General features: G+C 70.3%; 51 protein-coding genes and 3 pseudogenes (1 of these 54 cut by a window edge). 17 read left to right on the forward strand and 37 right to left on the reverse strand.

All coding sequences use genetic code 11. The features are described from left to right. Positions 1-86: 86 nt before the first annotated feature. The 15 genes from hpnH to H1D24_RS26665 all read right to left on the reverse strand — a co-directional run bounded on the left by hpnH (position 87) and on the right by H1D24_RS26665 (position 16225). A complete protein-coding gene (hpnH, locus tag H1D24_RS26600) occupies positions 87-1121 on the reverse strand; it encodes an adenosyl-hopene transferase HpnH (RefSeq protein WP_181660236.1) in 1035 nt (344 codons plus the stop codon). A gap of 5 nt (positions 1122-1126) precedes the next feature. Next, positions 1127-1873 carry a phosphorylase family protein gene (locus H1D24_RS26605; RefSeq protein WP_181660237.1) on the reverse strand — a complete coding sequence of 249 codons (747 nt, stop codon included), beginning with the start codon at positions 1871-1873 and terminating at the stop codon, positions 1127-1129. Next, complete coding sequence (shc, locus tag H1D24_RS26610) at positions 1873-3879, reverse strand: squalene--hopene cyclase (protein WP_181660238.1); 2007 nt, start codon at positions 3877-3879, stop codon at positions 1873-1875. The genes H1D24_RS26605 and shc overlap by 1 nt, the downstream gene beginning before the upstream one ends. A 127-nt stretch (positions 3880-4006) precedes the next feature. Continuing rightward, positions 4007-5125: a polyprenyl synthetase family protein gene (locus tag H1D24_RS26615; RefSeq protein ID WP_181660357.1), complete on the reverse strand. Its 1119-nt coding sequence runs from the start codon at positions 5123-5125 to the stop codon at positions 4007-4009. Positions 5126-5133: 8 nt separating this feature from the next. Beyond that, positions 5134-6693 (reverse strand): hydroxysqualene dehydroxylase HpnE, encoded by a 1560-nt coding sequence (gene hpnE / locus H1D24_RS26620; protein WP_181660239.1) that lies wholly within the window; start codon positions 6691-6693, stop codon positions 5134-5136. After that, on the reverse strand, positions 6690-6842 hold the full coding sequence (locus H1D24_RS44145) for a DUF6380 family protein (protein WP_220137280.1): 153 nt from the start codon (positions 6840-6842) through the stop codon (positions 6690-6692). Before H1D24_RS44145 ends, hpnE begins: the two co-directional genes overlap by 4 nt. After that, positions 6839-7792 (reverse strand): presqualene diphosphate synthase HpnD, encoded by a 954-nt coding sequence (gene hpnD, locus H1D24_RS26625; RefSeq protein WP_181660240.1) that lies wholly within the window; start codon positions 7790-7792, stop codon positions 6839-6841. The genes H1D24_RS44145 and hpnD overlap by 4 nt, the downstream gene beginning before the upstream one ends. Next, positions 7789-8718, reverse strand: coding sequence for a squalene synthase HpnC (gene hpnC / locus H1D24_RS26630; protein ID WP_181660241.1), 930 nt, complete (start codon positions 8716-8718; stop codon positions 7789-7791). The genes hpnD and hpnC overlap by 4 nt, the downstream gene beginning before the upstream one ends. Before the next feature lie 455 nt (positions 8719-9173). Next, entirely contained in the window at positions 9174-9953 is a 780-nt protein-coding gene (locus H1D24_RS26635; RefSeq protein WP_181660242.1) for an ABC transporter ATP-binding protein, read from the reverse strand. Beyond that, positions 9946-10875, reverse strand: a complete 930-nt coding sequence (locus tag H1D24_RS26640; protein ID WP_181660243.1) for an ABC transporter permease — start codon at positions 10873-10875, stop codon at positions 9946-9948. The genes H1D24_RS26635 and H1D24_RS26640 overlap by 8 nt, the downstream gene beginning before the upstream one ends. Before the next feature lie 93 nt (positions 10876-10968). After that, a complete protein-coding gene (locus H1D24_RS26645) occupies positions 10969-11814 on the reverse strand; it encodes a glycosyltransferase family 2 protein (protein WP_181660358.1) in 846 nt (281 codons plus the stop codon). A gap of 53 nt (positions 11815-11867) precedes the next feature. Beyond that, positions 11868-12647 carry a CDP-alcohol phosphatidyltransferase family protein gene (locus tag H1D24_RS26650; RefSeq protein WP_181660244.1) on the reverse strand — a complete coding sequence of 260 codons (780 nt, stop codon included), beginning with the start codon at positions 12645-12647 and terminating at the stop codon, positions 11868-11870. Then, the gene (locus tag H1D24_RS26655) at positions 12625-13689 is read right to left on the reverse strand and encodes an iron-containing alcohol dehydrogenase family protein (RefSeq protein ID WP_181660245.1); all 1065 of its coding nucleotides are present in this window, start codon (positions 13687-13689) and stop codon (positions 12625-12627) included. The genes H1D24_RS26650 and H1D24_RS26655 overlap by 23 nt, the downstream gene beginning before the upstream one ends. Next, positions 13677-14429 carry a phosphocholine cytidylyltransferase family protein gene (locus H1D24_RS26660; protein ID WP_181660246.1) on the reverse strand — a complete coding sequence of 251 codons (753 nt, stop codon included), beginning with the start codon at positions 14427-14429 and terminating at the stop codon, positions 13677-13679. Before H1D24_RS26660 ends, H1D24_RS26655 begins: the two co-directional genes overlap by 13 nt. After that, on the reverse strand, positions 14426-16225 hold the full coding sequence (locus tag H1D24_RS26665; protein WP_181660359.1) for a DUF5941 domain-containing protein: 1800 nt from the start codon (positions 16223-16225) through the stop codon (positions 14426-14428). Before H1D24_RS26665 ends, H1D24_RS26660 begins: the two co-directional genes overlap by 4 nt. 363 nt (positions 16226-16588) lie before the next feature. On the opposite strand from H1D24_RS26665, the gene galE reads away from it, so the two are divergent. The 4 genes and pseudogenes from galE (at position 16589) to idi (ending at position 20413) form a co-directional block, all read left to right on the forward strand. Then, a complete protein-coding gene (gene galE, locus H1D24_RS26670) occupies positions 16589-17572 on the forward strand; it encodes a UDP-glucose 4-epimerase GalE (RefSeq protein WP_181660247.1) in 984 nt (327 codons plus the stop codon). A gap of 177 nt (positions 17573-17749) precedes the next feature. Beyond that, the gene (locus H1D24_RS26675; protein WP_181660248.1) at positions 17750-18688 is read left to right on the forward strand and encodes a cation diffusion facilitator family transporter; all 939 of its coding nucleotides are present in this window, start codon (positions 17750-17752) and stop codon (positions 18686-18688) included. Positions 18689-18904: 216 nt separating this feature from the next. Further along, positions 18905-19657, forward strand: a pseudogene (locus tag H1D24_RS26680) (class I SAM-dependent methyltransferase); the annotation flags it as partial. A 129-nt stretch (positions 19658-19786) separates the two neighbouring features. Continuing rightward, complete coding sequence (gene idi, locus H1D24_RS26685; RefSeq protein ID WP_181660250.1) at positions 19787-20413, forward strand: isopentenyl-diphosphate Delta-isomerase; 627 nt, start codon at positions 19787-19789, stop codon at positions 20411-20413. Between the two features lie 105 nt (positions 20414-20518). On the opposite strand, the gene H1D24_RS26690 is transcribed toward idi, so the two are convergent. Beyond that, positions 20519-21046, reverse strand: a complete 528-nt coding sequence (locus H1D24_RS26690) for an ATP-binding protein (RefSeq protein ID WP_181660360.1) — start codon at positions 21044-21046, stop codon at positions 20519-20521. 206 nt (positions 21047-21252) lie between these two features. Beyond that, positions 21253-21927 (reverse strand): HdeD family acid-resistance protein, encoded by a 675-nt coding sequence (locus tag H1D24_RS26695; RefSeq protein ID WP_309484451.1) that lies wholly within the window; start codon positions 21925-21927, stop codon positions 21253-21255. A gap of 103 nt (positions 21928-22030) precedes the next feature. Between H1D24_RS26695 and H1D24_RS26700 the strand changes: the two genes are divergently transcribed. Then, positions 22031-22870 carry an enoyl-CoA hydratase/isomerase family protein gene (locus H1D24_RS26700; protein ID WP_181660252.1) on the forward strand — a complete coding sequence of 280 codons (840 nt, stop codon included), beginning with the start codon at positions 22031-22033 and terminating at the stop codon, positions 22868-22870. Here H1D24_RS26700 and H1D24_RS26705 read toward each other — a convergent pair. Together H1D24_RS26705 and H1D24_RS26710 are read right to left on the reverse strand one after the other, a co-directional pair. Then, a complete protein-coding gene (locus H1D24_RS26705; RefSeq protein WP_181660253.1) occupies positions 22857-23492 on the reverse strand; it encodes a DJ-1/PfpI family protein in 636 nt (211 codons plus the stop codon). The two genes, H1D24_RS26700 and H1D24_RS26705, sit on opposite strands and share 14 nt — an antisense overlap. Positions 23493-23541: 49 nt before the next feature. Then, the gene (locus H1D24_RS26710; protein WP_181660254.1) at positions 23542-24510 is read right to left on the reverse strand and encodes a GlxA family transcriptional regulator; all 969 of its coding nucleotides are present in this window, start codon (positions 24508-24510) and stop codon (positions 23542-23544) included. A gap of 149 nt (positions 24511-24659) precedes the next feature. Between H1D24_RS26710 and H1D24_RS26715 the strand changes: the two genes are divergently transcribed. The 3 genes from H1D24_RS26715 (at position 24660) to H1D24_RS26725 (ending at position 28542) form a co-directional block, all read left to right on the forward strand. Then, complete coding sequence (locus H1D24_RS26715) at positions 24660-25526, forward strand: SCO6745 family protein (RefSeq protein WP_181660255.1); 867 nt, start codon at positions 24660-24662, stop codon at positions 25524-25526. Between the two features lie 227 nt (positions 25527-25753). Beyond that, positions 25754-25897 (forward strand): LPFR motif small protein, encoded by a 144-nt coding sequence (locus H1D24_RS26720; protein WP_181660256.1) that lies wholly within the window; start codon positions 25754-25756, stop codon positions 25895-25897. Positions 25898-26157: 260 nt separating this feature from the next. Continuing rightward, a complete protein-coding gene (locus H1D24_RS26725; protein WP_181660257.1) occupies positions 26158-28542 on the forward strand; it encodes a Tex family protein in 2385 nt (794 codons plus the stop codon). A 169-nt stretch (positions 28543-28711) separates the two neighbouring features. On the opposite strand, the gene H1D24_RS26730 is transcribed toward H1D24_RS26725, so the two are convergent. The 3 genes from H1D24_RS26730 to H1D24_RS26740 all read right to left on the reverse strand — a co-directional run bounded on the left by H1D24_RS26730 (position 28712) and on the right by H1D24_RS26740 (position 32075). Beyond that, positions 28712-30352: an ABC-F family ATP-binding cassette domain-containing protein gene (locus H1D24_RS26730; RefSeq protein WP_181660258.1), complete on the reverse strand. Its 1641-nt coding sequence runs from the start codon at positions 30350-30352 to the stop codon at positions 28712-28714. A 70-nt stretch (positions 30353-30422) separates the two neighbouring features. Beyond that, positions 30423-30956: a TrmH family RNA methyltransferase gene (locus H1D24_RS26735; RefSeq protein ID WP_309484452.1), complete on the reverse strand. Its 534-nt coding sequence runs from the start codon at positions 30954-30956 to the stop codon at positions 30423-30425. 90 nt (positions 30957-31046) lie between these two features. Next, positions 31047-32075, reverse strand: a complete 1029-nt coding sequence (locus tag H1D24_RS26740) for an oxidoreductase (protein ID WP_181660259.1) — start codon at positions 32073-32075, stop codon at positions 31047-31049. An 85-nt stretch (positions 32076-32160) separates the two neighbouring features. Between H1D24_RS26740 and H1D24_RS42630 the strand changes: the two are divergent. Further along, positions 32161-32358, forward strand: a pseudogene (locus tag H1D24_RS42630) (amino acid oxidase); the annotation flags it as partial. Between the two features lie 225 nt (positions 32359-32583). Here H1D24_RS42630 and rox read toward each other — a convergent pair. Beyond that, positions 32584-34050, reverse strand: a complete 1467-nt coding sequence (rox, locus tag H1D24_RS26745; protein ID WP_181660260.1) for a rifampin monooxygenase — start codon at positions 34048-34050, stop codon at positions 32584-32586. A 405-nt stretch (positions 34051-34455) separates the two neighbouring features. Here rox and H1D24_RS26750 point away from each other — a divergent pair, with 405 nt between their 5' ends. Further along, positions 34456-34683, forward strand: a complete 228-nt coding sequence (locus H1D24_RS26750) for a hypothetical protein (protein ID WP_181660261.1) — start codon at positions 34456-34458, stop codon at positions 34681-34683. A gap of 73 nt (positions 34684-34756) precedes the next feature. Here H1D24_RS26750 and H1D24_RS26755 read toward each other — a convergent pair whose 3' ends face one another. From H1D24_RS26755 to H1D24_RS26765, 3 genes are all read right to left on the reverse strand, one after another. Beyond that, the gene (locus tag H1D24_RS26755; protein WP_181660262.1) at positions 34757-35821 is read right to left on the reverse strand and encodes an oxygenase MpaB family protein; all 1065 of its coding nucleotides are present in this window, start codon (positions 35819-35821) and stop codon (positions 34757-34759) included. A 561-nt stretch (positions 35822-36382) separates the two neighbouring features. After that, complete coding sequence (locus H1D24_RS26760; RefSeq protein WP_181660263.1) at positions 36383-36865, reverse strand: F0F1 ATP synthase subunit B family protein; 483 nt, start codon at positions 36863-36865, stop codon at positions 36383-36385. Between the two features lie 135 nt (positions 36866-37000). Next, the gene (locus tag H1D24_RS26765) at positions 37001-38467 is read right to left on the reverse strand and encodes an amino acid permease (protein WP_181660264.1); all 1467 of its coding nucleotides are present in this window, start codon (positions 38465-38467) and stop codon (positions 37001-37003) included. Between the two features lie 401 nt (positions 38468-38868). Between H1D24_RS26765 and H1D24_RS26770 the strand changes: the two genes are divergently transcribed. Next, entirely contained in the window at positions 38869-39780 is a 912-nt protein-coding gene (locus H1D24_RS26770; RefSeq protein ID WP_181660265.1) for a MerR family transcriptional regulator, read from the forward strand. Positions 39781-39845: 65 nt separating this feature from the next. Here H1D24_RS26770 and H1D24_RS26775 read toward each other — a convergent pair whose 3' ends face one another. The 4 genes and pseudogenes from H1D24_RS26775 to H1D24_RS26790 all read right to left on the reverse strand — a co-directional run bounded on the left by H1D24_RS26775 (position 39846) and on the right by H1D24_RS26790 (position 45128). After that, on the reverse strand, positions 39846-42020 hold the full coding sequence (locus H1D24_RS26775) for a 3-hydroxyacyl-CoA dehydrogenase NAD-binding domain-containing protein (protein WP_181660266.1): 2175 nt from the start codon (positions 42018-42020) through the stop codon (positions 39846-39848). A gap of 52 nt (positions 42021-42072) precedes the next feature. Next, positions 42073-43287: an acetyl-CoA C-acetyltransferase gene (locus tag H1D24_RS26780; protein WP_181660267.1), complete on the reverse strand. Its 1215-nt coding sequence runs from the start codon at positions 43285-43287 to the stop codon at positions 42073-42075. A 3-nt stretch (positions 43288-43290) separates the two neighbouring features. Next, entirely contained in the window at positions 43291-44481 is a 1191-nt protein-coding gene (locus H1D24_RS26785; RefSeq protein ID WP_181660268.1) for a CaiB/BaiF CoA transferase family protein, read from the reverse strand. Positions 44482-44745: 264 nt separating this feature from the next. Continuing rightward, positions 44746-45128: pseudogene (locus tag H1D24_RS26790) on the reverse strand (MmcQ/YjbR family DNA-binding protein). Between the two features lie 108 nt (positions 45129-45236). On the opposite strand from H1D24_RS26790, the gene H1D24_RS26795 reads away from it, so the two are divergent. After that, a complete protein-coding gene (locus H1D24_RS26795; protein WP_181660269.1) occupies positions 45237-46427 on the forward strand; it encodes a saccharopine dehydrogenase family protein in 1191 nt (396 codons plus the stop codon). Positions 46428-46473: 46 nt separating this feature from the next. Here H1D24_RS26795 and mmpA read toward each other — a convergent pair whose 3' ends face one another. The 3 genes from mmpA to H1D24_RS26810 form a co-directional block, all read right to left on the reverse strand. Then, entirely contained in the window at positions 46474-46614 is a 141-nt protein-coding gene (gene mmpA / locus H1D24_RS26800) for a morphogenic membrane protein MmpA (protein WP_181660270.1), read from the reverse strand. A gap of 71 nt (positions 46615-46685) precedes the next feature. After that, positions 46686-47390, reverse strand: a complete 705-nt coding sequence (locus tag H1D24_RS26805) for an endonuclease V (RefSeq protein WP_181660362.1) — start codon at positions 47388-47390, stop codon at positions 46686-46688. A gap of 112 nt (positions 47391-47502) precedes the next feature. Then, positions 47503-47826, reverse strand: a complete 324-nt coding sequence (locus tag H1D24_RS26810) for a plasmid stabilization protein (protein WP_181660271.1) — start codon at positions 47824-47826, stop codon at positions 47503-47505. Between the two features lie 371 nt (positions 47827-48197). On the opposite strand from H1D24_RS26810, the gene ssgD reads away from it, so the two are divergent. Together ssgD and H1D24_RS26820 are read left to right on the forward strand one after the other, a co-directional pair. Next, entirely contained in the window at positions 48198-48614 is a 417-nt protein-coding gene (gene ssgD, locus H1D24_RS26815) for a spore wall synthesis regulator SsgD (protein ID WP_181660272.1), read from the forward strand. 430 nt (positions 48615-49044) lie between these two features. Beyond that, positions 49045-50670, forward strand: a complete 1626-nt coding sequence (locus H1D24_RS26820; RefSeq protein ID WP_181660273.1) for an ABC-F family ATP-binding cassette domain-containing protein — start codon at positions 49045-49047, stop codon at positions 50668-50670. Positions 50671-50787: 117 nt separating this feature from the next. On the opposite strand, the gene H1D24_RS26825 is transcribed toward H1D24_RS26820, so the two are convergent. Next, entirely contained in the window at positions 50788-51267 is a 480-nt protein-coding gene (locus H1D24_RS26825; protein ID WP_181660274.1) for a cupin domain-containing protein, read from the reverse strand. Between the two features lie 316 nt (positions 51268-51583). Between H1D24_RS26825 and ddaH the strand changes: the two genes are divergently transcribed. After that, the gene (ddaH, locus tag H1D24_RS26830; RefSeq protein WP_181660275.1) at positions 51584-52360 is read left to right on the forward strand and encodes a dimethylargininase; all 777 of its coding nucleotides are present in this window, start codon (positions 51584-51586) and stop codon (positions 52358-52360) included. Between the two features lie 193 nt (positions 52361-52553). Next, positions 52554-53528: an acyl-ACP desaturase gene (locus tag H1D24_RS26835; protein WP_181660276.1), complete on the forward strand. Its 975-nt coding sequence runs from the start codon at positions 52554-52556 to the stop codon at positions 53526-53528. 87 nt (positions 53529-53615) lie between these two features. Here H1D24_RS26835 and H1D24_RS26840 read toward each other — a convergent pair whose 3' ends face one another. The 3 genes from H1D24_RS26840 to ligD form a co-directional block, all read right to left on the reverse strand. After that, positions 53616-53861: a WhiB family transcriptional regulator gene (locus H1D24_RS26840; protein WP_181660277.1), complete on the reverse strand. Its 246-nt coding sequence runs from the start codon at positions 53859-53861 to the stop codon at positions 53616-53618. A gap of 396 nt (positions 53862-54257) precedes the next feature. After that, positions 54258-55049: a VOC family protein gene (locus H1D24_RS26845; protein WP_181660278.1), complete on the reverse strand. Its 792-nt coding sequence runs from the start codon at positions 55047-55049 to the stop codon at positions 54258-54260. 167 nt (positions 55050-55216) lie between these two features. Next, positions 55217-56236: a non-homologous end-joining DNA ligase gene (ligD, locus tag H1D24_RS26850; protein WP_181660279.1), complete on the reverse strand. Its 1020-nt coding sequence runs from the start codon at positions 56234-56236 to the stop codon at positions 55217-55219. A 124-nt stretch (positions 56237-56360) separates the two neighbouring features. On the opposite strand from ligD, the gene H1D24_RS26855 reads away from it, so the two are divergent. Continuing rightward, on the forward strand, positions 56361-56461 hold the beginning of the coding sequence (locus H1D24_RS26855; protein ID WP_181660280.1) for an ATP-dependent DNA ligase. Its footprint extends 970 nt past the window's final position; the window shows 101 of its 1071 coding nt (coding positions 1-101); the start codon lies at positions 56361-56363; its stop codon lies off the right edge, out of view.

A 56461-nucleotide genomic window follows, 5' to 3' on the forward strand; every position in this document is an offset into this window, starting at 1 on the left:
GACCTGGATCTGCCGGCTCTTCCGGCGCTCGGCGATCGGCCGGGCCGGCGCTTCCGGCATCCCCAATGGGACAGACTCCGCAGTCGTCATGGCGTCACCTGCGGCTTACCGTTGCCCATGGTCTCGCGGGCCGCGCGCAGCGACTCCTTGAGCGAGCCCATGGTGGCCATGACGGCGGTGGGCTCGTAGCCGCAGTGCGCCATGCAGTTGGCACACCGGGGGTCCTTGCCGCGGCCGTACGCGTCCCAGTCGGTCTCCTCCAGAAGCTGCTGGTACGTCTGGACGTATCCGTCGCTCATCAGATAGCAGGGCTTCTGCCACCCGAAGAGGGAGTAGCTCGGGATGGCCCACGCGGTGCACGGGAAGTCGACCTTGCCCTCGAGGAAGTCCAGGAAGAGGGGGCTCTGGTTGAGCCGCCACCGCCTTCGGTTGCCGCCCGCGAAGGCCTTCTTGAACAGCTCGCGCGTCTGCTGGACGCCGAGGAAGTGCTCCTGGTCGGGGGCCTTCTCGTAGGCGTAGGCGGGCGAGAGCATCATCTCGTCCACCTTCAGGTCGTCGTTGAGGTAGTTGAGGACCTCGATGACGGTCTGCGGGGTGTCGGTGTTGAAGAACGTCGAGTTGGTGGTGACCCGGAAGCCGCGGCGCTTGGCCTCCTTGATCGCCTCCACCGCCTCGTCGAACACGCCTTCCTTGGCGACCGACTCATCATGCCGCTCGCGCAGGCCGTCGATGTGCACGGCCCAGGCGAAGTACGGCGACGGCTTGAACTGGTCCATCTTCTTGCGCATCAGCAGCGCGTTGGTGCAGAGGAAGACGAACTTCTTCTTGGCCACCAACTGCCTTACGATCTCGTCGATCTGCGGATGCATCAGCGGCTCGCCGCCGGCGATCGACACCATGGGCGCACCGGACTCGAGTACGGCGCCGACGGCCTGGGCCACCGGCATGCGCTGCTTGAGCACTCCCGCCGGGTGCTGGATCTTGCCGCAGCCCTCGCACTTGAGGTTGCACGCGAAGAGCGGTTCGAGTTCCACGAGCAGCGCGAACTTGTCCCGCCTGCGCACCTTCTGCTCAAACAGATACGTAGCGACCTTGATGGTCTGACGGAGCGGCATGGCCATCTTGCTCACCTCCTGGGGAGCAGTAAATTACGGTGCCATTCATAGAAAACAGGCAGCACGGAACGGAGTACGCGGAAAGCTGATATTCCACCGCGGACCGTGCCGATTCGAACGAGCTCATGCTCTGGAGCGTCCACGACCACCCGGACGGCCGCAACCGGGCGCGGACCTGCCCGAACGGCGCTCCGGAGTGTCGCCGCGGACTCCATGTCCACCGCGATGGCGCCCTTGGCGAGCAGCGCGGAACGCTCATGGCCTCGGACGACGTGGTCGGAGCCGGTGAGCGGCCCGGTGTGGACCGTACGCCCGGGAACAGCCCGGACCAGTTCGCGGACGAGCAGCTCGGTGCCCACACACGGCGTAGTGGCGCCCGGGTCGCGCGTCTCCTCCGCGACCACCAGATCGCCTGGGTGCATGCCCGGTGCGAGGCCGGCGCAGAAACCGGTGGCCACGACGGCCGCGGCGCGCAACGCCTCGTCGGCGAGGGCGCGCGTGACGGCGCGTTCGGCGGCCTTGGGTCCCATTCCCGTACGCAGCACGGTCACCGGTCCCGCGGCTCCAGCGCGATCGCCGGTGCGCAGGGCGAGCCGCTCGATGCCGAGCGCGCAGGCGATCAGCAGCGGTGGGCTCTCCGAAGAGCCTTCCGGGGAGCCGTCCGGGGGCTCCGGGGTGGAGCCGTCCGGGGACTCCAGGGAGGAGCCGTCCGGGGACTCCAGGGAGGAGCCGTCCGGGGACTCCAGGGTGCCGGTCATCAGCTCACCTTGCCGGAGAACGGTTCCCCATGGACGTACCGTCCCAGCGCAGTGAGCGGGAAGACCTGCCGGTAGAGGTGGTAGTTGATGGAGAAGTCCCAGGGGAATCCGGTGCCGGTGAAATAGGGCTCGTCCCAGGAGCCGTCGTCGGCTTGCGTCTCGGCGAGCCAGGCGATGCCCCGCTCCACGGCCTTGGACTCCTGTTCGCCGGCCGCAAGCAGCGCGAGGAGCGCCCAGGCGGTCTGGGATGCGGTGGAGGCGCCCCGGCCGCTCCAGCCCTCAGTGTCGCGGTAGGAGCGCAGGTCCTCGCCCCAGCCGCCGTCGTCGTTCTGCACGGACTCCAGCCAGGCGACGGCGCGGCGGATCGCGGGGTGCGAGGCGGGCAGTCCGGCGGCCGTGAGCGCGGGCACCACGGATCCGGTGCCGTAGACGTAGTTGACGCCCCAGCGGCCGAACCAGGAGCCGTTCGCCTCCTGCTCCGCGAGCAGCCACTCGATGCCACGGCGCGTGGCCGGATGGTGGGCCTTGCCGTCGACGGCCAGCATCTCCACGACATGGGCGGTGACGTCGGCGGACGGAGGGTCGATGACCTCGCCGAAGTCGCAGAACGGCAACCTGTTGGGGAAGCTGCTGGTGTTGTCGACGTCGAAGGCTCCCCAGGCCCCGTTCCTGGACTGCATACCGACGTTCCAGTGCACACCGCGGTCGATGGCCTTCTCGACGCGGTCGGCGTCCGGGTGCTTCACGCGCCGCAGGGCCAGCACGACCTCGGCGGTGTCGTCGATGTCCGGGTAGTTGTCGTTGTGGAACTCGAACGCCCATCCGCCAGGAGTGAGGTGCGGCCTGCGGACCGACCAGTCGCCCGGACGGACGATCTGCTCGCCCAGCATCCAGTCGGCGGCCTTGACCAGCTGCGGGTGGTCGGCGGGCAGGCCCGCGTCGGCGAGCGCGATGGTCGCGAGGCAGGTGTCCCACACGGGCGACTGGCAGGCCTCGATCATCCGGGCCCCGTCCCCCCGCCAGATGGCGTAACGGTCGAGCGACTCGAAGCCCGCGCGCATCACCGGGTGCTCGATGTCGTACCCGAGCAGGTGCAGCGCGATCAGCGAGTACACGGCGGGCGGCTGGATGCCTCCCCAGCAGCCGTCGTTCTCCTGCCGCTCGATGATCCAGCGGGCCGCCGAGTTCATAGCCGCCCTGCGCAGTCGGCGCGGTGCGACCATGTGGTACGCGTGCAGGGCCTTGTCGAGGCGCTGGAATACGCCGTCCCAGCTGGCCGCGGGCGCGAGGGGCCGAGGTGGACTGGGGTTGCGCGGGTCGGTGTGCAGCTCGTCGAGCGGGAAGGGCGCGGGACGCACCGGCCGCTTCGCGGAGACGATGGTGAGCGGCACGATGGTCTGCCGGGCCCAGCAGCCGAAGTCGTAGATGTTGAGCGGGAACCACTTCGGGAAGTAGATGAGCTCGGGCGGGAGTTCGGGCAGGTCGTCCCACTTCCACCAGCCGAAGAGGGCGAGCCAGATGCGGGTGAAGACGCGGCTTGCGGCGATGCCGCCCTGCTCGCGGATCCATTCCGCGGCCTTGGCCATGTGCGGGTCGTCGGGGCTGTCCCCGGCGAGGCGCAGGGCGACATACGCCTCGATGGTGGTGGAGAGCTCGCCGGGCCCGCCATAGAAGGTGGACCAGGTGCCGTCGTCGCGTTGCTCGCCGCGGATGAAGAGGGCGGCGGCCTTGGTGGTCGCCTCGTCCCGGATGCCCAGGAACTGCCGCAGCAGGAGGTCTTCGGCGTCCATCGTGACGTTGGTCTCGAGGTCGCCCTTCCACCAGCCCTGGGCGTCCTGGCGGGCGAGAAGGAAGTCTGTGGCGCGCTGGAGAGCGCGGGTGGCGGCGTCATGCGTCCCGGCCGCTGCGGGCGTCGATTCAGTTGTTCGAGTAGTTCCAGTTGTTCCGCTGGCCGAGGCAGCGCGGGGCGGAACCGCTCCGGTGCTTCCATCGGTCGTCGCTGTCATGGCTTCCCCTTCATGCAGTGGTCGTTCTGCTGGGTCGGCCGTCGGCCGGTGCCTGGTGAGCACCGGCCGGCGACTGCGCTGGAGATCCGGGGGCCACCCCGGGAGCACGCCTAAGGGCCGATAGCGATCATCTCTTCCGTACGACGACGAAGTCGGCAAGCGCGACGAGCTGCGCCCGCACCTGGTCGGGCATGTCGACGGCGGCCAGCGCCTCGACGGCGATGGCGTGTTGCCGCCGTGCCTCCTCGGCGGTCCACTGGCGGCCGCCCGCCTCCTCGATGAGGGCGGCACGCGCGGCGAACTCCTCCTCGGAGAAGCTGTCGAAGTCGGTGCTCTTGGCGTCGGCGGCGAGCAGTTGGCCGAGGCGCTCGGATGCCGGGCCGCCCGCCGCGAGCGCGGCCACGACCGGCAGGGACTTCTTGCGCTGGCGCAGATCGCTCCAGGTCTGCTTGCCGGTGGCCTCCGGGTCGCCCCAGATGCCCAGCAGGTCGTCGACGGCCTGGAAGGCGAGACCGAGGTGGTAGCCGTACTTCCCCAGGGTGTCGGCGGTGCGGTCGTCGGCGCCGCCGAGCACGGCGCCGATGGAGCACGCGCAGGCGAGGAGGGCGCCCGTCTTGTTGCCCTCCATCTCCAGGCACTCCTCGACGGTGACGCGCTCGCGGTGCTCGTAGGAGATGTCCTGCGCCTGGCCGTCGATGAGGGCACGGGTCGCGGCGGTGAGGCGGCGCGTGGCGCGGCCCGCCTCGACGGTGCCGAGCTCGAGCAGGATCTCGTTGGCGAGGGCGAAGAGGGCGTCGCCGACGAGGATGGCCTGCGCGGGGCCGTGCACCTTCCACACCGTGTCGCGGTGGCGGCGCTGCTCGTCGCCGTCCATCAGGTCGTCGTGCAGGAGCGAGAAGTTGTGCACCAGCTCGACGGCGACCGCGCCGGGGACGCCGACCTCGGGCGCTGCGCCGGCGGCCTGCGCGGACAGCAGGGCCAGCGCGGGACGTACGGCCTTGCCGCCGTCGCCGTCGGAGGGGTTGCCCTCGGCGTCGATCCAGCCGAAGTGGTAGGCCGCGACGGTGTCCATGGGGGCTGCGAGACGCTCCACGGCGGCCCTCAGCACCGGTGCGGCCAGGGTCCGGCCGCGCTCGAGCAGCGCGGTCACGTCCGCCACGTCGGCAGCCGATTCGGCCGGGGGCACAGTGGGCACAGTCTCTCCTCTTGTTGCGGTACCGGGGGTGCGGGGACTCGCCCCGTGCATTGCGGACTTCACCGGATGCCACCTCGCAGTGATGCGCCGGTTCCCTCGGGTGTTCGGCCGGGGGCCCGGTACGCGGCAGAGGCGCTGCCGGATGCCGCGTCCCCCGGGGATACGCGGTCTTCCGCCTCCTCGACGAGGTCGAAGAGGCGGTCGCGCGGCCGGCCGAGAGCTCTCAGCGCGGCGCCCGCCGCACTGACGCCGCTGCGGACCGCGCTCTCCATGGTCGCGGGCCACCCGGTGGCGGTCCACGATCCGGCCAGGTAGAGGCCGGGGGCCTTGGTGCGGGCGCCGGGCCGCAGCCCCCCGACGCCCGGGGCGGGGGCGAACGTCGCGGTGCGCTCCCGGGTGACGAAGAAGTCGCGGACCTCGGCGCCGCGCGCGGCGGGCAGCAGCCGCTGAAGCTCCGGCAGGTAGCGCTCGCGCAGGGTGGCGACGGGATCATCGATCTCGTCCTGGGCCGCCGACTGGGACAGCGCCAGATACTGACCACTCGTCAGCCCCGAGGCCTCGGTGCGGTCGAAGACCCACTGCACCGGGGAGCCCAGCGCGGCGAAGAAGGGCCGCCTGAGGACCTTGCGGTCGTAGACCACATGGACGTTGAGGATCGGTGCGGTGCCGATGGAGAGCAGCCGCTCGGGCTCGTCGAGGGCTCCGTCGGGGAGCAGGTCGTGCGCCTCGCGCTGGGGTACGGCGAGCACGACGGCATCGGCGTCGAACCGCTCGCCGGGAACCTCGACGCTCCAACGTCCGTTCTCGGTACGGGAGATGGAGGTGACGCGTGTACGGAGTTCGGTGCGGACGCCCGCGGTGTCGAGCGCCTTGCGGGCGAGCGTGTCATGGAGTTCACCGAGGGGCACGCGTGCCCAGCCGATGTCGGCGGCGCCCGGGTCGGAGAGCAGTCCCGTCTTGAAGACCATCGCGGCCAGGCCCAGCGAGGCGTCGCCCGCGACGGCGTTCAGGGTTGCGACACCGACCAGGTCCCACAGCGCTTCGACGGCGCGCGGCGACTGGCCGTGCCGGGCAAGCCAGCTGCCGAAGTCCTGTGCGTCCAGCGCCGGATCGGCCGGGTCGAGCTTCTTGAGGGCCAGCGCGGCCCGCCCCACCTTGGCACGTTCGGCGAGCGACAGGTGCGGATAGGTTGCGAGGCCGGCCGCGAGATGCAGCGGTACGGGCAGGGCGGTGCGGCGGAGCCTGCCGAGCCGGAGGCCGTTTCCCGACCCGTTGGAGTCAGTGCCCCGGCCCGCGTCGAGTACGGGCACGTCGAGCCGTTCCTGCAGCGGCGCGAGCTCCGTACCGTCGATACGGTCCAGGAACCAGCGATACGCGGTGCAGCAACGCAGATAGACGTGCTGGCCGTTGTCGACGGTCAGGTCGCCCCGCTGAAAGGAGAAGGCCAGCCCGCCCAGACGCGGCCGCCCCTCGAGCAGGGTCACCTGCACTCCGGCGTCGGCGAGCGCCAGCGCACTGGTGATGCCGGCGAGTCCCCCGCCGACCACCACGGCGGCGGCCCTCCCAGGGCCGCCTGCGGTGTGCGCATCCAGCTCGCCCGACTGCATGTCGTCGCTCATCGCGCGCCCTCCCCACCGGCCGTGCCGCCGACGTCAGCGAAGTGCTCGACGATCGCATGACAGGCCGCTGCAGTCAGGGACGCCACGCCGAGGCGGAGGGTTGCGCACCGTTTGCCGCGAGTTGTCCCACGGCGGCCGTGGAGGTTCACCGGGCGCGCCTCCTGACGGTCCCCCGGGAGACCTGCCTGGTGTCGAGACCGGAGAGGCCGCGCACGGCTACGTAGGCCTTCTCGCGGCCGGGCAGGGAGACGCGGCCGCGCAGCACCGCCTCCGGGTCGCGCTCGATACGGTCGAGCAGGCGCCGGTAGATGCCGGCCATCGCTGCGACACAGGCGCCGCTGCGCCGGTCCAGCATGGGCAGCAGCCGGTAGCCCTCGGCGAACAGGGCGCGGGCGCGCCGTACCTCGAAGTGCACCAGGCCCGGGAAGTCGGAACCGGCCGGCGGTCTGGGACCGCTGAACCCGGCCGAGCAGCCGAACTTGGCGAGGTCGTCGGCGGGCAGATAGGTGCGGCCGCCCTCGGCGTCCTCGCGGATGTCCCGCAGGATGTTGGTGAGTTGCAGCGCGAGCCCCAGCGTGTCGGCGTACTCGGGCGCGCGCTCGGCGTTGCGCGCCCCCGGCTCGGTGCCGAACACCCCGAGGGAGAGCCGTCCGATGGCACCGGCAACACAACGGCAATAGACCTTGAGGTCCTCCCAGGTCTCATAGGTCTCGCCGCGGACGTCCATGACGACGCCGTCGATCAGTTCGTCCAGCCCGCCGAGCGGGATCGGGAAGTGCTGCGCGGCATGTCCGAGGGCCACGGCCACCGGGTCGGTGTCGTCCTCCGCGACCTTGCCTTCGCGGATCCTGTCCAGCACGGCACGTGTCTCGTCCAGCCGGGCCGTCTTGACGTCCGGTGCGAGGTCTCCGTCACCGATGTCGTCGACGCGCCGCGAGAACGCGTAGAGCGCCGACATCGCACGCCGCTTGGGCGTGGGCAGCAGCCTGATGCCGTAGGCGAAGTTGCGGGCCTGCCGGCCGGTGACGGCCTCGCAGTAGCCGTAGGCGGCGAGCACTGGTGCGGACAGGTGCTGGTCTTCCTCCACGGTCCGGATCACCCCTCTCCTCGCAGAGTCGCCCCCACCTGACGCAGCAAGCGGAGCTTGGCGGGTTTCGGCGGTCCAGGAAGTACGTCGTATTCGGCGGCAGCAATCGCGTGGATTGCCGCCCTTCCTCCGGCCACGAACCCGGCGAGCAGCAGCTTCAGCCTGCCGTGGACGCTACCCACCAGGGGGGTGCCTTCATTCAGCAGGCCCCGGGCGCGTTCTGCTTCGTATGCAACCAGTGCGCGCACCGATGCGCCTGCGGTCGGTGCGCGGAGGTCCTCCTCCTGGACGTGGAATCTCTTCATGTCCTCGGCGGGCAGGTAGACGCGGTCCCGGCCGAGGTCCTCGGTGACGTCCTGGAGATGTTCGACGATCTGCAGGGCTGTGCACACCGCGTCGGAGAGGCGGATCCGCTCCGGTGTCGCGGTGCCGGTGATGGCGAGGACGAGCCGTCCGACGGGGTTGGCCGACAGTTCGCAGTACGCGAGCAGGTCGTCGTAGGTCTCGTAGCGCGTGACCAGCTGGTCCTGGCGGTTGGCCGCGATCAGGCCGAGGAAGGGCTCGGGGGTGAGGCCGTGCCGGCGGACGGTGGGCTGGAGCCGCCGCAGCAGGGGGTGGCGGGGGGTGGAGTCGAACACCTTGCGGAGGTCGCCTTCGAAAGCGTCGAGTACGGCGAGCTTGTCCTCCGCGGCATCCGGTGCGACACCCAGCAGGCGGGCGTCGGCACCGCCGGGTGCGAGGTCTCCGTCGCCGATGTCGTCCACCAGGCGCGCGAAGCCGTACACGGCCATCAGGTCGTCGCGCCAGGCGCGGGGCAGGAAGAACGGCGCCACGGGAAAGTTCTCGTCCGCAGCCTTGTCGAGCGTGGCGCGGGCCGGGGCTTCCTCGGACTTCGCCTGGGGGGCGCTCTCCGTACGCGCCCCTTCGGTTCCCGTCACCGCGGGCTGCCCGGCGCGGGGACGGCGGAAGCATCGCGGAGCTGGAGACCTTCCGTAGACATTGCCGTCACATCTCCCGTTCTACACTGCCGACCCAATACATCCTATTTCGGACACGCCGCCCAGCAGCACGCCGAGGAGTCCCCCCGGACCGGCCCGGGAGACACCCCTCGAAGCCGGACGCTGCGCGTTATCGCCCTACTTGCCGCGAATCAGCACCGGTACAGCTTACGTTGTACAACGCGACATGGTTCGGCGGGGTGTCCTGCGCATCACAAGAGCACACCGATTGCCGTCAAGATTCCCTGGCCATGCGGGAATTGAGATCCAGGCACCGGCCAGGGCCCCTCCGGTTTCGCGGGCGGGGCCCTGGAGACAGGCCATGACAGCTGGTCACGACGTTGGTCCTGGCCGAAGGTCCTGACCGACCGACGGTCCGGGGACGGCGATCCCCGCTACTTCCCCGTGAACTTCTCGTACTCCTTCAGTACCTCGTCCGTCGGTCCGTCCATACGCAACTCGCCGCGCTCCAGCCAGAGCACACGGTCGCATGTGTCACGGATGGACTTGTTGTTGTGGCTGACGAGGAAGACCGTTCCGGCATGCTTGCGAAGCTCGCGGATACGGGCCTCGGAGCGCTTCTGGAACTTGCGGTCACCGGTGGCCAGCGCCTCGTCGATCATGAGCACATCATGATCCTTGGCGGCCGCGATGGAGAACCGCAGGCGGGCAGCCATGCCCGACGAGTACGTGCGCATCGGCAGCGTGATGAAGTCGCCCTTCTCGTTGATGCCCGAGAAGTCGACGATCTCCTGGTAGCGGTCCCTGATCTGCTCGCGGGACATGCCCATCGCGAGCCCGCCGAGGATGACGTTCCGCTCGCCGGTCAGGTCGTTCATCAGGGCCGCGTTCACACCGAGCAGCGAGGGCTGGCCGTCCGTGTAGACCTTGCCCTTCTCGGCGGGCAGCAGGCCGGCGATGGCGCGCAGCAGGGTGGACTTGCCCGAGCCGTTGGAGCCGATCAGGCCGATGGCCTCGCCGCGGTAGGCGGTGAAGCTGACGCCGCGCACCGCGTGCACCTTGCGTACGCCGCGCTCCTCGCCCCGCCGGACGATGCGGCTGAGGGCGGCGGTCGCGCTGCCCTTGCCGGTCTTCGCGCCGTTCACGCGGTAGACGACGTGCAGCTCGTCCGCGATGACGGTGGGGATGTGCGCCCCGGTGTTCTGCTCAGCCACGGCCGTACCGCTCCTCCGCCTTCCAGAAGTACACGAACCCTCCGACCGCGACGAGTACCGCCCAGCCCGCGGCGACGGCCCAGACGTGCGGCGGCAGGTTCTCGGACCCGTAGCCGTCGATGAGCGCGAAGCGCATCAGGTCCATGTAGATGGCCGCCGGGTTCCACTGGAGGACGTTCGCGATCCAGGCCGGCCTGTCCTGGAGCATGATCGGGATGGAGAACATGACGCCCGACGCGTACATCCAGGTGCGCATGATGAAGGGCATCAGCTGGGCGAGGTCGGGGATCTTGCTGCCCAGGCGCGCCATGATCAGCGCGAGGCCGGTGTTGAACAGGTACTGCAGCGCGAGGGCCGGAAGGATCAGAACCCAGGACAGGCGCGGAAAGCTGCCGAAGCCGACCGCCACGATGAACAGGACGATCATCGAGAAGAGCAGCTGCTGGAGCTGCTGCAGCGCGAAGGAGATGGGCAGCGAGGCGCGCGGGAAGTGCAGCGCGCGGACCAGACCGAGGTTGCCGGAGATCGCGCGTACGCCCGCCATGACCGAGCTCTGCGTGAAGGTGAAGACGAACACGCCGGTGACCAGGAACGGGATGTACACGTCGTGTGTCATGCCCCGGCTGGCATCCAGGATCAGGCCGAAGATCAGGAAGTAGACGAGCGCGTTCAGCAGCGGGGTCACCACCTGCCACAGCTGGCCGAGCTTCGCCTGGCTGTACTGGGCGGTCAGCTTCGCCTGCGAGAAGGCAAGGATGAAGTGGCGCCGTCCCCAGAGCTGACGGACGTACTCGAAGAGTCCGGGCCGGGCGCCGCTGACGGAGAGACCGTACTTGGCAGCCAGCTCGGCCGGGGTCAGCCCGTCATCGGGCGACGGCGGGACACTCACCGCGACACCGCCGTCATGCGTTGTCTCACTCACAAGTGGAACTTTCCTTCAAGATGCGCAGCCTGGTCGGGCATAGGCAGGAGCCAGGGACCGGGTCACGGCCCGAATGCTCTCAAACCGAGCTTGTCAGATCACTGGAGGGCGGCCCAGTCGGGTCAGCCGCCACACCGTACGCCACTTCATCGGCCGCCGTGGTCCGCACGCGGTGGTCCAGCCCTCTCTGAAGCCGCCGAACCACGCCCTCAGGGCGCGGCGCGAGGGGCGCCGCACGAGGGTCAGCAGCAGCCAGACCCCCAGGTAGACCGGGACCAGCGGGGCGGGCAGATTGCGCCGGGCGAGCCAGACGCGGTTGCGGGCCACCATCCGGTGGTAGACCGCGTGCCGGGACGGGGCGGTCGTCGGGTGGAACAGGACCATGTCGGAGCGGTAGTCGATCATCCAGCCGGCGTTCAGCGCCCGCCAGGCGAGATCGGTCTCCTCGTGGGCGTAGAAGAACTCGTCGGGCAGGCCGCCGACCTCTGCGAACACGCGTGTACGGACCGCGTTGGCGCCACCCAGGAACGTGGTGACGCGCGAGGAGCGCATCGGGTCGGAGGCGCGCAGGCGCGGCACATGGCGGCGCTGGGTCTCGCCGGTGTCCGGGTCGGCGATCCGGAAGCTGATGATGCCGAGCTTCGGGTCGGCCGCGAAGGCCTCGCGGCAGAGCTCGGCCGTGTCGTGGTGGGCGAGCAGACCGTCGTCGTCGAGGAACAGCAGGATGTCGACCTCGGAGCCGGACGGGCCGAACGCTTCGATACCGACATTGCGGCCGCCGGGAATGCCGAGGTTCTCCGGCAGCTCGACGGTGCGTACGCCCTCGGGGACGTCCGGCACCGGCGAGCCATTGCCGACCACGACCACCTCGACCCGGTCGCCGTCCTGCTTGGCGACCGAGTCGAGCAGGGCACGCAGCTCGTCGGGGCGGTTGCCCATGGTGATGACGACCGCGCCGACCTTCAGCGGCCTCGAGGACTCGGACCGCGTACTCACTTGAGCCTGCTCGAAGCGAGGATGGACACGAGGTGGAGGAGCGTCTGGAGGATCGCGATACCGGCCAGCACGGCGACGCCGAGCCGCGAGAAGAACAGGTCGCCCCGGATCGCGTCCAGGACCGCGAGGACCAGGATCAGCAGGGACGCCTCGACGCCGAGGACGAGCCGGTGGAACTTCAGCGCGGCGGCGGCCTTGCGAGCCACCGCCATGCCGGACGAGCGCGGCACGGAGGCCGACTCCTGGACCGGCGGCAGCCCGCCCTGGTGACGGGCGACGCCGACGAGGTCGGTCTCGGCCTTGATCAGGATGGCGCCGAGGGCGGCGAGGGTGCCGAGAAAGGCCCACAGCCAGTCGATCCGCCCGGAGCCCCACAGGTCGGCGGCGCGCAGACCGAAGCCGACCAGGACCGCGGCGTCGCACAGGTAGGCGCCGACGCGGTCCAGGTACACCCCGCCGAGCGAGAACTGCTTCTTCCAGCGGGCGATCTCACCGTCTACGCAGTCCAGCAGCAGGTAGAGCTGGACCATCAGCACGCCGAGCACGGCGCCCGGGATCCCCGGCACCAGCAGGGCCGGGGCTGCGAGGACGCCGAAGACCGTCATCAGGTAGGTCAGCTGGTTGGGCGTGACCCGCGTGTTCACCAGGTGCCGGTCGATGCGCAGCGAGACCTCGCGCATGTAGAGCCGGCCGGCCCAGTGCTCGCCGCTCCGCCGGTCCTTCACACCCGGGGGATGAACGACGGGGCGGAGTTCAGCTACCGATGGCCTTGGCATAGTCGGCGTAAGCGTCCTTGATCTGGTCGGTGGTCAGGTCGAGGTGTTCCAGGATCGTGTAACGACCGGGGCGGGTTTTCGGAGCAAACTGCACCACCTGGACGAACTCGTCCACCGTGAAGCCGATCTCCTCCGGCAGGACGGGGAGTCCGTGCCGGTACAGGACGTCCGCCATCTGTCCGGCCATGTCCCGGTCGCCACGCAGGTACGTGGCGAACGCGCCTCCGAGGCCGCACTGCTCCCCGTGCAGGGCGCTCCGCTTGGGGAACTGCAGGTCGAACGCGTGGCTGATCTCGTGGCAGGCACCGGACGCCGGGCGGCTGTCACCGGCCACGGACATGGAGATGCCGCACAGGACCAGGGACTCCGACAGCGTCGTCAGGAAGTCGTCGTCGCCGACGCCGCTCGGATGACGCAGCACGGCCTCGGCAGCCTGGCGGGCCATCGCGGCAGCAAGGCCGTCGACCTGCTCACCGTTCTCCCGGTGCGACAGCTCCCAGTCGGCCACGGCGGAGATCTTGCAGATCACGTCGCCGATGCCGGCCCGCACGAAACGCACCGGCGCCTCTCGGATGACATCCAGGTCGATGACGATCCCGATCGGGTTCGGCACACCGTACGAGCCGCGGCCCGCGTCGTTGTCGAGCGTGGCCACCGGGGAGCACAAGCCGTCGTTGGCGAGGTTCGTGGCGACCGCGACGAGCGGCAGGCCCACGCGCGCGGCGGCGTACTTGGCACAGTCGATGACCTTGCCGCCGCCGAGGCCGACCACCGCGTCGTAGTGGCCGCCCTTCTTGATCGAGTCGGCGAGGCGGACCGCGCCGTCGATGGTCCCGTCGGCGTCGTCGAACCAGTCCGCCTGGGGCAGCGACGGCGCGAAGCGATCGCGCAGCGCCTGGCCGGAACCACCGCTGATGGCGAAGGCCATCCGGCCGGACGGAGCGATGCGCTGGTCGGACAGGATCGTCGCCAGATCATCGAGTGCGCCCGGCCGGATGTCGACGACGACCGGCGACGGAATGAGCCGCGTCAGTACTGGCACGCGATCTCACGCCCCTTGGCCAGGTCGTCGTGGTTGTCGATCTCGACCCACTTGACGTCGCCGATGGGCGCGACGTCGATGCGGAAGCCGCGGTTGACGAGCTCCTGGTAGCCGTGCTCGTAGAACTGCTGCGGGTCCGTCTCGAAAACGGTCTTCAGCGCGTCGGCGAGCTCGTCGGCCGCCTCGCCCTCGATGAGGGTGACGCCGATGTACTCACCGGTGGCCTCGGCCGGGTCCATCAGCTTGGTGATCTTCGTCATGCCCTTCTCGGGGTCCACGACGACCTTCATCTCCTCGTCGGCGAGGGACTTCACCGTGTCGAGGGCGAGGATGATCTTCTTGTCGCCGCCGCGGGCGGCGAGCAGCGTCTTCTCGACGGAGACCGGGTGCACGGTGTCGCCGTTGGCGAGGATCACGCTGTGCTTGATCGCGTCACGGCCGCACCACAGGGAGTAGGCGTTGTTCCACTCCTCGGCCTTGTCGTTGTCGATGAGGGTGATCTTGAGCCCGTACTTGGCCTCCAGCGCCTCGCGGCGCTCGTACACGGCCTCCTTGCGGTACCCGACGATGATCGCGACCTCCGTCAGACCGATCTCGGCGAAGTTGCCAAGGGTCAGGTCCAGGACGGTGAGGCTGTCCTCGTTGCCTTCGGGGCCCACCGGCACCAGAGCCTTGGGCAGGGTGTCGGTGTAGGGGCGCAGACGCCGTCCGGCGCCAGCCGCCAGCACGAGGCCGATCATGCGGGTTCTCCTTCATCGTGTACGGCGGGTGCACCGGAGGACACCCAGAAGCGGATGCTCTCGACGAGCACCACGAGTGCCACGGCCACGGCGAGAGCAGTGAGCGCGACGGTGAAATCTGTGTTGTTGAGCAGAGCCGCGACCACGGTGACCACCAGGACTCTGCCTTCGTGTCCGCCGATCGCCCGCACGAGCCAGTGCGGGGGCGCGCCGGTGTCGCCGCGGATGCGGTACACCGTGTCGTAGTGATGGTAGGCGACTGCGGCCACCAGTCCGAAAGCTGCGGGCAAGGCTCCGTTCATACCGGAGTTGGCCGCGAGCACCAGGAACGTGCCGTACTCGGCGGCCCGGAAGAACGGCGGAACCAGCCAGTCCAGGGCGCCTTTGAGGGGTCGGGAGACCGCGATCCCCGATGTGACGCAGTACACGAGCGCGGCGACGACGGGCCACGGTCCGCCGAAGTCCGTGAGAGCGCTCACAGTTACGAGAAGCACACTGCCGACGAACGCGTAGACGGGCGGCGGCAGAAGGCGCCCGGCGCTCTTCAGCGCCCGGGCGAGCGCCTCTGCGAGCGGTCCTGAATCGGCGAGGTCGGCGAGCGCCAGAGCGGCCCGGTCGGTCCTGCGCGCCCTGCGGGTCAGCGACCTCAGGACGCGGCCTGCTGTGGTGTATGTCGCAGCTATCGCGCATCCGATGAGCAGGGCGTAGAAGGTGATACGAGGTGTGGTCACGGCCGTGAGCACGGCGATCATCGCCCAGCGTTCGCCGATCGGCAGGACGATCATCCGGCGCACCCACACCGTCCAGCCGACGCTGTCGAGCTTGTCCGAAAGGGCCGCGGTAGGGCTGGTGTTGGCGGTCGCGTCGTGGTTCGCCTCGTTGAAGGAGAAGTCCACGACGTGGCGGCAGGTCTGCAGGACCATCGCGCCGAGGGCCAGCGCCCACACGTCGTCACCGCCGCGGGCCGCACCGAGTGCGAGGCCCGCGTAGTAGGCGTACTCCTTGGCGCGGTCGAAGGTGGCGTCGAGCCAGGCGCCGAGCGTCGAGTACTGCAGGGAGTAGCGGGCGAGCTGCCCGTCGGTGCAGTCCAGGACGAAGGAGAAGAGGAGCAGCGCACCGGCCGCGATGAAGCCGCCGCGCGTGCCGGTCGCGGCACAGCCTGCCGCGATCAGAGCGGTGAGCAGCGAGGCCGTGGTGACCTGATTGGGAGTCAGGCCGCGGCGGGCGCACCAACGGGCGATGTAACGAGAGTACGGGCTGATGCAGAACGTCGTGAAGAAGCCGTCCCGGGACTTCACGGCGCTCCGCAGGCGTATGGCCTCTTCGTCGACCGCCGCGACGGCCTGCCGGGCTTCGTTGCCGGCCTGTGGGTCGGCGGGGACGGTGGCGACGAGGGAGCCGAGCTCGGGCCGGTGCACCGCGACGTCGTGGTCCTCGAGGGCCGCGGTGACGCTGTCGGCGATGCTGCCGACGGCGACGGCGCCGCGTGCGGCACCCTCGGCGGTCCTGCGCACGGCGAGCGCCAGCGCCGGACGGGCCGGCGGGCGGGCCGACACGGCGCCGGGAACGGCGGAGGCGTCGAAGCGGGGGTCGGTGAGGCCGAGCCGGAGGGCGTGGACATGGCCCACGAACCGGGCGTCGACGACCGCGACCCGCTCATCGCCCGGGATCACCGCGAGCAGCGACCCGACGTCGGCGGCGTCGGTGGCGATCCGCACGTCGAAGCCCAGCGACCGCAGATCGCCCTCGAGGGTCGATCCGGGGGCCGGCTGGCCGATGAGGATGGCGGTCGACAGACGAACTCACTCCTTGGTTGCCGACGCTTCGAGGCGCCGGGCATGCGCATGATGGGGCACCCCTGGCCCAGGCGGCCGGGCGGCGCATCGGCAGAGGTTATCGGATGAAGAGAAGCGGGTGTTCACCGCCCGTTTACGGTCCGATAAGCGCGGTCTGCGTGTCCGCAAGCCGCAACGATCATCATCGGGGATCGGCACCCCGGCCCACAAACCGTGCTCCCGGATGCCCACGAACCGTGCCCCCGGATACCCACAAACGGTGCGGCAGATGCTCGCACACCGCGACCGCAGATGCCCGATGAGCGGCCTCGAGACCTGCGCATGGCATGCCGGTGCCGCAGGTCCGGCTTAGGGTGGACCTCCATGACATGGCTGATCACAGGCGGGGCTGGATACATAGGGGCACACGTGGCGCGGGCCATGACCGACGCCGGGGAACGCGTGGTCGTACTCGACGACATCTCGGCCGGGGTTCCCGACCGGCTGCCGCCGGAAATCCCGCTCGTCGAGGGCTCGGCGCACGATGCCGCACTGCTGAAGCGGGTGCTTTCGGAGCACGCGGTGACGGGTGTGGTGCATCTCGCAGCCCTCAAGCAGGTCGGCGAGTCCGTGGCGCAGCCGCTGCGCTACTACCAGGAGAACATGGGCGGCCTTGCGGTGCTGCTGGAAGCGGTCGCCGAGGCCGGGATCAAACGGTTCCTCGTCTCCTCGTCCGCGGCCGTGTACGGCAACCCGAATGTGAACCTGATCACCGAGGACACGCCCTGCGCCCCGCTGAGCCCGTACGGGGAGACAAAGCTCACCGGGGAGTGGCTGGTGCGGGCCGCGGGCCGGGCGCACGGCATCGCGACCGTGTGCCTGCGCTACTTCAACGTGGCGGGCGCCGCGGCGCCGGAGCTCGCGGACACGGGCGTGTTCAACGTCATCCCGATGGTCTTCGACCGGCTCACGCGTGACGAGGCTCCGCGGATCTTCGGTGACGACTATCCGACGCCGGACGGCACCTGCATCCGCGACTACATCCATGTCGCCGATCTCGCCGATGCGCACCTCGCGGCCGCACGCCGGCTCATGGCCGCCGACGCGCAGGGTGATCTGACGGTGAACATTGGCCGCGGCGAGGGCGTCTCCGTACGGGAACTCATCACGACCATCGCCGAGGTGACCGGCGACCACCGGCCGCCGGTCGTGGAACCCCGGCGCCCCGGCGACGCCCCGCAAGCGGTCGCGTCCGCCGGACGGGCGGCCGAGGAGCTGGGCTGGACCGCCCGGCTCGGGGTTCGCGAGATGGTCGAGTCGGCGTGGCAGGGCTGGTGTCTGCGACACCCCGAGGCCGCCCGCAAGTGATCTTGTCACCGCTCTGACCTGCGCATCATTTGTGCAGGTCAGAGCATATGACAACGGTGTTCAGTCCCGTGTTGCCCCATACCCCCCGCCCGTAGTTCACTGGGCCCCGACGAGCACGCACAGCGGATTGACGCGCGGATTGACGCGCGCGCACAGCGGATACGGAAGGCGGGTTCCATGGGCGCTGGGCACGACCACGGGCATGCGCACGGCGTGTCCGCGACGGGTACGGCGTCGGCCGCGTACCGCGGGCGGCTGCGCATCGCGCTGACGATCACGCTCACCGTCATGGCGGTCGAGATCGCCGGAGGCATCGCCGCGGACTCGCTGGCCCTGATCGCGGACGCAACGCACATGGCCACGGACGCGCTCGGGCTCGGCATGGCGCTGCTCGCGATCCACTTCGCCAACCGCCCCGCGACCGCCAACCGCACCTTCGGGTTCGCGCGGGCCGAGATCCTCGCCGCGCTCGCCAACTGTGTGCTGCTGCTCGGTGTGGGCGGCTATGTGCTGTTCGAGGCGATCGAGCGGTTCATCACTCCGGCCGACACCCGGGGCGGGCTGACCATCGTGTTCGGCCTCATCGGCCTGGTCGCGAACACGATCTCGCTGGTCCTGCTGATGCGCGGCCAGAAGGAGAGCCTCAATGTGCGCGGCGCCTTCCTCGAGGTGATGGCGGACGCACTGGGCTCGCTGGCCGTGATCCTGTCGGCAGTCGTCGTCCTGACCACCGGCTGGCAGGCCGCCGACCCGATCGCCTCGCTCGTCATCGCCCTCATGATCGTGCCGCGGACGGTGAAGCTGCTGCGGGAGACGCTGAACGTCCTGCTGGAGGCGGCCCCGAAGAACGTCGACATGGCGGAGGTGCGGGCGCACATCCTGGCTCTGCCGAGTGTCGAGGACGTGCACGACCTGCATGCCTGGACGATCACGTCCGGCCTGCCGGTGCTCTCCGCGCACGTGGTCGTGAGCTCCGACGTCCTCAACACGATCGGCAACGAGAAGGTGCTGCACGAACTGCAGGTGTGTCTGGGCGATCACTTCGACGTCGAGCACTGCACGTTCCAGCTGGAGCCCGGCGGGCACGCGGAGCATGAGCCGCGGCTCTGCCACTGAGCCCGACGGCACCCACAGCGAGGTCCGAAAAAGGCGCCCGCGCGATCGCCACCGGGTGTTAACCTTCCCAGCGATCCCTTGAGGAGGTGGGTTGATGACCGTCGTCGCGGCGACCGCTGCCATGCGCAGCGACAGGTGCATCCCCGTCTCCCGGGCTCACGGCTGAGCTGCCACGCGCACATCGGCCGGGCCCCCTTCAACCAAGGGTTTCTCACGGTGACCGACCACGACACCGGCGCATACAGCGCCTTCTTCGAGCTGCACCACGGCCTGCCCCGGCAGGGGCCAGGCTCCGACGCCACCACCCGGCACCTCCTCTCCCTCGCCGGCCCGCTTCCGGACCGGCCGCGAGTCCTCGATCTGGGGTGCGGACCGGGCCGGTCCGCACTGCTCCTCGCGGCGGAGGCGGGCGCGGAGGTGACCGCTGTCGATCTGCACGAACCGTTCCTGGACGAGCTGCGCGCGGCCTCCGAGGCGCGTGGGCTCTCGCACCTGATCCGTCCCGTCAACGGCGACATGGGAGAGCTCCCCTACCCGGACGGTTCCTTCGACCTCGTCTGGGCGGAGAGCTCGGCGTACAGCATCGGTTTCGACACAGCGCTGCGCGACTGGCGCCGGCTGCTCGCGCCGGGTGGTGCGCTCGTACTCACCGAGTGCGTGTGGACCACCGAGGCGCCCAGCGCGGGTGCTCGCGCGTACTGGGAGAGCGCGTACCGGCTGCGTACGGCCGAGGAGAACGCGCGTGCGGCCACGGCTGCCGGACACACGGTGATCGGCGTATACGCGCAGCCCGATTCCGACTGGGACGAGTACTACGTACCGCTCGCCGCACACGCCGACGCGGCCGATGCGGCGGCGCCCGGCATGGCCGACGCCATCGCCGCCACACGCGCGGAGCTGGCGATGCGGCGCGAGCACGGCAACGAGTACGGCTACGCGGGCTTCGTGCTGCGCCCGGAGGACATCCGCTGATCACACCTTCGGGATGCATGTCCCGCTGCCCTTCGGGGGTAGCGGGACATGCGGGGGCGCCGAGTCCCGGGACTGCCGGACACGTACGGCAGACTTGAGGTTCGAAGACCGATACGAAGGATGCGCATGCCGATCACACCTGCCACCACGGGGCACAGTTCATCAAGGGGGCACCTCCCAGGCGCTTCAGGCTCTGGGGGAGGCACCTCAGAAGCGATCTTGCTGGAACTGGTCGACGAGGACGGCAACACGATCGGCACGGCGGAGAAGCTCGCCGCCCACCAGGCCCCCGGGCAGCTCCACCGGGCCTTCTCCGTCTTCCTCTTCGACGAGCAGGGGCGGCTGCTGCTGCAGCAGCGCGCGCTCGGCAAGTACCACTCCCCCGGTGTGTGGTCGAACACATGCTGCGGGCACCCGTATCCGGGCGAGGCGCCGTTCGCCGCTGCGGCCCGCCGGACGTACGAGGAGCTGGGCGTCTCGCCCTCGCTGCTCGCCGAGGCCGGCACGGTCCGCTACAACCACCCGGATCCGCACTCGGGCCTGGTGGAACAGGAGTACAACCACCTCTTCGTCGGGATGGTGCAGGCACCGCCCAGGCCGGACCCGACGGAGGTTGGCCTGACCGCGTTCGTGACCGCCGACGAGTTGGTGGAGCGGCACGCGAGGGACCCGTTCTCGGCCTGGTTCATGACGGTGCTGGATGCGGCGCGGCCCGCGATCAGAGAGCTCACGGGGCCTGCGGCCGGCTGGTGAACGGCCCCGGGACGAGGGGCGCGGGGGTTTCCGGGTTCCGGCCCGGACCCCCGGATCGCCCTTCGGGCTCGTCCCCTTGAGCCCCGCCGGAGGGGCATGGGACGGCTACACCAGGTCCGGCTTGAGGGGGAGGGCCGCCCAGATGACCTTGCCCCCACTGGCGGTGTGTTCGACATCGCACACGCCGCCCGCCTCGCGCGTGATCTCCCGCACGAGAAGCAGACCGCGGCCTCCGGTCTGACCGTAGTCGGCCTCCAGGGCCGTCGGGCGGTACGGATGGTTGTCCTCGACGGAGACCCGGACCCATTCGGATCCGACGGCCACCTCCACAGCGAGCATGGGCGAGAGCAGTGCGGCGTGCCGTACCGCGTTGGTGACCAGCTCGGAGACGATCACCAGCAGCCCCTGGACCACTTCGTCGGCGGCGGGCACACCCTGCCGGGCGAGCAGATCGCGGACCGCGTGCCGTGCCTGGGGCACCGATGCGTCCACGGCGGCGGCGGTGAACCGCCAGACACCCTCGTACGGCTGGGGACACCCCTGGATGGAGTCAGGGGGAGCCACGGCGGGACTTCGCTCGGTGCCCCCGTCCACCGGTGGGTGAGGGCCGGACCCCCACCCGCTGTCGTCCATGGTCCGCTCGCCACCCTTACGCTCGATTGTCGCCACGCAAAGAGTGTTGGGAATGTCCCGGTCCATACCGGACCACTGACGCAAAGTCAGCAAGTATCGACGGCTTCTGATCGTTGGCGTATGACACCGTCAGTTGTGTGACTGCTCCTGCCCTTGTTGTGCTGCCTTCCGAGGCTCTTCGGTTTGTATGGGCCGGGTTGTCTGGGTCAGGTCGATAAATTGACCGGCTTCCCCCACCAGTGCCCACCGGATCGACCCGGCTCGTCACCACCCGTTTTCGCTTCGCCCGGCTGAGGTCGATCCGCCTCCGTGAGCCGGTCGGAGACAAGGCTCACGATGCGGCGTCCGCCGATGCCGGACGCGATCAGGCCAAGGCCGTCGAAGAGCAGGGCGAGCGAGAAGAAGGTGCCGATCACATAGAGGCTGTTTCCCGGCCATTCGATCAGTACCAGCACGCCGAGCAGGATGCCGAACGCGCCCTGCACGATCGTCCAGCCGAACTGCGGCCCGCGTACTACCAGGCCTCCGACGAGCCGGAACACTCCACCGGTGAGGAACAGCAGTGCGGCGAACATGGTCAGCGCCTCGGCCGCGCCCTCAGGATGCCGGATGACGACGACACCCGCGGCCAGATTGAGAGCGGCGACGACGGCGCCGAGCCAGAAGAAGCTGCTGCCCCTGGACTGGACGGCGTGCAGCAGTCCGATGAAGCCGCCGACGAGCAGCAGCCAGCCGAAGAGCAGCATCGAGGTCAGCGTGGCGATGGCGGTGTAGACGAGTCCGACCAGACCGGCGAGCACCAGGACCGCACCGAACGCTGCCAGCCAGCCGAAACTGCGGCTGAGCTGCCGTCCCTCGTCCTTCGCTCCGGGTTTCGACACAGCGCGCCTCCTCACCTTCGGGCGCCGCCGGACCAGGGCGGCTGCGCGACTCTGCCACCCCTTCTTGATCATACGTTCGGGGCCTGCGGATAGCATCCGCCTCATGGAGCCGCAGCTGCTGCACAGCGTCGCCGACGGCGTCGCCACCGTCGTCATCCACCACCCGGCGAAACGCAACGCCATGACCGCGGACATGTGGCGGGCCCTGCCTCCGCTGCTGGACGGGCTGGCGACGGATCCGGCCGTACGGGCTCTGGTGATGACCGGTGAGGGCGAGACGTTCTGTGCGGGCGCGGACATCTCGTCGTTGCGGGAGCCCTCGGAGAGCACGGGAGCCGAGTCCGGAGGTTCCGGCGGTTCCGGAGGCTCTGGAGGTTCCGGCGGTTCCGGCGGCGCGCAGGTCCTGGCCGTGGAGGCCGAGGAGGCGCTGGCGGCGTTTCCCAAGCCGACGCTCGCGGCGGTGCGGGGGCACTGCGTGGGTGGCGGATGCCAGCTCGCGGCCGCTTGCGATCTGCGCTTCGCCGACGAGGACGCGCTGTTCGGGGTGACGCCGGCGAAGCTGGGGATCGTCTATCCGGCCTCGTCCACGCAGCGGCTGGTGTCGCTGGTGGGACCGGCCACGGCGAAGTACCTCCTGTTCTCGGGCGAATTGATCGACTCCGGTCGTGCGCTGCGCACCGGGCTGGTGGACGAGGTGCTGCCTGCCGGGGAACTCGGCAAGCGCATCGCGGAGTTCGCGCGTGTGCTGGTCTCGCGCTCGCAGCTGACGCAGGCGGCGGCCAAGGAGTTCGCGGACGGGCGCGTGGACCGGGCCGCGTACTGGGCGGAGCAGGCGCACGGCAGCGGTGACAGGGCGGAGGGGGTGGCCGCGTTTCTGGAGCGCAGGCGTCCGCGGTTCGAGTGGACCCCCGACGGGTCTGCCGACGGGCCTACTGCAGGATGAACCGGCTCTTGGAGCGCCACTCCTCCACCAGGTCGGCGGGGGCCTTCTGCGGGGATCCCGCGTCGTAGGGCGGCTGCGGGTCGTACTCGGTCAGCAGCTGCACGGACTGGGCGTGGCGGTCGCCCGCGATCATGCCGACGAGGGTGAGCCCCATGTCGATACCGGACGAAACGCCTGCTGCCGTCACGTACTTTCCGTCGATCACGACCCGCTCCCCCGTCGGCTCGACGCCGAACTGCTTCATGTAGTCCAGCGCCAGCCAGTGTGAGGTGGCGCGGCGGCCCTTGAGCAGGCCCGCGGCCGCCAGGAGCAGCGAGCCGGTGCACACGGACGTCGTCCAGGTGCTGGTGGCGTCGACGGTGCGCAGCCAGTCGAGCAGCGTCTCGTTCTCCATCTGCGGGGTCTGGCCGGGGCCGCCGGGGACGACGACGATGTCAGGGCGGGTGACCTCGGCCAGGGTCTTGTCCGCGGTGATCGCGAGTGTTCCGCGGTCGGTGCGGACGGGGCCCGTCTGTTCGGCGACGAAGACCAACTCGGCGTCGGGGAGGCGGCCGAGTGTCTCGTACGGGCCGACTGCGTCGAGGGCGGTGAAACGGTCGAAGAGGACGATGGCGATCTGCATGGGTCTGCCTTTCAGTGAGGGTCAGCGTGCACTGACGGACTGGTGCCGTTTACTGAGGGACTGGTGCGTGGAAGCGGCGGCGGTATTCGGCGGGTGCCGAGCCGAGTGCCTTGAGGAAGGCGCGGCGCATCGCCTCGGGGGTGCCGTAGCCGCAGGCGCGTGAGATCTCCTCGATCCCGTCGGAGGTGTCCTCCAGGAGTCGGCGCGCGTGTTCGATGCGTACCCGGTCGACGTACCGGCCCGGTGTCATGCCGGTCTCGGCCCGGAAGGCGCGGGCGAAGTGGCGCGGCGAGAGCCTGGCGCGTGCGGCGAGCGACTCGACCGAGAGGTCTCCGTCGGGATGCTCGGTGATCCACTGCTGGACGTCGCGCAGCGGTTCGCGCTGCGCGGTCTGCGCGGCGAGCTGGGCGCTGAACTGGGCCTGGTTGCCGGGGCGGCGGAGGAAGACGACGAGATGCCGCGCGACGGTGAGCGCCGTTTCACGGCCGAGGTCCTCCTCGACGAGCGCGAGGGCAAGGTCGATGCCGGAGGTGACCCCGGCGGACGTCGCGACGTGTCCGTCGCGTACGAAGATCGGGTCCGGGTCGACCTCGACGGCCGGATGGTTACGGGCAAGCCGGTCGCACACGTTCCAGTGTGTGGTGGCCCGGCGGCCGTCCAGGAGTCCGGCCTCGGCCAGCAGCAGCGCTCCGCTGCACACGGAGACCAGACGCTTGGCCCTGGGGGCCCTCTCGCGCAGCCAGTCGATCAGCCGCGGGTCGGGCTGCCTGGTGCCCTGGCCCCCGGGGACGACAAGGGTATGCGGGTCCGGCGCGTCGTGGAGAGCGCCGTCCGGGACGAGCGTGAGCCCGCTGGAGGTGCGGACGGGCCCGCCGTCGAGCGATGCGGTGCGGATGCGGTACGCGTCCGGGTCCCCCGAGGACCTGGCGGCGCCCGTGAACACCTCCACGGGACCGGTGACGTCCAGGCTCTGGACGTCGTCGAAGAGGACGACGAGGACGGTTCGGTGCTGCGCCATGACTTGATTCTTGGATGCGCGCATGATGGCCGCAATGTCGAATCCCCCACCAATCCTGCCATCGGGCGGGGCGGTGCAGATTCCGCCTTTGCGGGGCGGTGCAGATTCCGCCTTCCCCGGCATACCAACCAGTCGGTAATCTGCGCGGCATGAACTCACCCCTGCCGGAGCGCGCCGGCCGCCGCTGCCACAACGCGATCAATCCGCTGCACTCGGCCCACTACTTCTCACCGGACCTCGGGACGGAGCTGGCGGGGATCGGCATCGAGGACAGCAACGCCGCGTACTTCGGCGCCCGGGCGGCCGCCATGGGCCCGGTCGGAGCGGGCACGGTGACGGCCACGTTCTACAACTTCAAGCACGAGCTCGTGGCGCAGCACGTCCCAGCGGTCTGGCGGATCGCCTCTCCGGAGAGGGTCCTCGCGGCACGCGCGCGTGCCGTCGACGCGACGCTGCACCGGCTGCTCGGAAAGGAGGCGCTCGCCTCGAAGGAGATGGCCGAGGCGGCAGGCCTCGCTCTGCGCGCCACCGAGGCCTGCAGCAGGACGGCACGGCCGCTGTACGCCGCGCACGCCGACCTGCCCGTACCGGAGGAGCCGCACCTCGCGTACTGGCACGCCGCGACCCTCCTGCGCGAACACCGCGGCGACGGGCACCTCGCCGTCCTGCTGGACGCGGAACTCGACCCGCTGGAGGCCCTGGTGACCCACACCGCGACCGGCAAGGGCATGTCACCGAGGTGGGTCCTGGGTACCCGCGGATGGGCCCGGCAGGACTGGGAAGCGGCGACGGAGCGACTGCGCTCGCGCGGACTTCTCGACGCGGACGGCGAGTTGACGGACGCGGGGGTCGCGCTTCGGCGGGATCTCGAGACTGAGACGGACCGGCTGGACCGTGCGCCGTACGAACACCTGGGCGCGGCGGGCGTCGAGCGGCTCACCGAACTCGCGGCGGGCTTTCTTGGGGCGGCTGTGGCGGCGGGGGCCTTTCCGGCCGGGATGATCGGCAAGAACTGACCCCAGCGGATCGCTTCTCCTGGGAGCCGAGGCCGGCCGATTGCACCCGAGGCCGGCTGATTGCACCCGAGGCCGGCTGATCGCAGCAGACCGCATGACCGCGGCCGCAGTTGACGTCAGCCGACCGCGGCCGGCTGCATGGCCCGAGCGAGCCGAGGTACCCGTGTGTCTCCGGCCGATCCGGGCCGTTCCGGGTCGTACGCGGCCGGAGGACGAAAGGGGAAGACGTGTTCCGTGCTTTTGCAGATGTGCTGCGCCAGATCGGGGCCGCCGTCGCCACCGTGGTGACGCTGCCCTTCCGGGCCCTTGCCCGGCTGTTCGGCGGCGCCGCCCACTCGACGCGCCGCACGGGGCGGGCTCGCCGGGTGTGACCCGGTGTGCGCCGGACCGGCGCCGGCGATGCGCCGGACCGGCCGTCCGGCTCGAACCCCTCCGCCCGGCAGGCCGCGACCGTCAGCTCCCGCAGGTCGTAGCCGTGCCGGAAGCCGCGTCGGGCACCGGCGCCTCCGCCTCCCTCCCCTCCCTTGTCGCTTTGACTGTCACCCTCGCCTCGTCGCGCCCACGTGCCCGGTTGTCGGTGGGGCCTGCCACAATTGCGGCGCAACCTCAGTGGAGAAGGCGGTACGGGATCGTGACGACACCCCTCGTAGGGTCCATCGAAGGCAGGATCGCCGAGGAGCTCGGCGTACGGGAGCGGCAGGTCAAGGCTGCCGTGGAGCTGCTCGACGGCGGTTCGACGGTGCCCTTCATCGCCCGCTACCGCAAGGAAGCGACCGAGATGCTCGACGACGCGCAGCTGCGCACGCTCGAGGAGCGGCTGCGCTATCTGCGGGAGCTGGAGGAGCGGCGGACGGCGATCCTCGACTCGGTGCGCGAGCAGGGCAAGCTCACTGAGGAGCTGGAGGCGCAGATCCGCGGTGCCGAGACCAAGGCGCGTCTCGAGGACATCTACCTGCCGTTCAAGCCGAAGCGGCGCACGAAGGCGCAGATCGCGCGCGAGGCGGGTCTCGAGCCTCTCGCCGAGGGGCTTCTCGGCGATCCGTCGGTCGAGCCGGTGGCCGCCGCCGCGGCCTTCGTGGACGCCGACAAGGGCGTCGCGGACCCGCAGGCGGCCCTGGACGGCGCCCGCGCCATCCTCACCGAAGGGTTCTCGGAGGACGCGGACCTCATCGGCGAGCTGCGCGAGCGCATGTGGACCCGCGGGCGGCTGGCCGCCAAGGTGCGGGAGGGCAAGGAGGAGGCGGGCGCCAAGTTCGCCGACTACTTCGACTTCGACGAGCCCTTCACCGAGCTGCCCTCGCACCGGATCCTGGCGATGCTGCGCGGTGAGAAGGAGGAGGTCCTGGACCTCGTTCTGGAGCCGGAGGAGCCCAGGGACGAGCCCGGCCCCTCCTCGTACGAGGCGATCATCGCCAGCCGCTTCGGGGTGGCCGAGCGCGGCCGTCCCGCCGACAAGTGGCTGGTGGACACGGTGCGCTGGGCCTGGCGCACGCGCATCCTGGTGCACCTGGGCATCGACCTGCGGCTGCGGCTGCGTACGGCCGCGGAGGACGAGGCGGTGCAGGTCTTCGCCGCGAACCTGCGCGACCTGCTGCTCGCCGCCCCTGCCGGCACGCGCGCGACACTGGGGCTGGACCCCGGATTCCGTACGGGCGTGAAGGTGGCCGTGGTCGACGCGACCGGCAAGGTCGTCGCGACGGACGTGATCTACCCGCACGTCCCGCAGAACAAGTGGGACGAGGCCATCGCCAAGCTCGCGCGGCTCGCCAAGGAGCACGCGGTCGAGCTGATCGCGATCGGCAACGGCACGGCGTCGCGCGAGACGGACAAGCTGGCCGGTGAACTGATCACGAAGCACCCTGAGTTGAAGCTGACCAAGGTGATGGTGTCCGAGGCGGGCGCCTCGGTGTACTCGGCCTCGGCCTTCGCATCGCAGGAGCTGCCCGGCATGGACGTGTCGCTGCGCGGCGCCGTCTCCATCGCCCGCCGTCTGCAGGACCCGCTGGCAGAGCTGGTCAAGATCGACCCGAAGTCGATCGGTGTCGGCCAGTACCAGCACGACCTCTCCGAGGTGAAGCTGTCGCGGTCGCTCGACGCGGTCGTCGAGGACTGTGTGAACGGCGTCGGCGTGGACGTCAACACGGCCTCCGCGCCGCTGCTGGCCCGGGTCTCCGGCATCAGCAGCGGCCTTGCCGAGAACATCGTCGCCCACCGGGACTCGAACGGCCCGTTCCGTTCGCGGCAGGCGCTCAAGGACGTGGCGCGCCTTGGCCCGAAGGCGTACGAGCAGTGCGCCGGCTTCCTGCGGATCCGCGGCGGCGACGACCCGCTGGACTCCTCCAGCGTGCACCCCGAGGCGTACCCGGTGGTGCGCCGCATGGTGAAGACCACGGGCAGCGATGTCGCGTCGCTGATCGGCAATACGGGGGTGCTGCGCTCGCTCCACGCCGACGAGTTCGTGGACGAGACCTTCGGTCTGCCGACCGTGACGGACATCCTGCGGGAGCTGGAGAAGCCGGGGCGGGATCCGCGTCCGGCGTTCAAGACGGCCACGTTCAAGGAGGGCGTCGAGAAGATCTCCGATCTGTCGTCCGGGATGGTCCTGGAGGGCGTGGTCACGAATGTCGCCGCGTTCGGTGCGTTCGTGGACGTCGGTGTCCATCAGGACGGTCTTGTGCATGTGTCCGCGATGTCCAAGACGTTCGTCAAGGACCCGCGGGATGTGGTGAAGCCGGGCGACATCGTCAAGGTGAAGGTGCTGGATGTCGACATTCCGCGTAAGCGGATCTCGTTGACGCTGCGGTTGGACGACGAGGCTGCGCCTGCGTCTTCCTCTTCTGCCGGGGGTGGGCGACCCCAGCGTGGGGGGCGGCCGCCGCAGCAGCGGGGGCAGCAGGCGCGGCAGGGGCGCGGGGGTGGTGGGGCTCGGCAGGCTCCTCCGCCGCCTGCGAACAGTGCGATGGCTGATGCGCTTCGGCGGGCCGGGTTGGTTGACCCCGGGCGGGGTCGGGGCTGACGGTTGGCCCCCGCGGTGCGGGGTTGGTGTCGTACGCCAGCCAGTAACCGGAACGGGGGATTGTGCCCACCCTCCCCCAGCTACCGCCGGAGGTGCCCCCAGCCCTGCGGAACGCCTGCCCACAACGGTGCGGAGCGGTTTCCCACAACGGGGGCGCCGCGCCATCCGGTCAGCGCTCCGTCACCTTGCCCTCCGTCACCTCCAGGCGCCTTGTCGTGTGTACCGCGTCCAGCATGCGGCGGTCGTGGGTGATGAGGAGCAGCGTGCCCTTGTACGAGTCGAGGGCTGACTCGAGTTGTTCGATCGCGGGCAGGTCGAGGTGGTTGGTCGGCTCGTCGAGGACGAGGAGGTTGACGCCGCGGCCCTGGAGCAGCGCCAGGGCCGCGCGGGTGCGTTCGCCCGGGGAGAGGCTCGCCGCCGGGCGCAGCACATGGTCGGACTTGAGCCCGAACTTGGCCAGCAAGGTGCGTACCTCGCCGGGCTCGGTGTCGGGGACGGCCGCGCAGAACGCGTCCAGCAGTGACTCGGAGCCGTGGAACAGCGCCCGGGCCTGGTCCACTTCGCCGATGACGACGCCCGATCCGAGCGCCGCGTGGCCCGCGTCGAGCGGCACGCGGCCCAGGAGGGCGGCGAGGAGCGTGGACTTGCCCGCTCCGTTGGCGCCGGTGACGGCGATCCGGTCGGCCCAGTCGATCTGCAGCGTCACCGGCCCCAGTACGAAGCCATCGCGCCGTACCTCGGCGTCGCGCAGGGATGCGACGATCGCGCCGGAGCGCGGCGCCGCGGCGATCTCCATCCGCAGCTCCCACTCCTTGCGCGGCTCCTCGACGACGTCGAGCCGCTCGATCATGCGCTGGGTCTGCCGGGCCTTCGCGGCCTGCTTCTCGCTTGCCTCGCTGCGGAACTTCCGGCCGATCTTGTCGTTGTCGTTGCCCGCCTTGCGCCGGGCGTTCTTGACGCCCTTGTCCATCCAGGTGCGCTGCATCTGCGCCCGTTCCTGGAGGGACGCGCGCTTGTCGGCGTACTCCTCGTACTCCTCGCGGGCGTGCCGGCGCGCGGTCTCGCGCTCCTCCAGGTACCCGTCGTATCCACCGCCGTAGAGGTTGATCTGCCCCTGGGCGAGGTCGAGTTCGAGGACCTTGGTCACGGTGCGGGCGAGGAACTCCCGGTCGTGGCTGACGACGATGGTTCCAGCGCGCAGACCGGTGACGAACCGCTCCAGGCGCTCGAGTCCGTCCAGGTCCAGGTCGTTCGTCGGCTCGTCCAGCAGGAACACGTCGTAGCGAGACAGGAGGAGGGATGCCAGCCCGGCGCGGGCCGCCTGCCCGCCCGACAGCGACGTCATGGGCTGGTCGAGCCCGATGCGCAGCCCGAGCGAGTCGGCGACCTCCTCGGCGCGCTCGTCCAGGTCGGCGCCACCGAGGCCCAGCCACCGCTCCAGGCTCTCCGCGTAGGCGTCGTCGGAGCCCGGCTCACCGTCGACGAGCGCCTGGGTGGCCGCGTCCATGGCGCGCTGTGCCTCGGCAACCCCGGTACGCCGGGCCAGGAACTCCCGTACGGTCTCGCCGAGGCGCCGTTCCGCCTCCTGTGGCAGATGCCCCACGGTTGCGGAGGGCGGCGACAGGCGCAGCTCGCCCTGCTCGGGGGTGGCGAGCCCGGCCAGCAGGCGCAGCAGCGTGGACTTCCCGGCGCCGTTGGCACCGACGAGTCCGATCACGTCCCCCGGCGCGACGACGAGGTCGAGCCCGGAGAAAAGAGAGCGGTCGCCGTGGCCGGCGGCGAGGTTCTTGGCGACGAGAGTGGCAGTCATCAGGCCGTCGATCCTAACGAGAGGTGGGAGCGAGGGGCGGACCGACCACGGCGAGGCCCGCCCCGGGCGGTCAGAGCAGCCCCGCCAGCTTGTACAGCACCAGTGATCCCGCAACGGCCACGTTCAGGCTCGCGCCCGTCCCGACCATCGGGATCTCCACGCACACGTCCAGCAGGTCCAGCGCCTCGGGCGGGATGCCGTTCTGCTCGTGTCCGAGCACGATCACCGTCCTTTCCCGGGCGGGCGGAAGGTCGGCGAGGCGAATCGCCTCATCAGCCAGCTCGACGCCCACGATGCGTGTCCCGCGCTCGCGCTGACGCTCCAGCCAGCCCACCGGGTCGCCCGTCCAGTGCACACACGGCGGCTTGCGCAGCGTGTTCCCACGGGCCAGCGCCTCCGGCACCCAGGGGAAGCGCGGCACCGTCAGGCACGCCCCGGTCGCGTCACACGTACGGGCGAGGGTGCCGAGGTTCGCGCCGTGCAGCGGCCACAGGGGCGCCACGTAGAGGTGGTCCCAGCAGGCGTGGGAGCGGGGGCGGCGCGCGCGGCGCAGTTCGCCGGGAGTGCGCGTACGGATCGACGGTCCGCTCTTCCGGGCGCTCACCGCGCCACGGAGGCGTACCTCCAGCTCTTGGCAGAAGTCATCGTCGTAGGGGCGACATACGGCTCGCCCCGGGCCGATCGGGGTCGGTGGTCATCGCGCCATGGGCGCGACCAGCACGCTGTCCGTCGTGCGCGCCACGATGAAGGATTCCCCCTTGGTCGCCTTCGCGTCCAGTGAGATTCGGTGCTTGCCGGTGTCGAGGATGTCGTCGAAAACCTCATGGGTGTGGGCGCGGTAGAGCCGGTCGAGACGGTACGCGGTGAGCTGGACGCGGCAGGTGGAGGTGACCTCGATCCCCGCCTCGCCGTCGGCGGCGACCAGGCGCGCGAGACGGCGCTGCTCCACCGGGCTGCGATCGAGGGCGTGCTCTATCTGGGCGACCAGAAGCGGAATGATCGGCGCCAGCCCGTCGACGTACGCCACGTCCGCGCCGGCGCGTTCGAACGCGGCCCGTACGGCGGCTCGTTCCTGTTCACTGACGGCGCGGCCGAAGGCGACGGCTCCGTATGTGCGCAGTTCGTCGGCGGGGACGTCTGCCGCGTCCGTCGTGATCTCGGCGCCGATACCGATGGTGCGCAGGGCCGCGGCGAGCTTGGCGAGGACGGCGACGCGGGCGCCGATCAGCAGGACGCGGCGCGGCGCCGGTTCCTGCCGGTCGAGCAGGCTCTGCAGTGCGCTGCGGTACTCGGCACCGCGGAAGCGGAACGGCCCTATGCCGTGGTAGCCGTTGAGCTCGAGATCGGCGTGCTCGTCCGTCTGCCAGGCGAAGTCCCGCCAGACGAAGTCGTCGCTGCCGTCGTCGGCCTTGTCGATGGCCGCGGTGACCGCGCCGCATTCGATGCCCTCGCACTCGGGGCAGCCGTAGATGACGTACCGCCCACCGGGCAGCGGAGCCTCCGCCTCCAGCAGCAGCGCACGCACCTGGGCGGTGAAGATCGCGGGCGGGATGTCGGAGGCGAGCGGGGAGACGGCGTCGAGATCGGAGAGTTGGAAGAGCAGCGGTCTGCCGTCGACGATGAAGTCGACGAAATCCCGGTGCAGTTGGTAGTCACCATTGGCGCGGACCCCGCCGGCACGCATAGCCGGGGCCAGACCGAAAGTCGCGTACTCGGCACACATGTCCTGAGTATCCCCACCTGGAACCTGATGTGAGCACGGCATCACCCATTCCGCTACCGCCCGGGCATGAACAGGGACGTGATCGGTGCGAGTCTGGAGCCGCGAACCCGCCCGGCGCACCACTTCGGCGGTTGCGGGCGCGCTGTGGTGGCCCTACCGGATCGAGCCGGAGGCTCAGGTCAGTGAGTGGTCGCTGCGATCGCTGCAGGTCTACGAGGAGTTGGCGGCGCGGTCCGGCGACACGGGCGTACGCATGGTGGAGGGCGCGCATGGGGATGTGCGGAGGAGGCGGCCCGGCTTGATCTGCAGCGAGCACAGTGACGAGCCGTCGGGGCGCGAGGCCTGCCTGACGACGATCCGCGACCGCTGCCAGATGAGTCGACCGCGACGCCGGACCGCCCCACCGGTGGTGGCCCCCGATCCTGGCCGGGTACGGCACCAGACCGCGCCGAACCCGGCCGGAGATGGGTCACACGGGGTCACACCCTTTCGAGCCACAACTGCGCACTCAGCTGACGGCAGCGCCGAACCACTTGGGTAGTTGGCTGAGCAGATCCTGCTGGTCTTCACCGACCCACGCCACGTGGCCGTCCGGCCGCAGCAGCACCGCGGGCACATCCAGTTCCTCGCTGACGTCGACGACGTGGTCGACGCGGTCTGCCCAGCCCGCCACCGAGAGCCGGCCGGTCTGGTCGAGCAGCAGTCCGCGGCCGCCGTGCATCAGCTCGTAGAGGCGCCCCCGCTTCAGCCCCACGTCCCGCATCCGCCGACCGAGCAGTTCATGCCCCTCGCCGAAGTCGTAGCGGACCCCGATCGCGGTGATCTTCTCGATGAGGTATCGGTTCACCTCCTCGAAGTCCATCAGTTCCGACACCAACCGGCGCACCGCCTGGGGCCCCGGCTCGGTGGACATGAGCTCCATCTGCGCGCGGGTGTTGTACAGCACGTCGGCTGCCACCGGGTGCCGTTCGGTGTGGTAGCTGTCCAGCAGCCCCTCCGGTGCCCAGCCGTTCACCTCGGCGGCCAGCTTCCAGCCGAGGTTGAACGCGTCCTGGACACCGAGGTTGAGGCCCTGCCCGCCGGTCGGCGGGTGGATGTGCGCCGCGTCGCCGGCCAGCAGTACCCGGCCGACCCGGTAACGCTCGGCCTGCCGGGTGGCGTTGCCGAAGCGGGACAGCCAGCGCGGTGAGTGCACGCCGAAGTCGGTGCCGGCGAACGCCCGCAGCTGTTGCTTGAACTCCTCGAGGCTCGGCGGGACCGCGCGGTCCTCGGCCACCCCCTCGGCGGGCACGACGACGCGGTACACCCCGTCTCCGAAGGGCGTGGCGCCGAACCGCTTCTGGGTCTTGTTGACTTCGGCCACCGCGGCGGCCAGCGTCTCCGGTGGTACGGCCACCTCCATCTCGCCCAGCAGCGTCTCGACCGTGGAGGGCTCGCCGGGGAAGCCGACGCCGAGCAGCTTGCGCACCGTGCTGCGGCCGCCGTCGCAGCCGACGAGGTAGCGCGAGCGCAGCCGCGTGCCTCCCCCGCCGGCTACGCCCTCATTGGCGGGGGTACCCCCATTGGCCAGCTCGACGGTCACTCCGTGGTCGTCCTGGCTCAGCCCGACCAGTTCGCAGCCGCGCCGGATCTCGGCGCCGAGCTCGGTGGCGCGCTCGGCCAGCAGGCGATCGGTGGTGGGCTGCGGGATGCCGAGGATGTAGGGATGCGCGGTGTCCAGCCGGTCGGGCGCGGGTTTGGCGATGGCGGCGAAGAAACCGCCGACCGGGTACTGCCGACCGTGCGCGAGGAACCGCTCCAGCAGACCGCGCTGGCCCATCACCTCGATGCTGCGCACGTGCAGGCCGAGCGCGCGGACATACCCGGTCGGCTCCGCTTCCTTCTCCAGCACGAGCACGTGCACGCCGTGCAGCCGCAACTCACCGGCCAGCATCAAGCCGGTCGGTCCGCCGCCGGCAACGATCACGTCAATCATGAAAACCCCCCATTCAGCAAGCTTGCATGTCGGCCAGCCGCTCCGCGTAATCCGGCGGCGCGCACACCCGCACCTCCGCGCCGAGTGCCCGCCCCGCACCGCGAGTTCCCCCGGCGGTTCGACGTTCTGCGAGACCCACGTCGACAAAGGCACACGTACTTCGCGGATCCCTGATTTCCGCAGGTTCTGGCTTCGGCTGGAGATTCTGCGGCACGACCCAGGTCTTGCCGCAAGGCCCCCGGTGCGCTATACGTTGAGAGTGGCAAGGAGTGGGTAACCCTCCTTGCCTTTGCGTTTTCTCCTTGCCTTTGCTTTTCCCCTTGCCTCTGTCATTTGTCGTCCGCTGTTGTCGTCCGCTGTGGACGGACGAGCTCCTCCCGAAGCGGTGACGCGCCGCGTACGGCGATGCCGACGGTGCCTCCCGGGATGCGGTGGGCCTGGCGCGGCGGGGCCGCACCCTCGGGCGTTCTCCAGCCGCTGGGCGGGCTCTTCCAGACGTGGCTGTACGACCCGGCCAAGCCCAGCGCGCCTGCGGCGCGGGACGCCGGGGTTGTGCGGGTGTCCGGTACGCCCGCGCAGCCACGGGCGTGGAAGGCGATCTCGGCGACCAACGGGGTGCATGGGCACGGGTGATAGTGGGTTGCCCTGGGAGCGAGCCCTTGGCCCGCGGCCGGGGCTCTTTCCCGCCCCCCGCGCTTTCAGTTGACTACCGCCCTGTTCGAGGGGCGGTGGCGGCTCGGTGGGCGGCTCGGGCCCGTCGGGCCAGCGGGAAGTAGCGGAGGCGCTCCGGTAGGAGGGGGACGACCGTGCGGACCACGCGGCCGAAGCGGCGTAGGCGGCGCTCCTGAACCGGCGTCCAGGGCAGGCCGATCGCCTCGCGGGCGCCGGGCGGCATCAGCCCGATCGTGACGAAACGCCGGAGACGTACGAAGGGTGGCAGCAGCACGGGCCACAGGGCGCGCAACGCCAGGCGCAGCGGGAGTGGCACGTGGTCGGGTGGCGGGACGAGGCCGTCCACGGCGACGATTTCCCTGGCCACCGTCGTCAGTTCCAGTTCCTCGGCGAGCATATTGCGGTAGTACGGCCAGAACTCCTCGATCGTCTGCGGCATGTCCCGGTCGCGGATGCCGAGGACCCGGCCGACCTGGAGCCACTCGGCGTACAGCTGCCGCTCCTCGGCATCGGTGTAAGGGCGCCGGTCGAGGTACTGCCGAGCGTGCCGCATCACCGGGAACCCGCTCGCGTGCACCCACACGTAGGCCTCGGGCATGAGGGCGTGGTACGGGCGGCCGTGCGCGTCCGTGCCGCGGATCGTGCGGTGCAGCCGCCTGAGCCGCCGTCCTTCCTCGGCGGCGGCCTGACCTCCGTAGACCCACAGCTGCAGAGACCGCAGCGACCGCTCGCCGCGTCCCCATGGATCGGTACGGAACATCGAGTGCTCGTCGACGCCCGCACCGACGGCGGGGTGCGCCACCTGTAGGGCGAGCGCGGGTGGCAGGGTGAGGAGCGTGCGGATCTCTCCCGTGACGTCCCAGAGGATGCCGCCGGGCGGGGGCGGCAGGTTGCGGGGAGGAGACGCCAGGTTGCGGGGAGGAGACGCCAGGTTGCCGGGCGGGGGCGCCAGGTTGCCGGGCGGGGGCGCCAGGTTGGCGGGCGGGGCCGGCTCGGGCTTCTCCGTCTCACGGGGTGGGCGAGGCCGGTCCACGCCCCGCCGGTCTTCTCGCCGCCGGTCCCCGCCCCGCCGGTTCACGGCCCGTAGGTCTTCGGGCATGGGATGCGCTCCTCTGCCGGGCCCTGCGGTGAAGGGCTGGCAAGGGTGGCCGGGACGTGGCCGGGCGCCGGAAGCCCCGCTACACGGCTTCCGGCCCCGATCCCGTGTCCCTCCAGCTCCTACACATCCAGTATGCGATCAGCGCACCGGGGAGCGCACCGGGGAGCACGCTGCGCCGGCAAGGTGTGAGGGCGCGGGGCGCCAGGGCGACGGGCTGAGCTGGCGCGGGGCGCCGGGGCGCTGGGCCGACGGGCTGAGCTGGCGCGGGGCGCCGGAGGTGCACCGGGGCGCCGGAGGTGCACCGGGGCGCCGCGCCGACCGACTGTGCCGGAGCGCCGCGCCGACCGGCTGTGCCGGCGCGGTGTACACGCACGGTATGCCGGGTCGGGTGTGTGCCGGGCGGACGTCGTATGCCGACAGCGGTACGGCGGCATACCCTGCCGGGAGCCCGCAGCGCCCAGCGCCCAGTGGACCAGGCCTGCCGGATCGGCGTCGCATGCCGACGCGCAGTACGGCCGCATACCGTGCCGGGAGCCCGCTGGGCCCGGCGCCGCGCGAGGCTCAGCCGCGCGGATCCACCACCGTCCGAGCCGGGAGCGGCTCGCCCACGATGCGGCTCGCCAGGTTCGACGCCAGCTCGGAGACGCTGATCCGCAGTTCCGTCTCCGCGGCCGCGCGCTCGGCCTCGATCCTGGCCTTCCCCTCCTCGATGATCGAGTCGCGTTCGCGCCGGCCGTCCTGCCGGGCGGCAGCGATCAGCGCAGCACCCTCCTCGGCGGCCCGCTGCCGGGTGCGTGCCGCGTCATGCCGGGCTTCGGCCAGCACCTTCTCCGTCTTGGCGCGCTCGTTCTCCGCGCGGAGGCGCACCGCCTCCGCCCGCTCGGCAGCACCCTGGATCGCGTCCTCACGCTGGGCGATGACGCGGTTGATCCGCGGCAGGACACGCGCGATCAGGAAGAAGACCGCGGCGAACAGCGGGAGGGCGACCGCTAGTTCCTCGACCTTCGGATTGAGCGGGCCTATGTCCGTGGGAACGAGATACATAACCACGGCCTACCCGCTCATCCGTGCGAAACAACGCGCGTCTACGCCAGAGTTGGCCGAAACGTGCCATTCCCAGGGCAAAAGGCGAGGGGCGAGCGCACTCCGGCGCGCCCGCCCCGCGCCTCAACTTGGCTGCTACTTGGTGAGCTCGCCCATCTCCTGGTCGACCGTCCGGGAGATCCGCCGCCGCACCCCGTACCAGCCGCCGACGAGCGCGAGCCCGATGAGCGGGATGAGGTAGAGCGTCTTGCGGCCGATCTCGGGGTCCTTCCACATCAGGCCGAGCACGGCCAGCAAGAAGGCGATCGTGGCGATCTCGGTGACCGGGCTGCCGGGCAGGCGGAACTTCGGGCGCGTGACCAGGCCCTCCTTGGCGCGGCGAACGAAGGCCAGGTGGCAGATCATGATGATCACCCAGGTGCTGATGATGCCGAGTGAGGCGACGTTCAGGACGATCTCGAACGCCTGGCTGGGCATCAGGAAGTTCAGGCCGACGCCGAGGACGCACACTGCAGCGGTGAGCATGATGCCGCCGTACGGAACCTGGCTGCGGTTCATCTTCGCGGTGAACCCGGGCGCGGAGCCCGCCATCGCCATGGACCGCAGGATGCGGCCGGTGGAGTACAGGCCCGAGTTCAGGCTGGACATGGCCGCGGTCAGCACGACCAGGTTCATCACGTCGCCGGCCGCCGGGACGCCGATCTTGGAGAGGACCGTCACGAACGGGCTCTCGCCCGCCGAGTACACGGAGCCGGGCAGCAGCAGCGCCAGCAGGACGACCGAGCCGACGTAGAAGAGGCCCACGCGCCACATGATCGAGTTGACCGCGCGCGGCACGACCTTGTGCGGCTCGGCGGTCTCGCCCGCCGCGACACCGACCAGCTCCAGCGAGGCGTACGCGAAGACGACACCCTGCATGACGATCACGACGGGCATCAGACCGTGGGGCAGGAAGCCGCCGTTGTCGGTGATGACGTGCAGACCCGGGGTCTGGCCGCCCACCTCATGCTGCGTGACCAGCAGGAAGATGCCGACGAACATGAAAGCGACCAGCGCCGCGACCTTGATGATCGCGAACCAGAACTCCAGCTCGCCGAAGATCTTCACCGAGATCAGATTCACGAGGAGGACGACCGCGAGCGCGATCAGCGCCAGCACCCACTGGGGGATGTCGGTGAAGAAGCTCCAGTAGTGCGTGTAGAGCGCGATCGCCGTGATGTCGGCGATGCCGGTGGTCGACCAGTTCAGGAAGTACATCCAGCCGGCGACGTAGGCGCCCTTCTCGCCGAGGAACTCGCGCGCGTACGACACGAAGGATCCGGATGAGGGCCGGTAGAGGACCAGCTCACCGAGGGCGCGCACGACGAAGAAGGCGAAGATGCCGCACACCAGGTAGGCGAGGGCCAGTGCGGGACCCGCGGACTGGAGGCGTCCGCCGGCGCCGAGGAAGAGTCCGGTTCCGATCGCGCCGCCGATGGCGATCATGTTGACGTGGCGCGCCTTGAGGTCCTTGCTGTACCCGGCGTCGCCCGCGTCCGCGGGAGTCCGGGTCGCGTCCGCGGGGGATGCGACCGCGGCCGTTTCTACGGCGTCCTTGCTCACAGGTGGTTCTGCCTTCTGGTGCACCCGGATGTTGTCCGGTGTCGTCTTCGAGCTCCGGAGGGTGTTCCGGTGTGGTTGTGGTGGTGCTCCGGATGGTGTCCGGTGTGGTGGTGATACCGACCGCGCCATCGCTGTGTGCGGCACGGACCGACGCGACACCTTCCCCCATGGATCGCCGGTCACGCGGTGTCGTAGATCACAGAGCGGAACTTCTCACATGCTGGTCAGGGGGTGTACAAGCCGGCGCCTGCGTGATCGCTGCTCGCTGCGGGGCTGCAGTTTGCAGGCGGAAATCGAGTGCCACCGGGCAGCGAGAGCGCTTTCACAGGAGCGGTGAGACAGCAATACTGTTGCACCAGTGCTGCACCATCTGCGCTGCTTCGGGGAAGCGAGGGGATCCCATGCCGACGGACACCGCTGAGCCTGCACTCACCGAGCCGACTCTCACGGTCGACGAGCTTGCCGCGCGCGCGGGCGTCACCGTCCGCACAATCCGCTTCTACGGTTCCAAGGGCCTGCTGCCGCCCCCGGTCATCGGTCCGCGCCGGGTCGGGCACTACGGACCCGAGCACCTGTCCCGGCTGGGGCTGATCGAGGAGCTGCAACGGCAGGGCATGACGCTGTCGGCGATCGAGCGGTATCTGGAGCAGCTGCCGGCCGGACTGAGCGCCCACGAGCTCGCCATCCACCGGGCCGTGGTGGCCACCTGGGCACCCGGCCCCCCGGACCGAGCCACCCGCGCGGAGCTGGAGCGCCGGGCCGGGCGCCGGCTGTCCGACGAGGACATCGACCGGCTGGCGGCGATGGGCGTGATCGCCCGCTCCGGCTCCGGACCCCGTGACGATTCCGGCCCCGCCGCCTACGCCCAGTCGGGCTCCAACGGCGCCGGCGAGGAATCCGGAGCCGCGGACGCCTCCGCAGCCGCCGACGCGGCCGCTGCCGCCGAAGCACCCGGCACCGATGACGTCGGCGAGGCACCCGACGCAGACACCGCACAGGACGTTGGCGTCTTCCGCCTCGACCCGAGCCTGCTGCGGCTCGGCGTCCAGCTGCTGGACGTACCGATCGCGGACGAGACGATCCTCGCCGCGCGGACGGTCCTGCTGGAGCACGCCAGAGCGGTCGCGCACGAGCTGACGCAACTGTTCCGCGACGAGGTGTGGGACGCGGACCGCGAGCGGCAGTCCGATCCGGACCATGTCGCCGCGATGAAATCGCTCTCAGCCGATATGCAGCCGATCGTGGTGCAGGCTCTGGTGACGGCTTTCCAGCGGTCGCTCCGCGAGGAGTTGAGGGACGCGTTCCAGGCCTGAGGTGCGGCCGCAGGCCCGGGGCCGGATGGTCGCTGGTCAGCGTCCGGCCCCGGGCTGGTGGCGGCTCAGTCGTCGCTGAACTTCTCGCCCTTGTCGGCCTTCTCGACGAGCAGCGCGGGCGGCTCGAACCGCTCGCCGTAGCGCTCGGCGATTTCACGCGCGCGTGCTACGAATCCGGGCAGGCCTCCCTCGTAGCCGTTGATGTACTGGAGGACACCGCCCGTCCAGCCGGGGAAGCCGATGCCGAAGATGGAGCCGATGTTGGCGTCGGCGACCGACGTCAGCACGCCCTCCTCCAGGAGCCGGACGGTGTCCAGCGCCTCGGAGAACAGCATGCGTTCCTGCATGTCGCGGAACGGGATCTCGTGCCCCGGCTTGGTGAAGTGCTCGCGCAGGCCCGGCCACAGCCCGGCCCGCTTGCCGTCCACGTACTCGTAGAAGCCCGCGCCGCCGCTCCTGCCGGTGCGGCCGAACTCGTCGACCATGCGGTCGATGACCGCGTCGGCGGGGTGCGGGGTCCAAGTGCCGCCCGCCTCCTCGACGGCGCGCTGCGTCTCGCGGCGGATCTTTCGCGGGAGGGTGAGGGTGAGCTCGTCCATCAGGGACAGGACCTTCGCGGGGTATCCGGCCTGGGCCGCCGCCTGCTCGACCGACGCGGGCTCGAGGCCCTCGCCGACCATGGCGACGCCCTCGTTGATGAAGTGCCCGATGACGCGTGAGGTGAAGAAGCCGCGCGAGTCGTTGACGACGATCGGGGTCTTCCGGATCTGCCGGACCAGGTCGAAGGCGCGCGCGATGGCCGCGTCGCCGGTCCGCTCGCCCTTGATGATCTCGACGAGGGGCATCTTGTCGACGGGCGAGAAGAAGTGCAGTCCGATGAAGTCCTCGGGCCGCTCGACGCCCTCGGCAAGGAGCGTGATGGGCAGTGTCGAGGTGTTGGAGCACAGCAGCGCGTCCGGCTCGACGACGTCCTGGATCTCCTGGAACACCTTGTGCTTGAGCGCCGGGTCCTCGAAGACGGCCTCGATCACCGCGTCGCAGCCCGCCAGGTCGGCGGGGTCGGCCGTCGGGGTGATGCGCGCGAGGAGCTCGTCCGCCTTGTCCTGGCTGGTGCGTCCCTTGGCGACGGCCTTGGCGCAGAGGTTCTCGGAGTAGTTCTTGCCGCGCTCGGCGGCGTCCGCCGAGACGTCCTTGAGGACGACGTCGATGCCCGCACGGGCGCACGAGTACGCGATGCCCGCGCCCATCATCCCGGCGCCGAGCACCGCGACCTTGCGGACCTGGCGCGGCTCGATGCCCGTCGGCCTGCTCCTGCCCGCGTTCACGGCCTGGAGGTCGAAGAAGAACGCCTGGATCATGTTCTTCGCGGTCTGGCCGGTGACCAGCTCGGTGAAGTACCGGGCCTCGATGGTGAGAGCGGTCTCGAAGTCGACCTGGGAGCCCTCGACGGCCGCCGCGAGGATGTTGCGCGGCGCCGGGTAGGGCGCGCCGTTCAGCTGCTTCTTCAGGTTGGCGGGGAACGCGGGGAGGTTGGCGGCGAACTTGGGGGTCGACGGGGTGCCACCGGGGATGCGGTAGCCCGGGACGTCCCAGGGCTGCCGGGACTCGGGGTGGGCGTCGATGAACGCGCGGGCCTTGGCGATCATCTCCTCGGGGGAGGACGCCACTTCGTGGACGAGGCCGTTCTCCAGGGCACGCTGCGGGGAGTACTGGGTGCCCTGGAGCAGCACCTTCAGCAGCGCGTCCGCGATGCCCATCAGCCGTACGGTGCGGGTCACCCCGCCGCCCCCGGGGAGCAGGCCCAGGGTGACCTCGGGCAGGCCGATCTTGGAGCCGGGCGCGTCCCGCGCGATCCGGTGGTGGCTGGCGAGCGCGATCTCGTAACCGCCGCCGAGCGCCGCGCCGTTGATGGCCGCGACGACCGGCTTGCCCAGGGTCTCGATGCGGCGCAGCGAGTTCTTGATGCCGGTGCTCATGTCGAAGACCTGCTGGGCCTGCTCGGGGCCGGCCTGGATCATGTCCTTGAGGTCGCCGCCCGCGAAGAACGTCTTCTTGGCGGAGGTGTAGATGATGCCGCGGATGGAGTCCTTCTCGGCCTCGGCACGGTCGGCGATCGCCGCGATGGAGGCGCGGAAGGCCTGGTTCATGGTGTTCGCGGACTGGTTCGGGTCGTCGAGGACGAGGGTGACGACGCCGGTCTCGTCCTGTTCCCAGCGGATGGTGGTGGGCTCGGTGCTCATCTGCGGTGCTCCGTAAGAGTCGGAAAGGCTGGGGCTGGGTGGGGACAGGACGTCAGAGGCGCTCGACGATCGTGGCGATGCCCATGCCGCCGCCGACGCAGAGCGTGGCGAGGCCGTAGCGCTTGTCCTGGCGCTCGAGTTCGTCGACGAGGGTGCCGAGGATCATCGCGCCGGTGGCGCCCAGCGGGTGGCCGAGCGCGATGGCGCCGCCGTTGACGTTCACCTTGTCCAGGGACAGGCCCATGTCCTTCACGAAGCGCAGCACGACCGCCGCGAACGCCTCGTTGATCTCGACGAGGTCGATGTCGTCGATGGTCAGCCCCGCCTTCGCGAGGGCCTTGCGGGTCGCGGGCGCGGGCCCGGTGAGCATGATGGTGGGCTCGGAGCCGGAGACGGCGGCCGAGACGATCCGGGCGCGCGGGCGCAGACCGTAGCGCTCGCCGGTCTCCTTCGAGCCGATGGCGACCAGCGAGGCGCCGTCGACGATGCCGGACGAGTTGCCCGCGTGGTGCACGTGGTCGATCTTCTCGACCCAGTGGTACTTCTGCAGCGCCACGGCGTCGAAGCCGCCCAGGTCGCCGATGTCGGCGAACGACGGCTTGAGCCCCGCGAGCGAGTCGGCGGTGGTGCCGGGGCGCAGGTGCTCGTCGTGGTCGAGGACGACGAGGCCGCTGCGGTCGCGGACGGGTACGACGGACCTGTCGAAGCGGCCGTCCTTCCAGGCGGCCGCTGCGCGCTCCTGCGACAGCGCCGCGTACTCGTCGACGTCGCGCCGCGAGAAGCCCTCGATGGTGGCGATGAGGTCGGCGCCGATGCCCTGCGGTACGAAGTTGACGGCCAAGTTGGTCATCGGGTCGTTGAACCAGGCGCCGCCGTCCGAGGCCATCGGCACACGCGACATCGACTCGACGCCGCCCGCGAGCACGAGGTCCTCCCAGCCCGAACGGACCTTGGCCGCCGCCAGGTTGACCGCCTCCAGGCCCGAGGCACAGAAGCGGTTCTCCTGGACGCCGGCGACGGTGTCGGGCAGGCCCGCGGCGATGGCGGCGGTGCGCGCGATGTCGGAGCCCTGGTCGCCGACCGGGCTGACGACGCCGAGCACGATGTCGTCGATCGCGGCCGGGTCCAGATCGGGGAAGCGGGCCCGGATCTCGTGGATCAGGCCGACCACGAGGTCGATGGGCTTGGTGCCGTGCAGGGCGCCGCCCGCCTTGCCGCGCCCACGCGGGGTGCGGATCGCGTCGTACACATACGCTTCGGTGGTCATCGGTCAGTCGCCGTCCTTCGGGGTGTGCTGTGTCGGGTCCGGGGCGCCCGGCATCGGGGTGGAGCTGTTCGGGATCAGGTTCGGAACGTCCCAGTCGCGGGCCACGTCCGCGGTGTCGGCGCCCGGCTGCGCGGGGCCACTGCGCACGGTGGTGGGCGTGCCGGAGAAGCGGGGCGCGGGCGCGGGCTGGGTGATGCCGCCGTGGTCGGTGAACGTGCCGCGCGCAGCCAGGTGGGGATGGGCCGGTGCCTCGCGCAGCGAGAGCACGGGCGCCACACACGCGTCCGAGTCCTCGAAGACCGCGGTCCACTCGTCGCGCGTACGGGTCTTGAAGCGCGCGGCGACTGCTTCGCGCAGTTCGCCCCAGCGCGCCAGGTCCCAGCGGGCCGGAGCCTGCACCCCGATGCCGAGGAGCTCGACGAACTCGTCGTAGAACTGCTGCTCGAGGGCGCCGACCGCCATGTACTGGCCGTCCGCCGTCTCGTAGCAGCCGTAGAAGGGGCAGCCGCCGTCCAGCAGGTTCGCGCCGCGGCGGTCCTGCCAGCTGCCCGCCGCCAGCATGGCGTGGATCATCGCGGCGAGATGCGAGGCGCCGTCGACGATCGCGGCGTCCACGACCTGTCCGGTGCCGGTCGCACGGGCGTGGTGGAGCGCCGCCAGGACGCCGACGACGAGGTAGAGGGAGCCGCCCGCGAAGTCGCCGACCAGGTTCACGGGAACGGCGGGCGGTTCGCCGGGCTTGCCGATCATGCCGAGGGTGCCGGTGAGCGCGATGTACGCGATGTCGTGCCCGGCTCGCTGGGCGAGCGGACCGTCCTGGCCCCAGCCCGTCATCCGCCCGTAGACGAGCCGGGGATTGCGGGCCCGGCAGGCGTCCGGGCCGATGCCGAGGCGCTCGGCGACGCCCGGCCGGTAGCCCTCGATGAGGATGTCCGCGCGCTCTACCAGGTCGAGGACGCGGGCGGGTCCGTTGCCCGCCTTGAGGTCGATCAGTACGGAGCGCTTGTTGCGGTTGGTGATGTCGTATTCGGGGTCGATGACGAGTCCGCCGCCTCCGGGGCGGTCGACGCGTACGACATCGGCGCCGAGGTCGGCGAGGAGCATGGCGGCGAACGGGCCCGGCCCGATGCCCGCCAGCTCCACGACGCGCACGCCGGCGAGCGGACCGTGAACCGCGGTCTGTGCTTCCGCCATCGCGCCCCCAACACTGTGACATGACTGCTGTAACACCAGCGATGTTAAGAACGCGTTCCACTCCCCACAAGACCTTGGGCGAGCAAGCGCTTAGCCAATTGTGGGCTCCACGGGCGTCCCGCGCACGAGCGGCGCGGCCACCCGGCCCGCGGCAAGCTGCGTCCCGGAGGCCGCTCCGCGCCCGCCGGCCACAGTTCAGCGGCGGCTGGCAGGACCAGCAGGTTCTTGCGGTCGCGGAGCCGGCGGAAGAGTGCGGCGACCGCCTCAGCGGCCGGCGTCCAGCTCCGCGATCAGCCGTTTCGGGGCGATGGCGCGGTAGCTTCCTCGACCCATTCGCACAGCAGCTCCGCGTTCGGCGCGCCCTTCGGCTCCAGGGGTATGTTCACCCAGCCGTGTCTGCCCAGGCCGTACCCGGCGGGCTCCGCGCCCGGAGCGGCCAGCGCGTGCGCGTGGGTCTCTTCGTCCTTCAGCTTGACGGTGATGCCCAGCGGATAGCTGCCGTCGTCGACGCCGAGGAAGACGAACACCTTCTTGTTGACCTTCGCGACGGTGTCGCCCCAGGGGAAGTCCTCGACGGCACCCGGCAGTCCGAGCGCGAATCCGTGCACGCTCTGCCATGTCTTCAGCGCGCTCTTCGAAACCGCCACGGTCCCACCTTCCGGGGTGCTGAGTCAGCGGGGTGCTGGGTCAGCTCATGTCCTCTCACGCTAGCCTCGGCCACCGACAACGGCCCGGACGCACGGCTGAGGGGTGCCATGAGCAGGCAGAAGAGGTCCGATCGCGCGTATGACGTCGTGCTCTTCGGCGCGACCGGGTTCGTGGGGCTGCTGACGGCGGAGTATCTGGCCGCCCATGCGCCCGAAGGGCTGCGCTGGGCGATCGCGGGCCGCAGCACGACGAAGCTGGAGCAGCTGCGCGAGCGGCTCGCCGCCCTCGCGCCGGGGCGTCCGGAACCCGCCGTGCTCCGGGCTGACGTGGCCGACCCGGCGTCGCTGCGCGAGATGGCGGAGCACGCGCGCGTGGTGGCCACGACAGTCGGCCCGTATCTCAGGTACGGGCAGGACCTCGTCGCCGCCTGCGCCGACGCCGGCACCGACTACGCCGACCTGGCGGGTGAGCCCGAGTTCGTGGATCTCACCTACGTCAGGCACGACGCACGCGCGCGTGAGACCGGCGCCAGGCTGGTGCACGCGTGCGGGTTCGACTCGGTACCGCACGACCTGGGCGTGTATTTCACGGTGCTGCAGCTGCCCGAGAGCGTGCCGCTGCGCATCGACGGCTTCGTGCGGTCCGACGCGATGTTCTCGGGCGGCACGTTCGCATCCGCCCTGAACCAGTTCTCGCGCGGTCCGCAGATGCTGGCGGCCGCGCGCGACCGGCGCCGCCACGAGCCGCGCCTGCTGGGCCGCCGGGCGTACGCGCCGGTGAGCCCGCCGCGGTACGCCAAGGAAGTGGCCGCCTGGGCGCTGCCGCTGCCGACGATCGATCCCCAGATCGTCCAGCGCTCGGCTCGCGCCCTCGAGCGGTACGGGCCGGACTTCCGCTACCGGCACTACGCGGCCGTCAAGCGGCTGCCCTTCGCCGTGGGCGGCGTGGCCGCGGCGGGCGCGCTGTATGCGTCGGCCCAGCTGCCGCCCGCCCGGCGCTGGCTGTCGAGCCGTCTCAGGCCGGGTGAGGGTCCGGACGAGCAGCGGCGCGCGCGGAGCTGGTTCTCGGTGCGGTTCGTGGGCGAGGGCGGGGGCCGACGGGTGTTCACCGAGGTCGCGGGCGGCGATCCCGGCTACGGCGAGACGGCGAAGATGTTCGCCGAGTCGGCGCTGTCGCTCGCGCTCGACGACCTGCCGGAGACGTCGGGCCAGGTGACGACCGCGGTCGCGATGGGCGACGCCCTCATGGACCGTCTGCGCACGGCAGGGGTCACGTTCCGGGTGGCGGCAGAGATGTGAGTCGGCCGCCGTGTCGGCCTCCCGGGCTCTCCCGGTTTCACCGGTTTCACCATGATATGAGGGTGTAGATCATCCCGCCGATCCAGGCGAGGCCGGCGATCACGGCGAGGACCAGGGCGGCGGTCACGGTGCGCTCGAGCGGGTGGAGAGGTGCGGTGGCGGCCTTCGGGGCGCGGTGCGAAGTCATGCGGAACAGCCTGCCGACCGCGGCGGCTCCAGAGATCCGCACGGATACACAACGGACATAAGTACGGATACTCAGTCGGCGCGTCCCAAGGCGGCCGCCTCACGTTTTACCCGTCGGCACAGGGCGTCCGCCCGCCGCGTGGATTCCGGAAGGCGGTAACGCGGGGTCAGGCGGAGCGTGTGGGCGCATGCGTTGTCCAGGCTGACCCGGTGTCCGACGGAGACGAAGACGGGCTTGACGCCGTCGTGGGTGCGCAGCGCTCTGCCCACCTCCTCGTCCCCCTCGACGAGCGGCGAAAACGAGCCGCGCGGGGCTCCCGGCTCCTCGTACGAGAAGGTGAAGGCGTTCTTGGCGACGCCGATCGACGGCAGGCCGGTGAGGACGCCGAGGTGGCTCGCGAGCCCGAAGCGGCGCGGATGGGCCCTGCCGTAACCGTCACAGACGACCGTTCCGGGGTCGGCACGGAGTGAGTCGAGGGCGGCCAGCACGGTGGGGATCTCGCGGAAGGCGAGCAGCCCCGGGATGTACGGGAAGGAGATCCGGCCGACGGCGGTCGCCTCCTCGACGACCTCCAGGGTCGCCGCGTCGAGGACCACGGCCGCGGCCGCCACCAGGTCCCGCTCGTCGTCGTACGCGACGTCGACCCCCGTGACATGCCCGGTGCCCGGCGCCGGCCCGGGCTCGTCGAGCACCACACGGGTCCGCAACTCGTCCTGGATCGCGCGGGCTTGCGCTTCGGTGGTGGGCCAGTCCCCGGGGATGCTCACTGTTCTCACGTTCATTGCGACGAAGACGTCGCCCGAGCCGGCCGCCCACCGGCAGCAGTTGCGCGACTGACGAGCAGTGGGCCGGGGCGGGGGGCGCCGTCCCGGCCCTCCGTGGGCGCGGTCAACGGCCCAGGGCGCGGGACAGCTGGTCCTTGTTCATCTTCGAACGGCCTTGGATTTTGCGGCTCTTGGCCTCTTCGTACAGCTGGTCGTACGTCGGACCCTGCGATCCCTGACCGGAGCGGAGGCCGCCACGGCGGCCGGACGACATGTCGTCGACCGAGGTGCGGCTCGCGGTCTTCGACTCGCCCTGTCGCGCCCGCTCCTTGTTCACCGTTCTCGCGGCGATCTCCTCGGCGCGCTTCTTGCTCTCACCGCGCTCGAGCCGGCTCTCCTTGATGTGCTCGTACTGGCGTTCCCGTTTGGGGTTAGAGCCGCGTGGCATGGTCGTGCTCCTTACTCTGTGACAACGGCCCCCGAATCAGGCAAGCATGAGTTCCGCACCGCCGCACCGCAGATGGACCCAGCCCGGACGTCAGCCATGGGGCCGTCCAGGTCAACCCTCGTCCGGAGGGGTACGCGCGCGTGGAGCACCGTCCACGACCGGCCTCAGGTCCCTTGACCCTGAGCCGAACCAGGCATGCCGACGCCACACGGGTCTCCGTGACGTCTGTCACCGCGATGGACAGCAGGGATTGAAGCAGGTGACAGAGGTCACTCGGCCGGGGCATGCACGCATTCGCTCGTTCTGCCGTCTATTCAAGAGTCCGGCGCCATCAGCCCAGCCTTCGATCAGCCGTCACAAGGGAGCAGGCGTTGTCCATCGTCATCGAACAAGCCGTAGAGGCCCGCCTCGTCGCGGCCGTGCCGCGGATGCTCACCATCCCCGCCACCCTGCACTACGACCGGCGTGATCCCTTCGCCGTGCGCATCACCTTCCCGGCACCGGCGACCCTGGAAGGCGTCGAGGTCTGCTGGACGTTCGCACGCGAGCTGCTCAGCACCGGCACGGAGTCCCCGGTGGGCGAAGGCGACGTGAAGTTGCGGCCGTACGGCTACGACCGCACGGTCCTGGAGTTCCACGCCCGGGAAGGCATCGCGGTGGTCCATGTCCGCACGGGAGAACTGCGCCGCTTCCTTGCGCGCACTGTCGCGCTCGTCCCCATGGGCAAGGAGCACCTCCATCTCGACCTGGACCACGGCCTTGCCGAGCTGATGGGCGGCGCCTGCTGAAACAGTCGTCCGAGGGCCGTAGCGTGCGGTCGTCGGTAAATACATTTGACGCCGATACAGCGGTCTCGTACGTTTTGAAGCGCCCTGTTGCCGTCGATTGGAGAAGGACGTTGCTCGTCTGAGGTCTTGGGACACCGTGTCACACAGCCCCTGTGTTGCTGTGTGCGCAGCGTGCGACCTCGGCGTACGAGCCGTCCTCCGGCGCGGGACTCTTCTCCCCGCCCTCCGGCCTCGAGCCCTCCGGCTTGCGCCTGACGGGCTTCCGCCTCCAGGTTGATCATCCCGCCGTCGTCGCCCTGCGGTGTCCCGAACGCGTTGCCCCTCACCCCATGTGCCAGTGACACGGGGGCGCGTTCGCGACTGACCGTATTCCTCCGGTCGCGACGATCGCGCTGCCCGGTCACCGCTCCCAGCAACCGCGGAGGCCCGTATGTCCACATCCCCCACATCCATCACCTGCACGTCCCTCTCCTTCGGCTGGCCGGACGGGACCGGCGTCTTCGACGACCTGCAGGTCGCCTTCGGTCCCGGCAGGACCGGCCTCATCGGGCTCAACGGGTCCGGGAAGTCAACGCTGCTGAAGCTGATCGCGGGCGAACTCACCCCGACGGACGGCATGCTCCGCGTGGCCGGAGAGGTCGGTTACCTCCCGCAGAACGTCACGCTCGACACCGGACTCCGCGTCGACGAGGTCCTGGGAATCGCCGGCACGCGCGCCGCACTGCACGCCATCGAGGCGGGCGACGTACGGGAGGAGCACTTCACGGCCGTCGGCGACGACTGGGACGTCGAGGAGCGCGCTGTCGCGACCCTCGACGGGCTCGGGCTCGGCCACATCGGCCTCGACCGGACCATCGGGGAGGTCTCCGGCGGCGAGTCGGTGCTGCTGCGGCTGGCCGCACTGCTACTGCGCCGTCCCGACGTGCTGCTTCTCGACGAGCCCACCAACAATCTCGACCTGTGGGCGCGCAGGCGGCTCCACGACACGGTGGCGGCCTGGTCGGGGGTCATGGTCGTGGTCAGCCACGACCGTGAACTCCTCGAACTGGTCGACCAGATCGCCGATCTGCATGCGGGCGAGATCACCTGGTACGGAGGGCCGTACTCCGCCTACGAGAGAGCGCTCTCCGTCGAGCAGGAAGCGGCCGAACGCATGGTGCGCGCCGCCGAGACCGATCTGCGCCGTCAGAAGCGTGAGCTCGCCGACGCCCAGGTCAAGTTGGCCCGCCGCAAACGGTACGGCCAGAAGATGTGGGACCAGAAACGCGAACCCAAGATCGTCATGGGCGCGCGCAAAAGGGCCGCCCAGGAGTCGGCCGGGAAGCACCGCATCATGCACGAAGAGCGGCTCGCCGAGGCGAGGGAGCGCCTCGACGAGGCGGTGGAGGCGGTGCGGGACGAGGACGAGATCCGCGTCGAACTGCCCTACACCGCGGTCCCGCCCGGTCGCACCGTGCTGACGCTGCGTGAGCTGGAGCTGAAGTACGGCGCGCGGGTGAGCGGTGAGTTCGAGCTGCGGGGCCCGGAGCGGGTCGCGTTGATCGGCAGGAACGGCGCGGGGAAGACGACCCTGCTGCGGACGATCGCCGGAGAGCTGGAGCCGGTGTCGGGCGACGCGAGGGCGCATGTGCCGCTGCGCTTTCTGCCGCAGCGGCTCGACGTGCTCGACGAGGAGCTCACCGTCGCCGAGAACGTGGCGCGCTTCGCACCCGACGCCACCAACAACCGGATCAGGGCACGTCTGGCCCGCTTCCTGTTCAAGGGGGCGCGGGCCGACCAGCGGGCGGCGACGCTCTCTGGCGGAGAGCGCTTCCGGGCGGCACTGGCCGCGCTGATTCTGGCCGAGCCCGCACCCCAGCTGCTCATGCTCGACGAGCCCACGAACAACCTGGACATGGCGAGCGTCCGGCAGCTGACGACGGCTCTGGAGTCGTACGAGGGAGCGCTGATCGTGGCCAGTCACGACCTGCCGTTCCTGGAGTCGATCGGCATTACCCGCCGCCTGCTGCTGGACGGCGAACTGCGGGAGATCACAGCAGAAGAGGCCGTCGGGTAAGACCGACCGGCAACCCTCCAATTGCCGGTCGGTCTAAGCCGACGAGTCAGGGCGGCACGGTCGTCGAGTGCGTCGACGGCGCCGAGTGCATTGACCTCGGTTCGAGGTCACTGCATGTCACTGCGCCTGCGCCGTCGCGCACTCCGGCGCGTCCGCGTCGAGCGAGAGCGGGCTGCCCTTGGGCAGCAGGTAGGTGACGTAGAGGACGACCGGTTCCGTACCGAGATTGCGTCCGATGTGTACATGGCCCGGACCGGACGGTTCGATGAAAGCGCTCCCGGCGGAGGTCGACTCGACCGAGCAGTCGTCCATCGTGCGGGTGAGGGTGCCGGCCTTGACGACGGCGATGAGCTGGCCGGAATGGTAGTGCCATCCGGTGGAGCCGCCCGGCTCGATGGTGATGGTGCGGACGACCACGTCCGCCTGCCCTCTGGGAGCCTTGACGTTCAGGGTGCCCTCCGAGGTGCCGGTGGCGAGGATCGTGCCGGAGACCCCGCTGCCGGGGGTCGCGAGCGCGCTGGAGGGCCCGACGGCCAGCGCGGCCACGCACCCCGACACCACACACGCCTTTCGGACACCAGTACCCGTGCGCCTCATCCTGACCCTCCAACTCGTGGGCGTTGTTGCCGGTTTGAGTATCGGGGGTCGGGGTCGGCCTGTCAGGACCATCCGCTCCCCCATCTCCGGCGCGCGCCGTCGACCGGTCGCCGTCACGTCGCCCACTGACGGCCGGATCACGGTGTGGCCGGTCAGAACCACAGGTGAGGCCGTCAGTCGTCGCCACCCCAGCGGCGGACGGGGACTGTCGTCGATCGGGCAGGCAGTTGCATGATGTGGCCGGACAGCACCCGCGTCGGGTCCCGCCCGAGCCCTGCCGGGCCCTGGCGCGCCCATCCGAGACGGAGAAGAGCACGTGCCCAGCCAGAAGGCCCTCGTCCGCCGCCCCAGCTCCCGCCTCGCCGAAGGGCTCGTCACCCATGTCGAGCGCCAACCGGTCGACGCCGGTCTCGCGGTCGAGCAGTGGGAGGCCTACACCGAGGCCCTGCGGACGCATGGCTGGGAGACCCTAGAGGTGGAGCCCGCCGACGACTGTCCCGACTCGGTCTTCGTCGAGGACGTTGTGGTCGTCTTCCGCAATGTCGCACTGATCACCCGCCCGGGCGCCGAGTCGCGCCGGGCGGAGACGGCCGGTGTGGAGGAGGCGGTGGCACGGCTCGGCTGCTCGGTGAACTGGGTGTGGGAGCCGGGCACTCTGGACGGCGGTGACATCCTCAAGATCGGCGACACCGTGTACGTGGGACGCGGCGGCAGGACCAACGCGGCCGGAGTGCAGCAGTTGCGGGCGGCCTTCGAGCCGCTTGGAGCGCGCGTGGTGGCCGTACCCGTGAGCAAGGTGCTCCATCTCAAGTCGGCGGTGACGGCGCTGCCCGACGGCACGGTCATCGGTCATGAGCCGCTCGTGGACAACCCGTCGCTGTTTCCGCGATTCCTGCCGGTCCCGGAGGAGTCGGGGGCGCATGTGGTGCTCCTCGGCGGCGGGAAGCTGCTGATGGCCGCGAGCGCGCCGAAGACCGCGGAGCTGTTCGCGGATCTGGGATACGAACCGGTCCTGGTCGACATCAGCGAGTTCGAGAAGCTCGAGGGCTGTGTGACATGTCTCTCGGTACGGCTTCGTGAGCTGTACCGCTGAGGGGCTGAGGGACTCGTGAGGCCTGTGCTCGCTGTCCACGGCCAGACTCGGGGCACCCGAATGGGCTGTTCGGTACCCCCGGTGGTGGCGCGCTTTACGGAGCGCTTAACCTACGGATACGTAACCTACGGTTTCGTAGCCTACGAAGCCGTAGGTAGCGTCCCCGCAAGCACTCCCGTCCCCTGGAGACCTCGTGACGATCACCACTCCGCATCTCGGCAGCCCGGACACCTGGACCGACGCCCGGTTGCTGTACGCCCTGGAGGAAGTGGTGGAGAAGGAACTCAACCGCCATCTGCATGTGGCCAAGGACTGGATGCCGCACGAGTACGTGCCCTGGTCGGACGGCCGGAACTTCCCCGGCTTCTTCGAGGACGGAGAGGCCTGGGAGAAGGACCAGTCGAAGGTCACCGAAATCGGCCGCATCGCCCTGGTCGTCAACCTCCTGACCGAGGACAACCTGCCCAGCTACCACCATGAGATCGCTTCACTCTTCGGCCGGGACGGCGCCTGGGGGACCTGGGTGCACCGCTGGACCGCCGAGGAGGGCCGGCACGGCATCGTGATGCGCGACTATCTGCTCACCTCGCGCGCCGTCGACCCCGACAAGCTCGAGCAGTTCCGCATGGCGCACATGAGCGAGGGCTTCGAGTCCGACAACCGTCACTCGATGCTGCACTCGGTCGCGTACGTCGCCTTCCAGGAGCTGGCCACGCGTATCTCGCACCGCAACACCGGCCACCAGTCCGGCGACCCGGTCTGCGACCGGATGCTGGCACGCATCGCCACCGACGAGAACCTGCACATGGTCTTCTACCGCAACCTGCTGAAGGCCGCCTTCGAGCTCGCCCCGGACCTGACGATGCAGGCGGTGCGGGACGTCGTGGTCAACTTCCGTATGCCCGGCCACGGCATGCCCGGCTTCGAGCGCGCCGCCGCGCAGATGGCGATCGGTGAGGTGTACAACCTCCGCATCCACCACGACGACGTACTGCAGCCCGTGCTGCGCTTCCTGAAGTTTATGGAGATCGACGGCCTCGGCCCCGAGGGCGCCCGCGCCCAGGAGGAGCTCGGTCTGTACATGGACGGACTGGACAGCGAGGCCCGGAAGTTCGACGAGAAGCTCGCGGCCCGCAAGGCCCGGATGGCGGCACGCGCCGCCGGCTGACGCCGCCGGGCGGCCCCGCCGGTGAGCACGGCGACAGTGCGGATGACCCGGCCGACGCGGTGTCGGTCCGGGTCGTTCGACTCGCCTTCAGTCGCCTCTGATGCGGCGCAGACGCTGCCGCTCCTTCTCGGAGAGGCCGCCCCAGACACCGAACCGTTCGTCGTTGTCGAGCGCGTACTCAAGACAGACGGCGCGGGTCTCGCACAGACGGCAGATGCGTTTCGCCTCGCGTACGGAACTCCCGGGTTCGGGAAAGAAGAAGTCGCCTCCGGTCTGCGCGCACAGCGCCTGCTCCTGCCAGGCGAGGTCCTGTTGGCTGGTGTCGATGTGCATGCCGCGATCGTGCCGTGCAGGGCAAAACAAGCGATCAACGATTCATCAACGCGCCTGGGTCCCGGGCAGTGACACAGGGTCCCTGGCAGTGACACAGGTCCGTGAGTCGCGGGGTCCGGTGCATATGATCCTGGCTCAGCCCCGGGTGCCCCGCACGACGGCGCGCCTGGCCGCTTCTGCGACACGTCGCCGCAACCCACCCCCTAAGCGGTCTCGGGGAAGTGAGGCACGCCCCCACGCCGCCCGGCACGGCACCTCGCCGTACTGCCGAATCACCCAAGTACGTCCAGTACGAGGGCGATCCGGCAGCACGCCGATGCACCGCACCGGACGACGCGGGAACGCACCCCACTTCCCCGAGACCGCTTAGCCCTCGCTCAGCCTTCCGATGCCCGCTCAGCCCTGCGCATGCGTGCTCTTGATCACGGCGAAGCGCGCGCCGTACGGATCGGTGAGTTTGGCGAGGCGGCCCACGGTCTCCATGTCCGTCGGCTCCGTCCTCACCGTGCCGCCCAGCTCCCGGGCCTTGGCGGCACTCGCGTCGGTGTCGGCCACCTCGAAGTACGGCAGCCAGTACGGCCCCGCTTCGGTCTCGATGGGGTCGGAGTCCAGCGGCACCACGCCCCCGAACATTCCCTGCTCGCCCGTACCCGCGGGATTGACCGTCGTGTACCTGCCGCCGGGGAACGGCACGTCGAAGGTCTCCCAGCCGAAGACCGAGCCGTAGAACTCGGTGGCTGCGGCGACATCCGGGGTGTAGAGCTCGGTCCAGCACAGAGTGCCCTGGTCGCCGACCAGGTCCAGGCCCTTGTTGGTGCCGGGCTGCCAGCAGCCGAAGCCGATACCCGCGGGATCGCCGAATATGGCCATGCGCCCCACGTCGAAGACGTCCATCGGCTCCATCAGTACGGCCCCGCCGCTCTGCTCCACGGCTTTTGCCGTGGCGTCGACGTCCGGGCTCTGGAAATACAGGGTCCAGGACGGTGAGCCCTGTTCCTCGCTGATCGCCATTCCGCCTGCGACGGTTTTCCCGTTCAGCTGGAACATGCCGTACCCACCGGCCTCCGGGCCGGCGGACCGGAACTCCCAGCCGAAGAGGCCGCCGTAGAAGGCCTTGGCGCCCTCGATGTCGCGTGTGCCGACATCGATCCAGTTCGGTGAGCCCGTGACATAACGGGTGGTGAGCATGGTGCCCTCCTCGTGAGCAGTCCCGTTGCCCTGCCTCCATGAGTCTTGCACCGCCCACTGACAGCCGCCGCCCGGCCGAGCGGGCCGGGCACAGCTGTCACGCAGGGGCTGGACCGACCGGCAAATGGGGGGTGGGAGAAGGTCCGCCCCCCATTTGCCGGTCGGTTTTACGAGGATGCGTCATCCCGTCGGGCCCGGCTCGGCTGGACGCGCTTCGGCTCGCCCGGCACCTTGGGGTGGTCCGGCGGGTACGGCATGTCGCCGAGGCCTTGTTCGCGCTCCATGCGGTCGGCGAGTTCCAGCAGTCCGTCGAGGCGGTACGCGTGGTCGTCCATGTCCGCGTGCACATCCCCCACTTCGGCGAAGCGCCCCGGCATCGTGGCCAGGTCGAAGTCCTGTGGCACGGCGTCGTCGATCTCGTCCCAGCGCAGGGGTGCGGAGACGGGCGCGTTCGGGCGGGGGCGGACCGAGTACGCGCTCGCGATGGTCCGGTCGCGCGCGGTCTGGTTGTAGTCGAGGAAGATGCGTTCGCCGCGTTCCTCCTTCCACCAGGCCGTCGTCACCCCGCCGGGCATGCGCCGCTCGAGCTCGCGGCCGCAGGCGATGGCGGCGCGGCGCACCTCGGTGAACGTCCAGCGCGGCTCGATCGGCACGAACACGTGCAGTCCCCGTCCGCCGGAGGTCTTCGGCCAGCCGCGCAGACCGAACTCGTCGAGGACGGCGCGCAGTTCGTGGGCGGCGCGGACGGCGTCGGCGTAGTCGGTGCCGGGCTGCGGGTCCAGGTCGAGGCGGAGCTCGTCGGGACGGTCGGTGTCGTCGCGCCGCACCGGCCACGGATGGAAGGTGATGGTGCCGAGCTGGGCCGCCCACACGACGGCGGCGGGTTCCGTCGGGCAGATCTCGTCGGCGTACCGTCCACTGGGGAAGGCGATACGGCTGGTCGGGATCCAGTCGGGGAGGTTCTTGGGGGCGCGTTTCTGGAAGAAGGACTCGCCGGTCACGCCGTCGGGATAGCGCTCCAGGGTGGTGGGGCGGTCGCGCAGCGCGCGCAGGATGCCGTCGGCGACGGCGATGTAGTACTGCGCCAGGTCCAGCTTGGTGAAGCCGCGCTCAGGGAAGAAGATCTTGCCCGGGCTGGACAGGCGCAGCGTCCGCTGCCCCACCTCGAGCTCCACCGCATCACCCATGGGAGCCACGGTAGGCCTCCGGGGCATGCCCCGCATACGCATCCGCCCTGGAACGACACACCTCTTTTCCGCGCGGACCGAAGAAAACCGGGCGCAACGGCCCCGCACGCCGCAGAATCGAACCATGGACCTGCCGGTGAAGCGCCCCGTCCTTCCGATGCTCGCCAAGTCCGTGGCGAAGATCCCTCCTGGCATGCACTACGAGGCGAAGTGGGACGGGTTCCG

The organism is Streptomyces himalayensis subsp. himalayensis (assembly GCF_013778455.1).
GTDB lineage: Bacteria > Actinomycetota > Actinomycetes > Streptomycetales > Streptomycetaceae > Streptomyces > Streptomyces himalayensis.

What these genes read in the sequence shown, in the direction of transcription:
- H1D24_RS26705 (WP_181660253.1), bottom strand. Translation starts at nt 23,492, where the DNA reads ATGCAGATCGCCATCGTCCTCTTCGACCGTTTCACCGCCCTCGACGCA.
- H1D24_RS26785 (WP_181660268.1), bottom strand. Translation starts at nt 44,481, where the DNA reads ATGGCGGAAGCACAGACCGCGGTTCACGGTCCGCTCGCCGGCGTGCGC.
- H1D24_RS26740 (WP_181660259.1), bottom strand. Translation starts at nt 32,075, where the DNA reads ATGTGTGCCGAGTACGCGACTTTCGGTCTGGCCCCGGCTATGCGTGCC.
- H1D24_RS26730 (WP_181660258.1), bottom strand. Translation starts at nt 30,352, where the DNA reads ATGACTGCCACTCTCGTCGCCAAGAACCTCGCCGCCGGCCACGGCGAC.
- hpnE (WP_181660239.1), bottom strand. Translation starts at nt 6,693, where the DNA reads ATGAGCGACGACATGCAGTCGGGCGAGCTGGATGCGCACACCGCAGGC.
- H1D24_RS26605 (WP_181660237.1), bottom strand. Translation starts at nt 1,873, where the DNA reads ATGACCGGCACCCTGGAGTCCCCGGACGGCTCCTCCCTGGAGTCCCCG.
- galE (WP_181660247.1), top strand. Translation starts at nt 16,589, where the DNA reads ATGACATGGCTGATCACAGGCGGGGCTGGATACATAGGGGCACACGTG.
- H1D24_RS26755 (WP_181660262.1), bottom strand. Translation starts at nt 35,821, where the DNA reads ATGCCCGAAGACCTACGGGCCGTGAACCGGCGGGGCGGGGACCGGCGG.
- idi (WP_181660250.1), top strand. Translation starts at nt 19,787, where the DNA reads ATGCCGATCACACCTGCCACCACGGGGCACAGTTCATCAAGGGGGCAC.
- H1D24_RS26770 (WP_181660265.1), top strand. Translation starts at nt 38,869, where the DNA reads ATGCCGACGGACACCGCTGAGCCTGCACTCACCGAGCCGACTCTCACG.
- rox (WP_181660260.1), bottom strand. Translation starts at nt 34,050, where the DNA reads ATGATTGACGTGATCGTTGCCGGCGGCGGACCGACCGGCTTGATGCTG.
- H1D24_RS26660 (WP_181660246.1), bottom strand. Translation starts at nt 14,429, where the DNA reads ATGATCGGCCTCGTGCTGGCGGCTGGCGCCGGACGGCGTCTGCGCCCC.
- H1D24_RS26840 (WP_181660277.1), bottom strand. Translation starts at nt 53,861, where the DNA reads ATGCACATCGACACCAGCCAACAGGACCTCGCCTGGCAGGAGCAGGCG.
- H1D24_RS26760 (WP_181660263.1), bottom strand. Translation starts at nt 36,865, where the DNA reads ATGTATCTCGTTCCCACGGACATAGGCCCGCTCAATCCGAAGGTCGAG.
- H1D24_RS26700 (WP_181660252.1), top strand. Translation starts at nt 22,031, where the DNA reads ATGGAGCCGCAGCTGCTGCACAGCGTCGCCGACGGCGTCGCCACCGTC.
- H1D24_RS26810 (WP_181660271.1), bottom strand. Translation starts at nt 47,826, where the DNA reads ATGCCACGCGGCTCTAACCCCAAACGGGAACGCCAGTACGAGCACATC.
- H1D24_RS26845 (WP_181660278.1), bottom strand. Translation starts at nt 55,049, where the DNA reads ATGCTCACCACCCGTTATGTCACGGGCTCACCGAACTGGATCGATGTC.
- ligD (WP_181660279.1), bottom strand. Translation starts at nt 56,236, where the DNA reads ATGGGTGATGCGGTGGAGCTCGAGGTGGGGCAGCGGACGCTGCGCCTG.
- shc (WP_181660238.1), bottom strand. Translation starts at nt 3,879, where the DNA reads ATGACAGCGACGACCGATGGAAGCACCGGAGCGGTTCCGCCCCGCGCT.
- H1D24_RS26645 (WP_181660358.1), bottom strand. Translation starts at nt 11,814, where the DNA reads ATGGGCAACCGCCCCGACGAGCTGCGTGCCCTGCTCGACTCGGTCGCC.
- H1D24_RS26825 (WP_181660274.1), bottom strand. Translation starts at nt 51,267, where the DNA reads ATGAGGCGCACGGGTACTGGTGTCCGAAAGGCGTGTGTGGTGTCGGGG.
- H1D24_RS26715 (WP_181660255.1), top strand. Translation starts at nt 24,660, where the DNA reads ATGAACTCACCCCTGCCGGAGCGCGCCGGCCGCCGCTGCCACAACGCG.
- H1D24_RS26675 (WP_181660248.1), top strand. Translation starts at nt 17,750, where the DNA reads ATGGGCGCTGGGCACGACCACGGGCATGCGCACGGCGTGTCCGCGACG.
- H1D24_RS26820 (WP_181660273.1), top strand. Translation starts at nt 49,045, where the DNA reads ATGTCCACATCCCCCACATCCATCACCTGCACGTCCCTCTCCTTCGGC.
- H1D24_RS26615 (WP_181660357.1), bottom strand. Translation starts at nt 5,125, where the DNA reads ATGCACGGGGCGAGTCCCCGCACCCCCGGTACCGCAACAAGAGGAGAG.
- H1D24_RS26795 (WP_181660269.1), top strand. Translation starts at nt 45,237, where the DNA reads ATGAGCAGGCAGAAGAGGTCCGATCGCGCGTATGACGTCGTGCTCTTC.
- hpnH (WP_181660236.1), bottom strand. Translation starts at nt 1,121, where the DNA reads ATGGCCATGCCGCTCCGTCAGACCATCAAGGTCGCTACGTATCTGTTT.
- H1D24_RS26750 (WP_181660261.1), top strand. Translation starts at nt 34,456, where the DNA reads ATGCCGACGGTGCCTCCCGGGATGCGGTGGGCCTGGCGCGGCGGGGCC.
- H1D24_RS26710 (WP_181660254.1), bottom strand. Translation starts at nt 24,510, where the DNA reads ATGGCGCAGCACCGAACCGTCCTCGTCGTCCTCTTCGACGACGTCCAG.
- H1D24_RS26690 (WP_181660360.1), bottom strand. Translation starts at nt 21,046, where the DNA reads ATGGACGACAGCGGGTGGGGGTCCGGCCCTCACCCACCGGTGGACGGG.
- H1D24_RS26650 (WP_181660244.1), bottom strand. Translation starts at nt 12,647, where the DNA reads ATGCCAAGGCCATCGGTAGCTGAACTCCGCCCCGTCGTTCATCCCCCG.
- H1D24_RS26775 (WP_181660266.1), bottom strand. Translation starts at nt 42,020, where the DNA reads ATGAGCACCGAGCCCACCACCATCCGCTGGGAACAGGACGAGACCGGC.
- mmpA (WP_181660270.1), bottom strand. Translation starts at nt 46,614, where the DNA reads ATGACTTCGCACCGCGCCCCGAAGGCCGCCACCGCACCTCTCCACCCG.
- H1D24_RS26780 (WP_181660267.1), bottom strand. Translation starts at nt 43,287, where the DNA reads ATGACCACCGAAGCGTATGTGTACGACGCGATCCGCACCCCGCGTGGG.